The 57,230-nt window shown below is 60.2% G+C and carries 52 protein-coding genes (1 of these 52 running past the window's edge); 35 read left to right on the top strand and 17 right to left on the bottom strand.

Features of this window, described 5'->3' with window-relative positions:
• The 8 genes from metG to PMI24_RS09450 form a co-directional block, all read left to right on the top strand.
• Positions 1 to 1,334, top strand: the 3' portion of a protein-coding gene (metG, locus tag PMI24_RS09485; RefSeq protein WP_007953213.1) for a methionine--tRNA ligase. It extends 718 nt beyond the left edge of the window; 1,334 of the gene's 2,052 nt are visible here — the last part of the coding sequence; the start codon falls outside the window, past its left edge; it ends in the stop codon at positions 1,332 to 1,334.
• A 131-nt stretch (positions 1,335 to 1,465) separates the two neighbouring features.
• Positions 1,466 to 2,035: an electron transport complex protein RnfA gene (locus PMI24_RS09480; protein ID WP_007953212.1), complete on the top strand. Its 570-nt coding sequence runs from the start codon at positions 1,466 to 1,468 to the stop codon at positions 2,033 to 2,035.
• Positions 2,032 to 3,246 carry an electron transport complex subunit RsxB gene (gene rsxB, locus PMI24_RS09475; RefSeq protein ID WP_007953210.1) on the top strand — a complete coding sequence of 405 codons (1,215 nt, stop codon included), beginning with the start codon at positions 2,032 to 2,034 and terminating at the stop codon, positions 3,244 to 3,246. Before PMI24_RS09480 ends, rsxB begins: the two co-directional genes overlap by 4 nt.
• Positions 3,233 to 4,216 (top strand): RnfABCDGE type electron transport complex subunit D, encoded by a 984-nt coding sequence (locus tag PMI24_RS09470; protein ID WP_007953208.1) that lies wholly within the window; start codon positions 3,233 to 3,235, stop codon positions 4,214 to 4,216. The genes rsxB and PMI24_RS09470 overlap by 14 nt, the downstream gene beginning before the upstream one ends.
• Entirely contained in the window at positions 4,213 to 4,818 is a 606-nt protein-coding gene (locus PMI24_RS09465; protein ID WP_007953207.1) for an RnfABCDGE type electron transport complex subunit G, read from the top strand. The genes PMI24_RS09470 and PMI24_RS09465 overlap by 4 nt, the downstream gene beginning before the upstream one ends.
• The gene (locus PMI24_RS09460) at positions 4,815 to 5,396 is read left to right on the top strand and encodes an Rnf-Nqr domain containing protein (protein ID WP_007953206.1); all 582 of its coding nucleotides are present in this window, start codon (positions 4,815 to 4,817) and stop codon (positions 5,394 to 5,396) included. The genes PMI24_RS09465 and PMI24_RS09460 overlap by 4 nt, the downstream gene beginning before the upstream one ends.
• The gene (gene nth / locus PMI24_RS09455; protein ID WP_007953205.1) at positions 5,393 to 6,031 is read left to right on the top strand and encodes an endonuclease III; all 639 of its coding nucleotides are present in this window, start codon (positions 5,393 to 5,395) and stop codon (positions 6,029 to 6,031) included. The genes PMI24_RS09460 and nth overlap by 4 nt, the downstream gene beginning before the upstream one ends.
• A gap of 107 nt (positions 6,032 to 6,138) precedes the next feature.
• A complete protein-coding gene (locus PMI24_RS09450) occupies positions 6,139 to 6,318 on the top strand; it encodes a PA3496 family putative envelope integrity protein (protein ID WP_007953204.1) in 180 nt (59 codons plus the stop codon).
• Between the two features lie 88 nt (positions 6,319 to 6,406).
• Here the strand turns inward: PMI24_RS09450 and PMI24_RS09445 are convergent, their stop codons facing one another.
• The gene (locus PMI24_RS09445) at positions 6,407 to 7,033 is read right to left on the bottom strand and encodes a response regulator transcription factor (protein ID WP_007953203.1); all 627 of its coding nucleotides are present in this window, start codon (positions 7,031 to 7,033) and stop codon (positions 6,407 to 6,409) included.
• Between the two features lie 404 nt (positions 7,034 to 7,437).
• Here PMI24_RS09445 and PMI24_RS09440 point away from each other — a divergent pair, with 404 nt between their 5' ends.
• Positions 7,438 to 8,022: a hypothetical protein gene (locus PMI24_RS09440; RefSeq protein WP_007953202.1), complete on the top strand. Its 585-nt coding sequence runs from the start codon at positions 7,438 to 7,440 to the stop codon at positions 8,020 to 8,022.
• A gap of 161 nt (positions 8,023 to 8,183) precedes the next feature.
• On the opposite strand, the gene PMI24_RS09435 is transcribed toward PMI24_RS09440, so the two are convergent.
• Complete coding sequence (locus tag PMI24_RS09435; protein ID WP_007953201.1) at positions 8,184 to 9,401, bottom strand: argininosuccinate synthase; 1,218 nt, start codon at positions 9,399 to 9,401, stop codon at positions 8,184 to 8,186.
• Positions 9,402 to 9,530: 129 nt separating this feature from the next.
• Entirely contained in the window at positions 9,531 to 10,439 is a 909-nt protein-coding gene (locus tag PMI24_RS09430; protein ID WP_007953200.1) for a flagellar protein MotY, read from the bottom strand.
• A 160-nt stretch (positions 10,440 to 10,599) separates the two neighbouring features.
• On the opposite strand from PMI24_RS09430, the gene pyrC reads away from it, so the two are divergent.
• Together pyrC and rnt are read left to right on the top strand one after the other, a co-directional pair.
• Positions 10,600 to 11,646 carry a dihydroorotase gene (pyrC, locus tag PMI24_RS09425; RefSeq protein ID WP_007953198.1) on the top strand — a complete coding sequence of 349 codons (1,047 nt, stop codon included), beginning with the start codon at positions 10,600 to 10,602 and terminating at the stop codon, positions 11,644 to 11,646.
• The gene (gene rnt, locus PMI24_RS09420) at positions 11,643 to 12,317 is read left to right on the top strand and encodes a ribonuclease T (protein WP_007953196.1); all 675 of its coding nucleotides are present in this window, start codon (positions 11,643 to 11,645) and stop codon (positions 12,315 to 12,317) included. The genes pyrC and rnt overlap by 4 nt, the downstream gene beginning before the upstream one ends.
• A gap of 74 nt (positions 12,318 to 12,391) precedes the next feature.
• Here rnt and PMI24_RS09415 read toward each other — a convergent pair whose 3' ends face one another.
• Positions 12,392 to 12,994, bottom strand: a complete 603-nt coding sequence (locus PMI24_RS09415) for a peroxiredoxin (protein ID WP_007953195.1) — start codon at positions 12,992 to 12,994, stop codon at positions 12,392 to 12,394.
• A 291-nt stretch (positions 12,995 to 13,285) separates the two neighbouring features.
• Between PMI24_RS09415 and PMI24_RS09410 the strand changes: the two genes are divergently transcribed.
• Both PMI24_RS09410 and bfr read left to right on the top strand, forming a co-directional pair.
• A complete protein-coding gene (locus PMI24_RS09410) occupies positions 13,286 to 13,504 on the top strand; it encodes a bacterioferritin-associated ferredoxin (RefSeq protein ID WP_007953193.1) in 219 nt (72 codons plus the stop codon).
• 199 nt (positions 13,505 to 13,703) lie between these two features.
• Positions 13,704 to 14,180: a bacterioferritin gene (gene bfr / locus PMI24_RS09405; protein ID WP_007953192.1), complete on the top strand. Its 477-nt coding sequence runs from the start codon at positions 13,704 to 13,706 to the stop codon at positions 14,178 to 14,180.
• Positions 14,181 to 14,286: 106 nt separating this feature from the next.
• Here the strand turns inward: bfr and grxD are convergent, their stop codons facing one another.
• From grxD to PMI24_RS09390, 3 genes are all read right to left on the bottom strand, one after another.
• On the bottom strand, positions 14,287 to 14,628 hold the full coding sequence (grxD, locus tag PMI24_RS09400) for a Grx4 family monothiol glutaredoxin (RefSeq protein ID WP_003227729.1): 342 nt from the start codon (positions 14,626 to 14,628) through the stop codon (positions 14,287 to 14,289).
• A 97-nt stretch (positions 14,629 to 14,725) separates the two neighbouring features.
• Complete coding sequence (locus PMI24_RS09395; RefSeq protein WP_007953191.1) at positions 14,726 to 16,831, bottom strand: molybdopterin oxidoreductase family protein; 2,106 nt, start codon at positions 16,829 to 16,831, stop codon at positions 14,726 to 14,728.
• 129 nt (positions 16,832 to 16,960) lie between these two features.
• Positions 16,961 to 17,251: a hypothetical protein gene (locus PMI24_RS09390; RefSeq protein ID WP_007953190.1), complete on the bottom strand. Its 291-nt coding sequence runs from the start codon at positions 17,249 to 17,251 to the stop codon at positions 16,961 to 16,963.
• A gap of 406 nt (positions 17,252 to 17,657) precedes the next feature.
• Between PMI24_RS09390 and argF the strand changes: the two genes are divergently transcribed.
• Both argF and PMI24_RS09380 read left to right on the top strand, forming a co-directional pair.
• On the top strand, positions 17,658 to 18,578 hold the full coding sequence (gene argF / locus PMI24_RS09385) for an ornithine carbamoyltransferase (RefSeq protein WP_045121707.1): 921 nt from the start codon (positions 17,658 to 17,660) through the stop codon (positions 18,576 to 18,578).
• Positions 18,575 to 19,684 (top strand): ABC transporter ATP-binding protein, encoded by a 1,110-nt coding sequence (locus PMI24_RS09380; protein ID WP_007953187.1) that lies wholly within the window; start codon positions 18,575 to 18,577, stop codon positions 19,682 to 19,684. The genes argF and PMI24_RS09380 overlap by 4 nt, the downstream gene beginning before the upstream one ends.
• 49 nt (positions 19,685 to 19,733) lie before the next feature.
• On the opposite strand, the gene PMI24_RS09375 is transcribed toward PMI24_RS09380, so the two are convergent.
• Together PMI24_RS09375 and ybaK are read right to left on the bottom strand one after the other, a co-directional pair.
• Positions 19,734 to 20,516 carry a PhzF family phenazine biosynthesis protein gene (locus PMI24_RS09375; protein WP_007953185.1) on the bottom strand — a complete coding sequence of 261 codons (783 nt, stop codon included), beginning with the start codon at positions 20,514 to 20,516 and terminating at the stop codon, positions 19,734 to 19,736.
• An 89-nt stretch (positions 20,517 to 20,605) separates the two neighbouring features.
• Complete coding sequence (ybaK, locus tag PMI24_RS09370; RefSeq protein WP_007953184.1) at positions 20,606 to 21,076, bottom strand: Cys-tRNA(Pro) deacylase; 471 nt, start codon at positions 21,074 to 21,076, stop codon at positions 20,606 to 20,608.
• Between the two features lie 360 nt (positions 21,077 to 21,436).
• Here ybaK and PMI24_RS09365 point away from each other — a divergent pair, with 360 nt between their 5' ends.
• The 11 genes from PMI24_RS09365 (at position 21,437) to PMI24_RS09315 (ending at position 33,843) form a co-directional block, all read left to right on the top strand.
• Positions 21,437 to 22,288, top strand: a complete 852-nt coding sequence (locus PMI24_RS09365) for an MIP/aquaporin family protein (RefSeq protein ID WP_007953183.1) — start codon at positions 21,437 to 21,439, stop codon at positions 22,286 to 22,288.
• 78 nt (positions 22,289 to 22,366) lie between these two features.
• Positions 22,367 to 23,869: a glycerol kinase GlpK gene (glpK, locus tag PMI24_RS09360; protein WP_007953181.1), complete on the top strand. Its 1,503-nt coding sequence runs from the start codon at positions 22,367 to 22,369 to the stop codon at positions 23,867 to 23,869.
• A 95-nt stretch (positions 23,870 to 23,964) separates the two neighbouring features.
• A complete protein-coding gene (locus tag PMI24_RS09355; RefSeq protein WP_007953179.1) occupies positions 23,965 to 24,720 on the top strand; it encodes a DeoR/GlpR family transcriptional regulator in 756 nt (251 codons plus the stop codon).
• 334 nt (positions 24,721 to 25,054) lie between these two features.
• Complete coding sequence (glpD, locus tag PMI24_RS09350) at positions 25,055 to 26,593, top strand: glycerol-3-phosphate dehydrogenase (protein ID WP_007953177.1); 1,539 nt, start codon at positions 25,055 to 25,057, stop codon at positions 26,591 to 26,593.
• A gap of 339 nt (positions 26,594 to 26,932) precedes the next feature.
• Positions 26,933 to 27,847, top strand: coding sequence for a glutamate/aspartate ABC transporter substrate-binding protein (locus PMI24_RS09345; RefSeq protein ID WP_007953175.1), 915 nt, complete (start codon positions 26,933 to 26,935; stop codon positions 27,845 to 27,847).
• A 194-nt stretch (positions 27,848 to 28,041) separates the two neighbouring features.
• A complete protein-coding gene (locus PMI24_RS09340) occupies positions 28,042 to 28,788 on the top strand; it encodes an amino acid ABC transporter permease (RefSeq protein ID WP_007953174.1) in 747 nt (248 codons plus the stop codon).
• Positions 28,788 to 29,459: an amino acid ABC transporter permease gene (locus PMI24_RS09335; protein WP_007953172.1), complete on the top strand. Its 672-nt coding sequence runs from the start codon at positions 28,788 to 28,790 to the stop codon at positions 29,457 to 29,459. The genes PMI24_RS09340 and PMI24_RS09335 overlap by 1 nt, the downstream gene beginning before the upstream one ends.
• A complete protein-coding gene (locus PMI24_RS09330) occupies positions 29,456 to 30,190 on the top strand; it encodes an amino acid ABC transporter ATP-binding protein (RefSeq protein WP_007953170.1) in 735 nt (244 codons plus the stop codon). The genes PMI24_RS09335 and PMI24_RS09330 overlap by 4 nt, the downstream gene beginning before the upstream one ends.
• 64 nt (positions 30,191 to 30,254) lie before the next feature.
• On the top strand, positions 30,255 to 32,168 hold the full coding sequence (locus PMI24_RS09325; protein WP_007953168.1) for a sensor histidine kinase: 1,914 nt from the start codon (positions 30,255 to 30,257) through the stop codon (positions 32,166 to 32,168).
• A complete protein-coding gene (locus PMI24_RS09320) occupies positions 32,165 to 33,493 on the top strand; it encodes a sigma-54-dependent transcriptional regulator (protein ID WP_007953167.1) in 1,329 nt (442 codons plus the stop codon). The genes PMI24_RS09325 and PMI24_RS09320 overlap by 4 nt, the downstream gene beginning before the upstream one ends.
• Positions 33,494 to 33,513: 20 nt before the next feature.
• Entirely contained in the window at positions 33,514 to 33,843 is a 330-nt protein-coding gene (locus tag PMI24_RS09315) for a GlpM family protein (RefSeq protein WP_162831789.1), read from the top strand.
• Position 33,844: 1 nt separating this feature from the next.
• Here the strand turns inward: PMI24_RS09315 and PMI24_RS09310 are convergent, their stop codons facing one another.
• A complete protein-coding gene (locus tag PMI24_RS09310) occupies positions 33,845 to 34,879 on the bottom strand; it encodes an alpha/beta fold hydrolase (RefSeq protein WP_007953164.1) in 1,035 nt (344 codons plus the stop codon).
• Between the two features lie 243 nt (positions 34,880 to 35,122).
• On the opposite strand from PMI24_RS09310, the gene PMI24_RS09305 reads away from it, so the two are divergent.
• Positions 35,123 to 38,599, top strand: coding sequence for an Ig-like domain-containing protein (locus PMI24_RS09305; RefSeq protein ID WP_007953162.1), 3,477 nt, complete (start codon positions 35,123 to 35,125; stop codon positions 38,597 to 38,599).
• A gap of 156 nt (positions 38,600 to 38,755) precedes the next feature.
• Here PMI24_RS09305 and metE read toward each other — a convergent pair whose 3' ends face one another.
• Positions 38,756 to 41,068, bottom strand: a complete 2,313-nt coding sequence (gene metE / locus PMI24_RS09300; protein WP_007953160.1) for a 5-methyltetrahydropteroyltriglutamate--homocysteine S-methyltransferase — start codon at positions 41,066 to 41,068, stop codon at positions 38,756 to 38,758.
• A gap of 111 nt (positions 41,069 to 41,179) precedes the next feature.
• Between metE and metR the strand changes: the two genes are divergently transcribed.
• Complete coding sequence (gene metR, locus PMI24_RS09295; RefSeq protein WP_007953158.1) at positions 41,180 to 42,097, top strand: transcriptional regulator MetR; 918 nt, start codon at positions 41,180 to 41,182, stop codon at positions 42,095 to 42,097.
• Here metR and PMI24_RS09290 read toward each other — a convergent pair.
• From PMI24_RS09290 to PMI24_RS09275, 4 genes are read right to left on the bottom strand one after another with little or no spacing between them, the layout of a single operon-like run.
• Positions 42,081 to 42,611, bottom strand: coding sequence for a GNAT family N-acetyltransferase (locus PMI24_RS09290; RefSeq protein WP_007953157.1), 531 nt, complete (start codon positions 42,609 to 42,611; stop codon positions 42,081 to 42,083). The genes metR and PMI24_RS09290 overlap by 17 nt on opposite strands.
• A 1-nt stretch (position 42,612) precedes the next feature.
• Positions 42,613 to 43,251 carry a LysE family translocator gene (locus PMI24_RS09285; protein WP_007953155.1) on the bottom strand — a complete coding sequence of 213 codons (639 nt, stop codon included), beginning with the start codon at positions 43,249 to 43,251 and terminating at the stop codon, positions 42,613 to 42,615.
• A 23-nt stretch (positions 43,252 to 43,274) separates the two neighbouring features.
• Positions 43,275 to 43,709: an NUDIX hydrolase gene (locus tag PMI24_RS09280; protein ID WP_007953153.1), complete on the bottom strand. Its 435-nt coding sequence runs from the start codon at positions 43,707 to 43,709 to the stop codon at positions 43,275 to 43,277.
• A gap of 57 nt (positions 43,710 to 43,766) precedes the next feature.
• The gene (locus PMI24_RS09275; protein ID WP_007953151.1) at positions 43,767 to 45,125 is read right to left on the bottom strand and encodes an HD domain-containing phosphohydrolase; all 1,359 of its coding nucleotides are present in this window, start codon (positions 45,123 to 45,125) and stop codon (positions 43,767 to 43,769) included.
• Positions 45,126 to 45,379: 254 nt separating this feature from the next.
• Between PMI24_RS09275 and PMI24_RS09270 the strand changes: the two genes are divergently transcribed.
• Genes PMI24_RS09270 through PMI24_RS09250 form a run of 5 tightly spaced genes read left to right on the top strand, consistent with a single transcriptional unit; the run spans position 45,380 to position 53,259 of the window.
• Positions 45,380 to 47,233 (top strand): putative bifunctional diguanylate cyclase/phosphodiesterase, encoded by a 1,854-nt coding sequence (locus PMI24_RS09270; RefSeq protein ID WP_007953149.1) that lies wholly within the window; start codon positions 45,380 to 45,382, stop codon positions 47,231 to 47,233.
• A complete protein-coding gene (locus tag PMI24_RS09265) occupies positions 47,230 to 49,104 on the top strand; it encodes a putative bifunctional diguanylate cyclase/phosphodiesterase (protein ID WP_007953147.1) in 1,875 nt (624 codons plus the stop codon). Before PMI24_RS09270 ends, PMI24_RS09265 begins: the two co-directional genes overlap by 4 nt.
• Positions 49,101 to 50,048: a cytochrome-c peroxidase gene (locus tag PMI24_RS09260; protein ID WP_007953146.1), complete on the top strand. Its 948-nt coding sequence runs from the start codon at positions 49,101 to 49,103 to the stop codon at positions 50,046 to 50,048. Before PMI24_RS09265 ends, PMI24_RS09260 begins: the two co-directional genes overlap by 4 nt.
• On the top strand, positions 50,045 to 51,859 hold the full coding sequence (locus tag PMI24_RS09255) for a DAHL domain-containing protein (RefSeq protein WP_007953145.1): 1,815 nt from the start codon (positions 50,045 to 50,047) through the stop codon (positions 51,857 to 51,859). Before PMI24_RS09260 ends, PMI24_RS09255 begins: the two co-directional genes overlap by 4 nt.
• Entirely contained in the window at positions 51,856 to 53,259 is a 1,404-nt protein-coding gene (locus PMI24_RS09250; protein WP_007953144.1) for an ATP-binding protein, read from the top strand. Before PMI24_RS09255 ends, PMI24_RS09250 begins: the two co-directional genes overlap by 4 nt.
• Before the next feature lie 7 nt (positions 53,260 to 53,266).
• On the opposite strand, the gene PMI24_RS09245 is transcribed toward PMI24_RS09250, so the two are convergent.
• Positions 53,267 to 54,592, bottom strand: a complete 1,326-nt coding sequence (locus tag PMI24_RS09245) for an APC family permease (protein ID WP_007953143.1) — start codon at positions 54,590 to 54,592, stop codon at positions 53,267 to 53,269.
• 204 nt (positions 54,593 to 54,796) lie between these two features.
• Positions 54,797 to 55,612, bottom strand: a complete 816-nt coding sequence (locus PMI24_RS09240) for a carbon-nitrogen hydrolase family protein (RefSeq protein WP_007953142.1) — start codon at positions 55,610 to 55,612, stop codon at positions 54,797 to 54,799.
• A 125-nt stretch (positions 55,613 to 55,737) separates the two neighbouring features.
• On the opposite strand from PMI24_RS09240, the gene PMI24_RS09235 reads away from it, so the two are divergent.
• Both PMI24_RS09235 and PMI24_RS09230 read left to right on the top strand, forming a co-directional pair.
• Positions 55,738 to 56,538: a helix-turn-helix transcriptional regulator gene (locus PMI24_RS09235; protein ID WP_007953141.1), complete on the top strand. Its 801-nt coding sequence runs from the start codon at positions 55,738 to 55,740 to the stop codon at positions 56,536 to 56,538.
• Positions 56,539 to 56,574: 36 nt separating this feature from the next.
• Positions 56,575 to 57,230, top strand: a 656-nt coding sequence (locus tag PMI24_RS09230; RefSeq protein WP_007953140.1) for a glutamate synthase-related protein, incomplete at its 3' end; no start/stop codon positions are given.

Here is a 57,230-nt window from a genome sequence, read left to right as displayed (position 1 = left end):
TCGAGATCCCGGGCGAGCCAGGCAAATATTTCTACGTGTGGCTGGACGCGCCGATCGGCTACATGGCCAGCTTCAAGAACCTCTGCAACCGCACGCCGGAGCTGGACTTCGACGCGTTCTGGGGCAAGGACTCCACCGCCGAGCTGTACCACTTCATCGGCAAGGACATCGTCAACTTCCACGCCCTGTTCTGGCCGGCAATGCTCGAAGGCGCGGGTTTCCGCAAGCCGACCGGGATCAACGTGCACGGCTACCTGACCGTCAACGGTCAGAAGATGTCCAAGTCCCGCGGCACCTTCATCAAGGCCCGTACCTACCTGGATCACCTGTCGCCGGAATACCTGCGCTACTACTACGCGGCCAAACTGGGCCGTGGCGTGGACGACCTCGACCTGAACCTCGAAGACTTCGTGCAGAAGGTCAACTCCGACCTGGTCGGCAAAGTGGTCAATATCGCCAGCCGTTGCGCCGGTTTCATCCAGAAGGGCAACGCCGGCCTGCTGGTGGACACCAACGCCGCACTGGAACTGACCGACGCGTTCCTGGCCGCCGCGCCAAGCATTGCCGATGCCTATGAAGCCCGCGACTTCGCTCGTGCCATGCGCGAAACCATGGCTTTGGCCGACCGCGCCAACGCCTGGATCGCCGACAAGGCGCCATGGTCGCTGAACAAGCAGGAAGGCAAGCAGGATGAAGTCCAGGCGGTCTGCGCCACGGCGATCAACCTGTTCCGCCAGCTGGTGATCTTCCTCAAACCGGTGCTGCCAGTGCTGGCCGCCGATGCCGAGGCGTTCCTCAACGTCGCCCCGCTGACCTGGAACGACCACACCACCCTGCTGGCCAACCACCAGCTGAACGAATTCAAGCCGTTGATGACCCGCATCGACCCGGTAAAAGTGCAAGCCATGACCGACGCCTCGAAAGAAGACCTGACCGCCAGCCAGACCGACACCGGCGCCGCCGCGCCTGCCGGCAATGGCGAACTGGCCAAGGATCCGCTGTCGCCGGAAATCGACTTCGACACCTTCGCCGCCGTCGACCTGCGCGTCGCGCTGATCGTCAAGGCCGAACACGTTGAAGGCGCGGACAAGCTGCTGCGCCTGACCCTGGATATCGGTGACGAGCAACGCAATGTGTTCTCGGGGATCAAGAGCGCTTATCCGGATCCGTCCAAGCTCGACGGTCGCCTGACCATGATGATCGCCAACCTCAAGCCACGGAAAATGAAGTTCGGCATCTCCGAAGGCATGGTGATGGCGGCCGGCCCTGGCGGTGAAGAAATCTACCTGCTGAGCCCGGACAGCGGCGCCAAGCCGGGTCAGCGCATCAAGTAAGGTTCTGCCCTGACAGATCCCACAGGCGTGCTCCGTGCGCCTGTGGGATTTTTCATATCTGGCCCGCCCTCCACGGCTGCCGGATAATGCCTAACCTTAAGTGACACACGCCCGTTCCTGCCGGCAGAACCATGACCGAACTCGTGCTTACGCTCTTCAGTGCTGCGCTGATCAACAACTTCGTGTTGCACTGGCCGCTGGGCGTCGATCCGCTGCTGGCGGGCGAACGCCGTCAGGTGCATGCGCTGGGACTGGCAACGTTGTGTCTGATGCTGATTGTCGGTGTGGCGGGTTACGCGATCTGGCATTGGCTGCTGGTGCCGTTGCAACTGGAGTTCCTGCGGCTGTTTGTGTTTCTGCCGTTGAGCGTCCTGCTGATCACGCCGTTGCTGAAGCTGTTGGCGCATTGGCGGCCCACGCTGCCATTCGATGGCTTGTGGCCGCTGTTGCTGGGCAATGCCGGTGTGCTGGGGCTGACGCTGATCAACGCGCAAGCGGACAAAGGCCTGTTTCATGCGATTGCGCTGAGCCTTGGCGCCGGTCTGGGTTTCTGGCTGGTGTTGAGCCTGTTCAGCGATTTGCGTGAGCGCACGGCCGACAACGATATTCCCCTGCCCTTTCGTGGCTTGCCGATCCTGTTGATCGGCGCCGGACTGATGGCCGTGGCTTTTCTCGGATTCAGTGGACTGATCAAAACATGAGTCTGATTCAACGCATCGATGCCCTGCTGCCGCAGACCCAATGCGGCAAGTGCGGCCATCCCGGATGCAAACCCTACGCCGAAGGTATTGCCGACGGCGAGCCGATCAACAAGTGCCCGCCGGGTGGCGACGAAACCATCGCGGCGCTGGCCGAACTGTTGAAAATCCCGGTGCTGGAGCTGGACATCAGCCGCGGTTCGGCGCCGCCGCAAGTGGCCTACATCCGCGAAGCCGAATGCATCGGCTGCACCAAATGCATTCAGGCCTGCCCGATCGACGCCATCGTCGGCGCGGCAAAACTGATGCACACGGTCATCATCGACGAATGCACCGGTTGCGATCTGTGCGTGGCGCCCTGCCCGGTCGACTGCATCGAGATGCATCCGCTGCCTTTGGGTACGCTACCGGTAGTGGGTGGCCTGGCCACCAGCCTTGAAGAACAGCAGGCCCGCACGGCCAAACGCGATCACGCCCGTCAGCGCTTCGAACGGCGCAATGCTCGCCTGCAACGCGAAGAACAGCAGAAGCAGGCCGAACGCGAAGCCCGGGCGCAGCGCGCGGCACAGGTCGAAGTCGCCGCCACCACGCTGGATCCGGTGCAGGCGGCGCTCGAACGGGTGCGCGCACAAAAAGCCGCCACCGCCGATGCCGCGCTGAAAAAAGCCAAGATCGACGTGGCCATGAGCCGGGCGCAATTGAACAAGTCGCTCAAGGCATTCGGTCATCCGCCGACCTTCGAGCAGCAATCGCAGCTGATCGCCCTGCAACAGCAGTTCGAAGCGGCCGAACAGGCACTGGCGAAGCTGGAAAGCAGCGCAGCGCCTGCACCAGTCATAGCCGCGCCGGCAAAGGACGCCGATCTGAAACGGGCGAAAATCCAGTTGGCGATGCGCCGCGCCGAGCTGAAAAAGGCGCAAACCGCAGAAGCCCCGCCAGCCGAGATCGCCTTACTGGAGCAAGCGCTGCGTGACGCCGAACAGGCGCTGCACAGCGCCGAAGCCGCCAGCGATCAACCGGCGCCGGAGCTTGTGCGTGTCGAGAAACGTCCGATCGACGACCAGCTGCGCCAGCTGAAAACCGAACTGGCCTACGCTCGCGCCGACCTGAACAAACTGCAACGGCGCGACGGCACGCCCGCCGATATCCTCGAAAAGGCCCGCGCCCGCCTGCAAGAAGCAGAGCGGCAGGTACAAGCCCATGTCATCCATTGAAACCAGAGACGAGCGCCTGCAACAGGCAATGAAGCTGGTTTTGCTGGCGACATTGCCGGGGTTGCTGGCGTTGTTCTGGTTTTACGGTTGGGGCGTGTTGATCAACCTGATCCTGTCCGTCGTCACGGCTTTGGGCGTTGAAGCCGCCGCGACTCTTATGCGTCGGCAACCTCTGCAGGCCACCTTGACCGATGGCAGCGCGGTGGTTAGCGCCACGCTGCTGGCAATCGCCTTACCACCTTATTGCCCGTGGTGGCTGACGGTCACGGCTATCACCTCCGGCCTGCTGCTGGGCAAACATTTGTACGGTGGTGTTGGCCGAAATCCGTTCAATCCGGCCATGCTCGGCTTTGCCTTGGCGATGGTGATGTTCCCGCAACCGATGACTCATTGGCCGGGCCATGGCATGGATCTGACGTCGGCTTTTGGCCAGGTGTTCAATCTGGGCGCGCAGCCGGACGCCTGGGTTCAGGCCACTGCGCTGGACAGTCTGCGCATCAATAAAAGCCTGACCATGGACGAACTGTTTGCCGGCAATCCGGCATTCGGTCGCTACGGCGGCCACGGCGTTGAATGGGTGAACCTGGCGTTCCTCGCCGGTGGGTTGTTCCTGTTGCAACGTCGGGTGTTTGGCTGGCATGCACCGGTCGGCATGCTCGCCAGCCTGTTCGTGATCAGCCTGTTGTGCTGGAACGGTTCGGGATCCGACTCCAACGGCTCGCCACTGTTTCACTTGCTGAGCGGCGCGACGATGCTGGGGGCATTTTTCATCGTCACTGAACCGGTGTCGGGGGCAAAAAGCCCGCTCGCCCGCCTGCTGTTCGGTGTCGGTGTGGGGTTGCTGACTTACGTGATTCGCACCTGGGGCGGTTACCCCGACGGTGTGGCATTTGCGGTGCTGTTGATGAATCTGTGCGTGCCGGCGCTGGAGCGCTTCGCGGTGGCCCGTCAGGCGCAGGTGGCGCCATGAACCGGACCAACAGTCTGATCACACTGGTGTTGATTACCGCGCTGGGCATCGGCGTGACGTGGCTGTTCCAGCGCAGCAACGCGCCGCAGATCGCCGCCGAACAGCGTCTGCTTGAAAGTCGCAAGCTGTTGGACGTGCTGCCGGCCGACAGTTACGACAATCTGCCGCTTGAACAACCTCTGACGCTGACCGACATCAACCTGAGCCACAGTCTGTTGCTGGGCGGTTATCGGGCGAGCAAAAGCGGCCAACCTCTAGCGGTGCTGTTGCGCAGCCGGACCCAAGGTTATGCCGGGAATATCGAGTTGCTGATTGCCATCGACGCCAACGGCCGATTGCTCGGTGTCAAAACCCTCGAGCAAAACGAAACACCTTCGCTGGGTGGGCATATCGGCGACTGGCCAAATAGCTGGTTGCAGACCTTTAGCGGAAAATCGAGCAACCAACCGACGGATGCCGGATGGGCCTTGAAGAAGGATCAGGGGCAATTCGACCAGATCGCGGGCGCAACCATTACGTCTCGCGCGGCGATCAATGCCATCCACGATGCCCTGCGTTATTTCGATGAACACCGGACGACCTTACTCGGGAGCGCGCCATGAATACGTCAGCGACTCTGTCGAACTCGATGATGCTGGTGCTGTTGATCGGTGCCACCGACTCTGTGGCGGGTGCGCTGGCGATTTTTTTGATGTTCGTCGTTGTCGTGGGCGTTTACGGTTTTTGCATGACACCGCTGCGCTCGCGCCTGAGCAGCGAGAGCCTGTTGCCGGTCAGCCTGATGCTGGCCGCGACCTTGGCGGGCTGCGCCGATATTGTTCTGCAACGCAGTGCGCTGCAGTGGCACCAACTGATCAGTCTTTATGCCGGGCTGATCGGCTTGCAGTGCATCGTGCTGGAGCGCAATGGATTTTTTCGCCAGCCTATTCGTAAACGGCTGAAACTGTGCGGCCTGTTTGCCGTGCTGATGATTGTGCTCGCAGTGTTGCGTGAGCTGATCGGTCAGGGCAGCATCGGCCATCATTTGTCGGCACACTGGCAAGGTTTGATTCTGTTCAGCGAGGGCCTGCATTTCGCGACGCTGGCGCCCGGCGCCTTCCTATTGCTTGGACTGTTACTGGCCGCCCGTCAGGCCTGGACTCGCCCCTGCGACCTACCCGAGGAAACGCATCACCCATGAATGCCGCAAAACGTCTGGAGATCTTCCGCAGGCTTCACGAGGACAACCCCGAGCCCAAGACCGAACTGGCCTACTCCTCGCCTTTCGAACTGTTGATTGCGGTGATTCTGTCCGCGCAATCCACGGACGTCGGGGTGAACAAGGCGACGGCGAAGCTGTTCCCGGTGGCGAACACGCCGGCGGCCATTCACGCCTTGGGCGTCGAAGGGTTGTCCGAGTACATCAAGACCATCGGCCTCTATAACAGCAAGGCCAAAAACGTGATCGAGACCTGCCGCCTGCTGGTCGAGTTGCACAACGGCGAAGTGCCGCAGACGCGCGAAGAACTGGAAGCCTTGCCCGGCGTTGGCCGCAAGACCGCCAACGTCGTGCTCAACACCGCGTTCCGCCAATTGACCATGGCCGTGGACACCCACATCTTCCGGGTCAGCAACCGCACCGGCATTGCACCGGGTAAAAACGTGGTCGAGGTGGAAAAGAAGCTGATGAAGTTTGTGCCAAAGGAATATCTGCTCGACTCGCACCACTGGCTCATTCTTCACGGGCGTTACGTGTGTCTGGCACGCAAACCCCGTTGTGGCAGCTGTCGGATCGAAGACCTGTGCGATTACAAGCACAAAACTTCTGACGATTGAGCCGCTATTGGTTTTATTGATTTATCGATTGAAAAAATCTTTTTTACCATCTGCTGGAATATCGATATAAGGAGCGCCAAAGGCAGTCTTAGCCTGGAGTTGACCTTATGAGCACCAGCAAAGAGCAATTGGAAGCGGATGACGACTTTATCGCCACGGAGGCCGATGATGCCGAACCTGTGGTTGAAGTCGCCAAGACCAACTTGAGCAAACGCCGAACCATCGACAACCTGCTTGAGGAGCGCCGACTGCAAAAGCAATTGGCCGATTACGATTTTGATCTCTGACATTTGAAAGCCTCCCGAAACGGAGGCTTTTCTCTTTCTGTCACACGCTGATTCCGATCCGCCCATGATCCGTCAGCCACTAAAAACCTCAAACCAGGCCGTTTCGCTGCGCCAGTTCGATCAGATCCACCAGCGAGCGCGCGTTGAGCTTCAATAACAACCGGGTCTTGTAAGTGCTCACGGTCTTGTTGCTGAGGAACATACCGTCGGCAATTTCCTTGTTGGTCTTGCCGCGCGCCAATTGCTGCAACACCATCATTTCACGCCCGGACAGACGATCAACCATGTCTGCTTCGCTGGCGTTACCAAGACTGGTCCGCACGGTGTGCAACGCCTGGTTCGGGAAGTAGCTGTATCCGGACAGTACCGCTTTGATTGCACTCAGCAACTCCGTCAGATCCTGTTGCTTGCAAACATATCCCGCCGCCCCCGATTGCATGCAGCGCATGGAAAAATGTCCCGGTGACTGGGATGTCAGCACGAGCACTTTCAACGGCATCGCACTTGTCGTAAGACGCGCAATGACTTCCAGTCCATCCAGTTTCGGTATGCCGATATCCAGAATGACGATATCCGGCATCTGGTCACGAGCCAGTTGTAACGCATCCACGCCATTATCGGTTTCTGCAATGACTTCGTAGCCATGACGTTCCATCAGCATACGTACCGCAAGACGAATGACGGGGTGATCATCCACGATCAGCACTTTATTCATGGGCAAGTCCAGTTTCGCTGTTCGAATTTTTAGAACCGGCACAATAACGTAGTCATTTCACCCATGGCATGGATAAGTTCCTCTGCACCAGCACCGAGAGACGCCTCCTACAGGCAATAAAGATTATTCCTACAGAAAAGACTCACTTACAGAAAATCATGAATTCACATCGGGAAGTTCGGCGTCTGCCACGCCCTCCTTCAGAGCCTTCACGACAGACTGAAAAAACTCCGAAACAAAGATCAACGACCAGACATTAAAAACAACTGAAACAACTTACATATATCGCACCCCCGAAATTTAATATAAACACCAGACACCGACAGCCCTGTTTACCCGACAACTTAAACACGACCAATCAATCCAACCCAGACGACGAGAAAGACCATTCATGAGTAAAGACCATGCTAAAAATCAACAGGAAGATCCCCAACCCCATCACCGTTATTGCCATCTTCGCCTTTATATCGGAGACTTCCGCTGCGGTCTCCCTGCCCTTCCTCGACAATGATGAGCGGGAGATCTATATCTGGTTTCTGATCAGCTTTCCGTTCTATCTCTTGTTTTTGTTCTTCATCACACTAAACTTCAATTACCGCTCTCTCTATGCGCCTTCCGACTTCGACAATGACAAAAACTTTCTCAAGGCTTTCGAAGAGGAAAGCATACCTGCCACCGAGGTAACCCCTGCGTCATCGAACATCGAACCGAACACTATAAAATTGCCAAAACCGGTAAACCGGATGTATATCATCGACATTCGAAAGGCACATACCGAACCGGAAATAGAGGAGCTATTGGAAAAAGTCCTACATCCAAACAAGCATTCGCCGAGATTATTCCTGTTCTTAACCGATTCAGTGTCAGATATTTTACTCAAAGAACACATCGACACCTTGACCAAACAAGACAAACACAGCCAAAGAGCAACGTTCTGTATTATTTACGACACTCATTCGTTGAACACATGCGTATTGGGAAAGATTTGAAAGAGAATAAAATGCGGAACAAGAGCCCCATGCAATGCACGATGCGCAGTTGAAGGAGACAGGAGCGTTGACCGATAACGATCAATCCAAAGGAGGGAAAATCAAAAAAAACGGCCTTGTCACTACGACAAGGCCGTTTTTTCACATCAGGCCCGAAGGACTCAGAACAGCTTGCGGCCCTTGTTGGCAGCAATGCGCATGCGCAGCGCGTTGAGCTTGATGAAGCCCGCCGCGTCGGCCTGGTTGTAGGCCCCGCCGTCTTCTTCGAAGGTCGCGATGTTGGCGTCGAACAGCGAATCGTCGGACTTGCGGCCGGTCACGATCACGTTGCCCTTGTACAGCTTCAGGCGCACGACGCCGTTCACGTTGACCTGGGAGGCGTCGATCATCTGTTGCAGCATCAGACGCTCAGGGCTCCACCAGTAACCGGTGTAGATCAGGCTGGCGTACTTCGGCATCAGCTCGTCTTTGAGGTGAGCGACTTCGCGGTCCAGGGTAATCGATTCGATGGCGCGGTGAGCGCGCAGCATGATGGTGCCACCCGGGGTTTCGTAGCAGCCACGGGATTTCATGCCGACGTAACGGTTCTCGACGATGTCCAGACGGCCGATGCCGTGCTCGCCACCGATCTTGTTCAGCGTCGCCAGCACGGTGGCCGGGGTCATTTCAACGCCGTCCAGCGCGACGATGTCGCCGTTGCGGTAGGTCAGTTCCAGGTACTGCGGGGTGTCGGGAGCCTTCTCCGGGGAGACGGTCCAGCGCCACATGTCTTCTTCGTGCTCGGTCCAGGTGTCTTCCAGCACGCCGCCTTCATAGGAGATGTGCAGCAGGTTGGCGTCCATCGAGTACGGGGATTTCTTCTTGCCGTGACGCTCGATCGGGATCGCGTGCTTCTCGGCGTAGTCCATCAGTTTCTCGCGGGACAGCAGGTCCCACTCGCGCCAAGGGGCGATCACTTTCACGCCTGGCTTGAGTGCGTAGGCACCCAGTTCGAAACGGACCTGGTCGTTGCCCTTGCCGGTCGCGCCGTGGGAAATGGCGTCGGCGCCGGTTTCGTTGGCGATTTCGATCAGACGCTTGGCGATCAGCGGACGTGCGATGGAAGTACCCAGCAGGTACTCGCCTTCGTAAACGGTGTTGGCGCGGAACATCGGGAACACGAAGTCACGCACGAATTCTTCGCGCAGGTCGTCGATGTAGATTTCTTTGACGCCCATGGCCTGCGCCTTGGCGCGAGCCGGCTCGACTTCTTCGCCCTGACCCAGGTCAGCGGTGAAGGTCACGACTTCACAGTTATAAGTATCCTGCAGCCACTTGAGGATCACCGAAGTGTCCAGGCCGCCGGAATACGCCAGAACGACCTTGTTTACGTCCGCCATGCCATCACTCCACGGGGTTCTACGGAAAGCCGAAGAGTCTACCGCTCAAACGCGATAATTTACAGAGGCGCGACAGCTTAAGACGACAAAGCGACAGAATCTGTCGAGAGGGCGACGATGACCGGCAGGTCAGGAAGTCGCCGCAGTGTTGGCAGGCGTGCTGGCCTGAGGTGCCGGAGCAGTCGTCGGTGCCACCCGCGCCAGGTGCACGTTGACCCGACGGTTCTTGGCCCGATTGGCGGCATTGGTGTTCGGCACCAACGGATAACGTTCGCCATGGAAGCGCACGGTGATCTGCGATTCCTGGATGCCGTTGGCCTTGAAGAAGTCGACCACGGCCAGTGCGCGGCGACGCGACAGTTCGCGATTGGTCAGGCGATTGCCGCTGTTGTCGGAGTGGCCGTCGAGTTCGATGTGATTGACCGTCGGATCGGCCTTCATGTACTCGAGCATCACTTGCAGCTTGGCCTTGGCGGCGGCGTCCAGTTCAATGCCCTCGCCGGGGAAGCCGATCTGCGATTGTTTGACCTGATCGAAATTCTGCGGGAGCAGTTTCGCCACGCAGGTCTGATAGTCGTTGAACGCCTTGCTGAACTTGACCGGCAACAGGCGCACTTCCGACACCCGACCATCGCCCGATGCCCGGCGTACCACCGGGCTGCGACCGTCCATCAGCCCGCTGATCAGTTGCCCGGCCTGGGACTGAGAACTGTTGAACAGCACGTTGCCGCTGCCCAGTCGAACCGTGCCCAGGTTGATGTCGCCACGTCCCGGCTGCCACGGCGCCGCCGCCGCCAGCAAGGTTGCCGACCCGCCACCGAGCATGGCGTTGTAGGCGTTCAGGCGAAAGGTCGCCTGCTCGCCGGCCTTGCGCACGAATTGCCCCGAGCCGAAGTCGGTGATCGGCTGCGTCAGGCGGCACTCGAACTTGTCGCCCTCGACCGTCCACTCAATGTTCTCCAGACGGGTCTGGTAGGTCAGTGCCATCGCTGGAAGGCTGGCAAACACACTGAGCAAGGCTAAATATCGCTGGCGCACGGGAGGCTCCATTGGCTTCTACAACAAAAAAGACCGAGACATACATCTTTACGGCATACCTATGGGATATCGGACGCTCGTCGCAAAACTTGATAGCGAGTGCCTGCAAGAGTCTTTTCCGGTAGCATTCGCCTCAGTTTGACCCGCCTGGAATCCCCTCATGTCCGACCGCCTGACCCTGCTGCGTCCCGACGACTGGCACATTCATCTTCGCGATGGTGCCGTGTTGACCAATACCGTTGCGGATGTCGCGCGTACCTTTGGTCGCGCCATCATCATGCCCAACCTGGTACCTCCGGTGCGCAACGCCGCTGAAGCCGACGGCTATCGCCAGCGGATTCTCGCTGCCCGCCCGGCCGGCAGTCGTTTCGAGCCGCTGATGGTGCTGTACCTCACCGACCGCACCCAGCCCGAAGAAATCCGTGAGGCCAAGGCCAGCGGTTTCGTGCACGCCGCCAAGCTGTACCCGGCCGGCGCCACCACCAACTCCGATTCCGGGGTCACCAGCATCGACAAGATTTTCCCGGCGCTGGAAGCCATGGCCGAAGTCGGCATGCCGCTGTTGATCCACGGTGAAGTCACCCGTGGCGACGTCGACGTGTTCGACCGCGAAAAAATCTTCATCGACGAGCACATGCGCCGCGTGGTCGAGCGGTTCCCGACGCTGAAAGTGGTGTTCGAACACATCACCACCGGTGATGCCGTGCAGTTCGTCAACGAGGCTTCGGCCAACGTCGGCGCGACCATCACCGCGCATCACCTGCTCTACAACCGCAACCACATGCTGGTGGGCGGGATTCGGCCGCACTTCTACTGCCTGCCGATCCTCAAGCGCAACACGCACCAGGAAGCCCTGCTCGACGCCGCCACCAGTGGCAGCGCGAAGTTCTTCCTCGGTACCGACTCGGCGCCGCACGCCCAGCACGCCAAGGAAGCCGCCTGCGGCTGCGCCGGCTGCTACACCGCGTACGCCGCCATCGAGCTGTATGCCGAAGCCTTTGAACAGCGCAACGCGCTGGACAAGCTCGAAGCGTTCGCCAGCCTCAACGGCCCGCGTTTCTACGACCTGCCGGCGAACACCGATCGCATCACCCTGGTTCGTGACGAATGGACCGCCCCGACCAGCCTGCCTTTCGGCGAGCTGACCGTTATCCCGCTGCGCGCCGGTGAAAAACTGCGCTGGCGCCTGCTGGAGGAACACGCGTGAGTGAAGACCATTTCGACGACGAACTGGACGGTCAAGGTGGCGGCGGTTCGCGCCATCCAATGGCAGCACGCTTTCGCGGCTACCTGCCGGTTGTCGTCGACGTAGAAACCGGTGGCTTCAACTCGGCCACCGACGCTCTGCTGGAGATTGCCGCGACCACCATCGCCATGGATGAAAAGGGTTTTGTCTACCCGGATCACACTTACTTCTTCCGCGTCGAGCCGTTCGAAGGCGCCAACGTTGAAGCGGCGGCACTGGAGTTCACCGGGATCAAGCTCGATCACCCGTTGCGCATGGCCGTCAGCGAAGAGACGGCCCTGACCGACATCTTCCGTGGCGTGCGCAAGGCCTTGAAGGCCAACGGCTGCAAGCGGGCGATCCTGGTCGGCCACAACAGCAGCTTCGACCTGGGCTTCCTCAATGCTGCCGTCGCGCGGCTGGACATGAAGCGCAATCCGTTCCACCCGTTCTCCAGCTTCGACACCGCGACCCTCGCCGGTCTGGCTTACGGCCAAACCGTATTGGCCAAGGCCTGTCAGGCAGCCGACATCGACTTCGACGGCCGTGAAGCGCATTCGGCGCGTTACGACACCGAGAAGACGGCCGAGCTGTTCTGCGGCATCGTCAACCGCTGGAAACAGATGGGCGGCTGGGAAGACTTCGACGACTGATCCTCGTCGGGTTTCTTCCGAGCATGAAAAAACCGGCCACGTGGGCCGGTTTTTTTGTACCTCGACGTTGCGCCTTACAGGGCAGCAGCGTTCTCGGTCAGGTAAGCCGCAACGCCTTCTGGCGAAGCGTTCATGCCTTTGTCGCCTTTTTTCCAGTTGGCAGGGCAGACTTCGCCGTGCTCTTCGTGGAATTGCAGAGCGTCGACCAGACGGATCAGCTCTTCCATGTTACGGCCCAGCGGCAGGTCGTTGACGATCTGCGAGCGGACAACGCCTTTGTCGTCGATCAGGAACGCGCCACGGAAAGCCACGCCGCCTTCGGACTCAACGTCGTAGGCCTTGGCGATGTCGTGCTTCATGTCGGCAGCCATGGTGTATTTCACCTGACCGATGCCGCCATTGTTGACCGGGGTGTTGCGCCAGGCGTTGTGGGTGAAGTGCGAGTCGATCGACACGGCGATCACTTCTACGTTGCGTGCCTTGAAGTCGGCCATGCGGTTGTCCAGAGCGATCAGCTCGGACGGGCAGACGAAGGTGAAGTCCAGCGGGTAGAAGAACACCAGGCCGTATTTGCCTTTGATGGCCGAGGACAGGGTGAAGCTGTCAACGATCTCGCCATTGCCGAGTACGGCCGGGACGGTGAAGTCAGGGGCTTGTTTGCCTACGAGTACGCTCATTGATATCTCCTGGTGTAGAAACTTGAAGTTCAGGGTTCGGGCCAGCCTGCCACCCTCAGGCGACAGCCCTGTGACACGAACCCCCTTCGCAAGGGCCGACCATCATACACTGCGTTTTTCGACTGTCCTTAAAGGTTTTTCGCGAAATCCCGGCTGGCATCCGGCCATGTACCACCGTTCGTCAGTCACAGGCGTTGGCGCTGAAAACCACTGGGAAAGCACTTTGACAATCATTCTCGTTAACATTAAGATCCATCGCAATTGAGTCACAACCAGCGACGGTTCTCACTTATGTATGTTTGCCTCTGCACTGGCGTCACCGACGGACAGATCCGCGAAGCGATCTATGAAGGTTGCTGCAGCTATAAAGAAGTCCGTCAGGCCACCGGCGTAGCCAGCCAATGCGGCAAATGTGCGTGCCTGGCGAAGGAAGTGGTTCGCGAAACCCTGACCAAGCTGCAAACCGCCCAGGCTGCGATCCCCTACCCGGCAGAATTTACCGCCGCGTAATTATCCCGAATTCGAAGAACCGGACTTATGTCCGGTTTTTTTATGCCTGAAAATCAACTGCTTAGCGTCTAGACGCGGAACACAAACATTCTTATTCCGATTAATTTTCATTTATTATTCAATAACTTAGGTTTGACACTTATAAATACCAAGCTCAAACTCTGCCTTATATACCGCTACTTAGGGCAGGACTCCCATCATGAAAGGCGACGTAACAGTCATCCAGCATCTCAACAAGATCCTTGCCAATGAGCTGGTCGCGATCAATCAGTACTTCCTGCATGCGCGCATGTATGAAGATTGGGGCCTGAACAAGCTCGGCAAGCACGAGTACAAAGAATCCATCGACGAGATGAAGCACGCGGACAAGCTGATCAAGCGCATCCTGTTCCTCGAAGGCCTGCCGAACGTGCAGGACCTGGGCAAGCTGCACATCGGCGAGCACACCAAGGAAATGCTGGAGTGCGACCTGCGTATCGAGAAGACCGGCCATGCCGACCTGAAGGTCGCTATCGCCCACTGCGAATCCGTCGGTGACTTCGGCAGCCGCGAACTGCTCGAAGACATCCTTGAATCCGAGGAAGAACATATCGACTGGCTGGAAACCCAACTGGGCCTGATCGATAAAGTCGGTCTTGAGAACTATCTGCAATCGCAGATGGGCGAAGACGAGTAATTAGCCAGCGCTAAACTCGAGACACTAAAAAGCCCCGCCCTCTTTCGAGAGGCGGGGCTTTTTATTGCCCGGACTTCAGACTCGCCGAAATCCGTGCAGAAGCCAATCAGGCTTCGGACTTGGCCGCAGCAGCCTTGGCGGATGCTTCCTTGACCAGAGTCTGCAGCTCACCGTTGGCGAACATTTCAGCCATGATGTCGCTGCCGCCGACCAGTTCACCGCCAACCCACAGTTGCGGGAAAGTCGGCCAGTTGGCGTACTTCGGCAGATTGGCACGGATTTCCGGGTTCTGCAGGATGTCGACGTAGGCGAACTTCTCGCCACAGCCCATCACAGCCTGCGCAGCTTTCGCGGAGAAGCCACACTGCGGGGCATTCGGCGAGCCTTTCATGTAAAGCAGAATGGTGTTGTTGGCAATCTGCTCTTTAATCGTTTCGATGATATCCATGGAGCACCTCGGCTGAACTTTCCGACTCATGGGTCGGCACGGTGGCGCATTGTAACGGAATCCCGAGCGCGCTGCTCGGTCTCCCCGACAGACTTGCTCACGCCGCCGCCACCGTCACCGGCACGCCATTGAGCGCCGCGTTGCCTGACAACTCGTCGAGCTGGCATTCATCGGTCAGGTCATTGGCGCTCGAACCCGGCTGACCGCTGGCAATCGCCATCTGCACACCCGGCCGGGCATGGCCCCATCCGTGCGGCAGACTGACCACGCCCTTCATCATGTCCGCGCTGCCCAGCACTTCGACCTCAATCTGGCCGACACGCGAACTCACGCGCACAAGCTGACCATCACTGAGCCCGCGACTGGCGAGATCGTCCGGATTCATCAGCAACTGATGACGCGGCTTGCCCTTCACCAGTCGATGATAATTGTGCATCCACGAATTGTTGCTGCGCACATGACGGCGGCCGATCATCAACAGCTCATCGGCGGCGGGCGCCTGCAAAGCGGCGAAACGCGCCAGGTCAGCGAGGATTTCCGGCGGCGCTGCCTGAACTCGTTGATTGGCGCTCTTCAATCGCGATGTCAGGTTGGGTTTGAGCGCCCCAAGATCGACCCCGTGCGGATGATCGAACAGTGTTGCCAGCGACAACTTGTGCTCGGACGCATCGCCATACAAGCCCATGCGCAACCCCATATCGATCATCTTCGCCGGCGGCATCGTCGGTTTCAGCTCTTTACCGGTCTTCGCGGCAAAGGCCTTGGCCAGCCCGACGAAGATTTCCCAGTCGTGCAGCGCCCCTTCGGGTTTGGCGAGGATTGCCCGGTTGAACCGGGTGACGTTGCGCACCGCGAACAGGTTGAAGGTGGTGTCGTAGTGATCGTTTTCCAGCGCCGAGGTCGACGGCAGGATCAGGTCGGCATAGCGCGTGGTTTCGTTGATATACAGGTCGACGCTAACCATGAACTCCAGCCCGTCCAGCGCCTGCTCCAATTGCCGGCCGTTGGGCGTGGACAACACCGGATTGCCGGCCACGGTAATCAGCGCGCGAATCTGGCCCTCGCCTTCGGTGAGCATTTCTTCAGCCAGCGCCGAAACCGGCAACTCGCCGCCGTATTCAGGACGCCCGGACACGCGGCTCTGCCATTTGTTGAAGTGCCCGCCCGAAGTCGAGGCCACAAGATCCACCGCAGGCTCGGTGCACAGTGCACCACCGACGCGGTCGAGATTGCCGGTCACCAGATTGATCAACTGCACAACCCAATGACACAGCGTGCCGAAGGCTTGAGTGGAAACCCCCATCCGGCCGTAGCAAACGGCACTTGGTGCAGCGGCGAAGTCCCGGGCCAGCTGGCGGATCTGTTCGGCAGGAACCGCGCACAACGGGCTCATGGCTTCGGCAGTGAACCCCGCCACCGCCGTGCGAACCTCATCCAGACCGTCCACCGGCAAATGACTGTCAGACGTCAGTCCTTCGCTGAACAGCGTATTGAGCACACCAAACAACAACGCCGCATCGCCACCGGGACGCACGAACAAATGCTGATCGGCCATCGCCGCCGTCTCGCTGCGCCGTGGATCGACCACCACCACTTTGCCGCCTCGGGCCTGGATCGCCTTCAGACGCTTCTCGACATCCGGCACGGTCATGATGCTGCCGTTGGACGCCAGCGGATTACCGCCCAGGATCAACATGAAATCGGTGTGATCGATGTCCGGAATCGGCAGCAGCAGGCCGTGGCCGTACATCAGGTAGCTGGTCAGGTGATGGGGCAGTTGATCGACCGATGTCGCCGAATAGCGGTTGCGGGTTTTCAACAGGCCAAGGAAGTAATTGCTGTGGGTCATCAGCCCGTAGTTATGCACGCTGGGGTTGCCCTGATACACGGCGACCGCGTTCTGCCCATGACGCTCCTGAATCGCCGAGAGTTTTTCGGCGACCAGCTCGAACGCTTCGTCCCACTCGATGGGCAGCCATTCGCTGCCGACCCGGCGCATCGGCTGGCGCAGGCGATCCGGATCGTTCTGGATGTCTTGCAGCGCCACGGCCTTGGGGCAGATGTGCCCACGACTGAACGTGTCCATGGCATCGCCCTTGATCGAGGTGATCTGCACCTGGCCGTCGGTTTCAGTGGTTTCGATGGTCAAGCCGCAGATGGCTTCACACAGGTGGCAGGCACGGTGATGGAGAGTCTTGGTCATGGCCAGTCTCTGTCTTGTTCTGGGCAGGCAATCACACCTGCGGGAACAAAACTATGGCCCGCGACCCGGTGCAGCGCCAGCGACGTTCGTCTTGTGAATCGGCGGCCATCAGGCCCGCCGATAGACGCGTCAGTTCGCCGGAAGTTGGGGCGGTGCGGCCAGCTGGATTTCCTGGATGGTCTCGATCTGCTCGTGGGCGACGTGGACGCCGGTGAGTTCGCCGATCAGTCGCCAATGCTCGTCGAGCCCGGCGCTGATGGTCGCCATGCGGTCGATCATCTGTCGGCTGGCAGCCTTGACCACGTCATCATCGCTGCGCAGCAGTTCGAAAGACATCGAGGTCATCGAGGCGGTGAGGTGGGTCAATGAGCGTGCCGTGTGGCCCAGCAGTTCCATTAACAGTTTTTCTTTCGATTCCATGCGGAGGCTTCCTGCGTCGCTCGTGATTTATTTATAACCCAGCACTTTGCTTTAGCAAATGTTTCAACCTGCGCATCCGACCAAGCGAACCGGTGGCTCAACGGTCGCAAACCGACCAGAGCCGTGCTATCCCCGCCGCGCCTGATTGCCAAGGCCGGTGGGGCCAGTGTACAAATGCCTCGTTGCTCCCTCGAAAACTGACCGGAAATCACAGTGTTCGCACTGTTATCACCCCGGCGCACTTCTGCAAAAACCGTAGCCTATTGGAAAAACGCGACATTTAGTGTCAATATCGCGCCTTCCCCTATTTCGTCGCCCCCGTGCGGCTTACGCCGCAGGTCTCGCCCGTTGTTCCGATAAACAAGGCTTTGAGCATCTGCGGTTTGTAGCAAAAAGGTAGTCAATGATGAGCGCAAGGCACTTTCTCTCCCTGATGGATTGCACGCCCGAAGAGCTGGTCAGCGTGATCCGTCGAGGCGTTGAGCTCAAGGACCTGCGTAACCGCGGCGTACTGTTCGAGCCTCTGAAAAACCGCGTCCTGGGGATGATCTTCGAGAAATCCTCGACCCGTACCCGGATCTCCTTCGAGGCCGGCATGATCCAGCTCGGTGGCCAGGCGATCTTCCTGTCGCCGCGTGACACCCAGCTGGGCCGTGGCGAGCCGATCGGCGACTGCGCCATCGTCATGTCGAGCATGCTCGATGCGGTGATGATCCGTACCTTTGCCCACAGCACCCTGACCGAATTCGCTGCCAACTCCCGCGTGCCGGTGATCAACGGCCTGTCCGATGACCTGCATCCGTGCCAGTTGCTGGCCGACATGCAGACCTTCCTCGAACACCGCGGCTCGATCCAGGGCAAGACCGTGGCCTGGATCGGCGACGGCAACAACATGTGCAACAGCTATATAGAAGCGGCGATCCAGTTCGACTTCCAGTTGCGAGTGGCCTGCCCGGAAGGCTATGAGCCAAACCCTGAGTTCGTGGCCAAGGCCGGTGACCGCGTGACCATCGTCCGCGATCCGAAAGACGCCGTGCGCGGCGCGCATCTGGTGAGCACCGACGTCTGGACCTCCATGGGCCAGGAAGAGGAAACCGCCAAGCGCCTCAAACTGTTCGCGCCGTACCAGGTCACCCGTGCCCTGCTCGACCTCGCGGCCGAGGACGTGTTATTCCTGCACTGTCTGCCCGCCCACCGCGGCGAAGAAATCAGCCTCGACCTGCTTGACGACCCGCGCTCCGTCGCCTGGGATCAGGCAGAAAACCGTCTCCACGCACAGAAGGCCCTGCTCGAGTTCCTCGTCGAACCGGCATATCACCACGCATGAGCCATGAATTACTGCTGAACCTGCGCAACCTCGCTTGCGGTTATCAAGATCAACGTGTGGTGCAGAACCTCAATCTGCACCTCAACGCCGGCGACATCGGTTGCCTGCTCGGCTCCTCTGGCTGCGGCAAGACCACCACCCTGCGTGCGATTGCCGGTTTCGAACCGGTGCACGAAGGGGAAATCTCTCTCGGCGGTGAAGTGATCTCCAGCGCCGGTTTTACCCTCGCCCCGGAAAAACGCCGGATCGGCATGGTGTTCCAGGACTACGCGCTGTTCCCGCACCTGAGTGTCGCGGACAACATCGCCTTCGGCATCCGCAAGCACCCGAACAAAGAGCGCGTCACCGAAGAGCTGCTGGAACTGGTCAACCTGAAGAACCTCGGCAAACGCTTCCCCCACGAGTTGTCCGGTGGCCAGCAACAACGTGTCGCCCTCGCCCGCGCCCTGGCGCCGGAGCCGCAACTGCTGCTACTCGACGAGCCGTTCTCCAACCTCGATGGCGAGTTGCGCCGCAAGCTCAGCCACGAAGTGCGCGACATCCTCAAGGCTCGTGGCACCAGTGCGATTCTGGTGACTCACGACCAGGAAGAAGCCTTCGCCGTCAGCGATCACGTCGGCGTGTTCAAGGAAGGCCGGCTGGAGCAGTGGGACACGCCGTACAACCTCTATCACGAGCCGGCGACGCCGTTTGTGGCCAGCTTCATCGGTCAGGGTTACTTCATTCGCGGTCAGCTCGGCAGCCCGGAATCGGTGCAAACCGAACTCGGTGAGCTGCGCGGCAATCGTGCCTACACCTGGCCGATCGGTGGCGCGGTGGATGTGCTGCTGCGTCCGGACGACATCGTTTACGCGCCGGACAGTGCTTTGAAAGCGCGGATCGTCGGCAAGACCTTCCTCGGTGCATCGACCCTGTATCGCCTGCAACTGCCGACCGGCGCACAGCTGGAATCGATCTTCCCGAGCCATGCCGACCATCAGGTGGGTGCGGACGTCGGGATTCGGGTGGCAGCGGAACATCTGGTGCTGTTCCAGGCTTCCGGCAGCACCGCTGCGCAGATTCCGGCGGTGGAAAACGGCGTTCGCCGTTACAGCACCGCGCACTGATCTGCACACAAACAATGAGGGAGCCTGAGGGCTCCCTTATTTTTTGGCTTCAGCCCAGCATCAATGTGCCGCTGGCCACCAGCGTCGCATTCCCGCCGATCTTCACCCGCTCGCCTTCCAGACGACAGAACAGTTCACCGCCTCGCGCCGAACGCTGGCATGCGGTGAGGCTGGATTTGCCCAGACGTTTCGACCAGTAGGGAATCAGGCTGCAATGGGTCGAGCCGGTCACCGGGTCTTCATTGATGCCGATCGCCGGGGCGAAATAGCGCGAGACGAAGTCATGCTGATTGCCCCGGGCGGTGACGATCGCACCCAGCCAAGGCAGCTTGGCGAGGGCGACCATGTCCGGCTGGCAATCAAGCACCGCCTGCTCGGACTCCAGCACTACAAACAGCTCGTTGGAACTCAGGACATCCACCGCCTGAACATTCAGCGCCCGCTCGATCTCCACGGTGACGCCTTTCTCCACCGCTTCGATGGCCGGGAAATCCAGCCACAACCGGCCACCTTCGCGGCTGACGCTCAACGGCCCGGACTTGCAGGTGAAGTCCAGACGCTCGGCCGTTTCCTTATAGATCTCGAACAACACATAGGCACTGGCCAGGGTCGCGTGACCACACAGCGGCACCTCGGTGGTCGGCGTGAACCAGCGGATGTGCCACGCCTGCCCTTCGCGCACCAGAAACGCGGTTTCCGCCAGATTGTGCTCGGCGGCGATCTTCTGCATCAGTTCGTCCGCGAGCCACGCGTCGAGCCGATAGACCATTGCCGGATTGCCACTGAATGGCCGATCACTGAACGCATCGACCTGATGAAACTCGAGCTGCATAACCTTCTCCCTGTGTCAGTCGAACGAGCATGCAGCGCCGGCCGGATCAGCGCCAGTGACAGTGCCGGCCAATTTTCTTCATACAGACGTCAAGGGCGACCGATGTCGGCAAATTTCGCCTGGGTGTGCTCTGCCAATACCGCCGGCGCCAGCTCCACTTCCAGCCCGCGCCGACCGGCGCTGACATAAATGGTCGCAAAAGGCTGGGCCGAGTTATCGATGAAAGTACGCAGGCGTTTTTTCTGCCCCAGCGGGCTGATGCCGCCCAACAGGTAACCGGTGGAGCGTTGCGCGGCGGCCGGGTCGGCCATTTCGACTTTTTTCACACCAGCGGCGTGGGCAAGCCCCTTGAGGTCGAGACTTCCGACGACCGGCACCACCGCCACCAGCAACTCTCCCTTCTCACTGGCCGCCAGCAGCGTCTTGAACACCTGCGCCGGATCGAGCCCCAGTTTTTCCGCGGCCTCCAGACCATACGACGCGGCCTTCGGGTCATGTTCGTAACTGTGCACGCGATGTTCGGCACGAACTTTTTTCAACAAGTCCAACGCAGGGGTCATGGCAGCTCCGGGTTCGGCAGTGGCAAAAAAACCTGCGGCGGATTTTAGGCCATCGCTGTGCAAAAGGCTCTACCACGCGCCACGTTTCCCGGGGTTTGCAGGCCGATGACGTTCGTGCAGAACGGGTGACCCGCAGGATCATTCACGTGACTGATAGTTTATTTGTGACTGACGGTTCACTTTCGACCTTTGACAGGTTTGTTTCTTGTCTATATTTTTTCGAATCTGAATAATGTAAGAATTATCGTCATCGCAGCACCCAGCAGTAAACCGGGAACAGGATGGGGATCCTGCCTCGGCGAAAATCGCGCCTTGCCCTGTCGGCAACGCGCCAGACAACAACAAAAACCGAGGTTTTCAATGACAACTGCGTTACAGCAACCTTCGCTCTCGAGCCAGTGCCTGGCCGAGTTTCTGGGTACTGCACTCCTGATCTTTTTCGGTACCGGTTGTGTCGCCGCGCTCAAGGTCGCGGGCGCCAGCTTCGGTCTGTGGGAAATCAGCATCATCTGGGGCGTCGGCGTGAGCATGGCGATCTACCTCACCGCCGGCGTTTCCGGCGCGCACCTCAACCCTGCCGTCAGTATTGCCCTGAGCATTTTCGCCGACTTCGAAAAGCGCAAACTGCCGTTCTACATTCTGGCCCAGGTCGCCGGCGCCTTCTGCGGCGCGCTGTTGGTTTACACGCTGTACAGCAACCTGTTCTTCGATTTCGAACAAACTCACCATATGGTTCGCGGCACTGAAGCCAGCCTCGAACTGGCGTCGGTGTTCTCCACCTTCCCGAACCCTGCGCTGTCGACTGCCCAGGCTTTTCTGGTCGAGGTGATCATCACCGCGATCCTGATGGGCGTGATCATGTCCCTGACCGACGACAACAACGGCCTGCCGAAAGGCCCGCTGGCGCCGCTGCTGATCGGTCTGCTGATTGCCGTGATCGGCAGTTCGATGGGCCCGCTGACCGGTTTCGCGATGAACCCGGCCCGGGACTTCGGTCCGAAACTGATGACTTTCTTCGCCGGCTGGGGTGAAATTTCCTTCACCGGCGCACGTGAAATCCCGTACTTCCTGATTCCGATTTTTGCACCGATTGTCGGTGCCTGCCTCGGCGCTGCCGGGTATCGCGGGCTGATTGCCCGTCACCTGACCGGCGCCACACCTGCTACAAAGGATGCAGAACCGGCCATTGACGGCAAACCAAGAACTTCTTGAAACAGCCGGCGCGGGCTCCTGCCCTTATAGAGCCCGCGCCACGGCCCACTCTCCCTTATTTCGTCCAAGGCAATCGACATGACCGACATTCAGAATAAGAACTACATCATTGCCCTCGATCAGGGTACGACCAGCTCCCGCGCGATCATTTTCGACCGCGACGCGAACGTGGTCTGCACCGCACAACGCGAATTCGCCCAGCATTACCCGCAAGCCGGTTGGGTCGAACACGACCCGATGGAAATCTTCGCCACCCAGAGCGCGGTGATGGTCGAAGCGCTGGCCCAGGCCGGTCTGCACCACGATCAGGTCGCCGCCATCGGTATCACCAACCAGCGTGAAACCACCGTGGTCTGGGACAAGACCACCGGCCGCCCGGTGTACAACGCGATCGTCTGGCAATGCCGCCGCAGCACCGAGATCTGCCAGCAGCTCAAGCGTGACGGTCATGAAGACTACATCCGCGACACCACAGGTCTGGTCACCGACCCGTACTTCTCCGGCACCAAACTGAAGTGGATCCTCGACAACGTCGAAGGCAGCCGCGAGCGTGCGCGCAACGGCGAACTGCTGTTCGGCACCGTCGATAGCTGGCTGATCTGGAAATTCACCGGCGGCAAGGTCCACGTCACCGACTACACCAACGCCTCGCGCACCATGCTCTTCAACATCCACACGCTTGAGTGGGACGCGAAGATGCTGGAGATCCTCGACATCCCGCGCGAGATGCTGCCGGAAGTCAAAGCCTCTTCGGAAATCTACGGCCGTACCAAAAGCGGCATCGCCATCGGCGGTATCGCTGGTGACCAGCAGGCCGCGCTGTTCGGCCAGATGTGCGTCGAGCCGGGCCAGGCGAAAAACACCTACGGCACCGGTTGCTTCCTGCTGATGAACACCGGCGACAAAGCCGTGAAATCCCAGCACGGCATGCTGACCACCATCGCTTGCGGCCCACGCGGCGAAGTGGCTTACGCACTGGAAGGCGCCGTGTTCAACGGCGGCTCCACCGTACAGTGGCTGCGCGATGAACTGAAGATCATCAACGACGCCCACGACACCGAATACTTCGCCAATAAAGTGAAGGACAGCAACGGCGTCTATCTGGTGCCAGCCTTCACCGGTCTCGGCGCGCCTTATTGGGACCCGTATGCCCGTGGCGCCCTGTTCGGCCTGACCCGTGGCGTGCGTGTGGATCACATCATCCGCGCCGCACTGGAATCGATTGCCTACCAGACCCGCGACGTCCTCGACGCCATGCAACAGGACTCCGGCGAACGCCTCAAGGCACTGCGCGTGGACGGCGGTGCGGTAGCCAACAACTTCCTCATGCAGTTCCAGGCCGACATTCTCGGCACTCAGGTCGAGCGTCCGAAAATGCGCGAAACCACGGCGCTCGGCGCAGCTTATCTGGCCGGCCTGGCGTGCGGTTTCTGGGGCAGCCTGGAAGAGTTGCGCGGCAAGGCCGTGATCGAGCGCGAGTTCGAACCGAGCCTGGACGAAGCGGCAAAAGAGAAGCTGTATAAAGGCTGGAAAAAAGCCGTCAGCCGTACCCGCGACTGGGAACGTGAAGACGCTGAATAAGCCAAGCGGAGTACTCGTAACCTGTTGTAACTGGTAGGGAGGAGATTCCTGCGGCATCATGGGCAAATTTTGCACGGCAGCCCAAAGGAAGCCCCATGAATCTGCCTCCCCGTCAGCAGCAAATCCTCGAGCTGGTCCGCGAACGCGGCTATGTGAGCATCGAGGAAATGGCCACGCTGTTCGTTGTTACCCCGCAAACCATCCGCCGCGATATCAATCAGCTGGCGGAAGCCAATCTGCTGCGTCGCTACCACGGCGGCGCCGCTTATGATTCCAGCGTCGAAAACACCGCCTACGCGATGCGCGCCGATCAGATGCGCGATGAAAAACAACGCATCGGCGAAGCCATCGCTGCACAGATCCCCGATCACGCCTCGCTGTTCATCAATATCGGCACCACCACCGAATCGATTGCCCGCGCCCTGCTCAATCACAGCCACCTGAAGATCATCACCAACAACCTGCACGTCGCTTCGATGCTCAGTGCCAAGGATGATTTCGATGTGCTGCTGACCGGCGGCAATGTGCGTCGCGACGGCGGCGTGGTGGGTCAGGCGAGCGTGGACTTCATCAACCAGTTCAAGGTCGACTTTGCACTGGTGGGCATCAGCGGCATCGACGAAGACGGCAGCCTGCTCGATTTCGATTACCAGGAAGTCCGGGTGTCCCAGGCGATCATCGCCAATGCCCGGCAGGTAATCCTCGCCGCGGACTCCAGCAAGTTCGGCCGTAACGCGATGATCCGCCTCGGCCCGATCAGCCTGATCGATTGCCTGGTGACCGATCAGCAGCCGGTGCCAGCCCTGGCGCAACTGCTGAGCCAGCACAAGATTCGTCTGGAAGTCGTTTAACCCCTCTTTACATCCTCAGCGCCTGTTCTGGCGCCTTCGTCGGATCGCCGCCCGGAGCAAGCCCGCTCCCACAGTGGTCGGTTGTGCTCACAAATCTTGTGGCCGACTGAACACCTGTGGGAGCGGGCTTGCCCGCGAAGGCGATCTCACAGGCGCCCTGATCCGCGCCCTGACGCGCAGTTCATGTTCGAATATTTTCTTTTCTCGGCCCTTCGATGAGTTTTTTCAATCGAAGTCGACTGGCTGCGCGCGTCTTTATGGGCTACCATTTTCGCAAATGAACATTCATGTTCGATTTCCAAGACAGAAAATCAAAAGAGCCCGAGGCCAGCCGATGTCCACATCTACCTTGCGTACGCCCCCTATCTCCGAGATCTACGACATCGCCGTCATCGGCGGCGGGATCAATGGCGTGGGGATCGCAGCGGATGCCGCCGGTCGCGGTCTTTCGGTGTTCCTTTGCGAAAAGGACGATCTGGCCAGCCACACCTCGTCGGCCAGCAGCAAGCTGATCCACGGTGGCCTGCGCTACCTCGAACATTACGAATTCCGTCTGGTGCGCGAAGCCCTGGCCGAACGCGAAGTGCTGCTGGCCAAGGCCCCGCACATCGTCAAGCCGATGCGCTTCGTGCTGCCGCACCGCCCGCACCTGCGTCCGGCGTGGATGATCCGTGCAGGCCTGTTCCTTTATGACCACCTCGGCAAGCGCGAAAAACTGGCGGGCTCGAAAAGCCTGAAGTTCGGCGCCGACAGCGCACTGAAAAGCGAAATCAGCAAAGGCTTCGAATACTCCGACTGCTGGGTCGACGACGCCCGCCTCGTGGTTCTGAACGCCATGGCCGCCCGTGAAAAAGGCGCGCACATTCACACCCAGACCCGTTGCGTCAGCGCCCGCCGCGCCAAGGGCCTGTGGCACCTGAACCTGGAACGCGCCGACGGCAGCCTGTTTTCGATCACTGCCAAAGCGCTGGTGAACGCCGCTGGCCCGTGGGTCGCCAAGTTCATCCGTGACGACCTGAAGATGGAGTCGCCGTACGGCATCCGTCTGATCCAGGGCAGCCACATCATCGTGCCGAAACTGTACGAAGGCGATCACGCGCACATCCTGCAAAACGAAGATCAGCGCATCGTTTTCACCATTCCGTACCTGAACAACCTGACCCTGATCGGCACCACCGACCGCGAGTACACCGGCGATCCGGCCAAAGTGGCGATCACCGACGGCGAAACCGATTACCTGCTCAAAGTGGTCAACGCCCACTTCAAGAAGCAGATCAGCCGTGACGACATCCTGCACACCTACTCGGGCGTGCGTCCGCTGTGCAACGACGAATCCGACAATCCGTCGGCCGTGACCCGCGACTACACCCTGGCGCTGTCCGGCAGCACCGAAGAAGCGCCGCTGCTGTCGGTGTTCGGCGGCAAGCTGACCACCTACCGCAAGCTCGCCGAGTCGGCGATGGCGCAGCTGATGCCGTACTTCACCCAGATGCGCCCGAGCTGGACGGCCACCGCCACCCTGCCCGGCGGCGAAGACATGACCACGCCGCAGGCCCTGAGCGCGCTGATCCGCGACAAGTTCGACTGGGTACCGACCGAAATCGCCCGCCGCTGGGCCACCACCTACGGCAGCCGCACCTGGCGCATGCTCGAAGGCGTCGACACCCTCGCCGACATGGGCGAACACATCGGTGGCGGGCTCTACACCCGTGAAGTCGATTACCTGTGCACCGAAGAATGGGCCACCACCGCGCATGACATCCTGTGGCGTCGCAGCAAACTGGGCCTGTTCACCACGCCGGCCGAGCAAGAGCGACTGACGGCGTACCTGAACAAGGTCGAGCTGAACCGCAGCAAGATCGAAGCGGCCTGATTCGTTCGTCGCTGAACAAAAAGCCCCTGAATCGCAAGATTCAGGGGCTTTTTGCATTCAGGCTGAAACAAGGCGCAATGAGGACGTTCGGTTTTCCGAACGCGACCTGACGGTCAATTCGGTTAACCGGATCAGATTGACGAAAAAACACCATCACAAAACTTTAATAACGTTATAAATCAACGAATTAACCTGTACCGACTGGTCTGGCACGACTCATGCTCTACACTCCTTCGACGAATGCCTGTTGCGCCAACACAACAGGAGCCGTCAGGCATTCGAAGTACAAAGGGCCCGCTCAACCGGCTCCATAAAAAAAACAATGTCGAGGAAAATTTGATGCGCATCGTTCCCCATATCCTGGGCGCAGCCATTGCTGCCGCTCTGATCAGCACACCAGTTTTCGCTGCCGAACTCACCGGCACCCTTAAGAAGATCAAAGAGTCCGGCGTCATCACCCTGGGCCACCGTGACGCTTCCATTCCTTTCTCCTACATCGCTGACGCTTCCGGCAAGCCGGTCGGCTACTCCCACGATATCCAGCTGGCCATCGTCGAAGCGATCAAGAAAGACCTCGACCTGCCAAATCTGCAGGTCAAATACAACCTGGTCACTTCGCAAACCCGTATCCCGCTGGTGCAGAACGGCACCGTGGACGTCGAGTGCGGCTCCACCACCAACAACGTCGAGCGTCAGCAACAGGTCGACTTCTCCGTCGGCATCTTCGAAATCGGTACCCGTCTGCTGTCCAAGGCTGACTCCAAGTACAAGGATTTCGACGATCTGAAAGGCAAGAACGTCGTGACCACCGCCGGCACCACTTCCGAGCGCATCCTCAAGGCGATGAACGCCGACAAGCAGATGGGCATGAACGTGATTTCCGCCAAGGACCACGGTGAATCCTTCCAGATGCTGGAATCGGGTCGTGCCGTTGCGTTCATGATGGACGACGCCCTGCTGGCCGGCGAAGCCGCCAAAGCCAAGAAAGCCTCCGACTGGGCCGTGACCGGCACTCCGCAGTCGTACGAAATCTATGGCTGCATGATGCGCAAAGGCGACGAGCCGTTCAAAAAGGCTGTCGACGACGCCATCAAGGCGACCTACGCCTCGGGCGCGATCAACAAGATCTACGACAAGTGGTTCATGCAGCCGATTCCGCCAAAAGGCCTGAACCTGAACTTCCCGATGAGCGACGAGCTCAAGGCCCTGATCGCCAATCCGACCGACAAAGCGGCTGACGACAAGAAATCCTGATTTCTGACTAACCTTATCCCCTGAGGAGGCGCCTGCCTTTTCAGGGGATGGTCACTCCCTGCTGGCATTTTCTGGAAACACTCGAACCGGTGGCTGTCGAGCCGATCGCGTGTGCCTGATTTTCACAATCAGGGCGGGAACGGAGCTTCCCCAGGCGGGCACTTGTACATCGATCGAATCGAGGGGAGACCCTAATGAATTACAACTGGGACTGGGGCGTGTTCTTCAAGTCCACCGGCGTGGGCAGCGAGACCTATCTCGACTGGTTCATCTCCGGTCTGGGCTGGACCATCGCCATCGCCATCGTGGCCTGGATCATCGCCCTGCTGCTCGGCTCGCTGCTGGGCATCATGCGCACCGTGCCAAACCGCATCGTGTCGGGCATCGCGACCTGCTACGTCGAGCTGTTCCGTAACGTGCCGCTGCTGGTTCAGCTGTTCATCTGGTACTTCCTGGTGCCCGATCTGCTGCCGCCGGATCTGCAGGAGTGGTACAAGCAGGACCTCAACCCGACCACCTCGGCCTACCTGAGCGTCGTCGTGTGCCTGGGCCTGTTCACCGCTGCCCGTGTCTGCGAACAGGTTCGCACCGGTATCCAGGCGCTGCCACGCGGCCAGGAATCCGCCGCCCGCGCCATGGGTTTCAAGCTGCCGCAGATCTACTGGAACGTGCTGCTGCCCCAGGCCTACCGGATCATCATTCCGCCGCTCACCTCGGAATTTTTGAACGTGTTCAAAAACTCCTCCGTGGCGTCCCTGATCGGTTTGATGGAGCTGCTGGCGCAAACCAAACAGACCGCCGAATTCTCGGCCAACCTGTTTGAAGCCTTCACCCTGGCGACCCTGATCTATTTCACCCTGAACATGAGCCTGATGCTGCTGATGCGCATGGTCGAGAAGAAAGTCGCCGTGCCCGGCCTGATCTCCGTGGGGGGTAAATAATGGAATTCGATTTCAGTGGCATCGTTCCGGCCATTCCCGGCCTGTGGAACGGCATGCTGATGACCCTCAAGCTGATGGCGCTCGGCGTGGTCGGCGGGATCATCCTCGGCACCATCCTCGCGCTGATGCGCCTGTCCCACAGCAAACTGCTGTCGAGCATCGCCGGCGCCTACGTCAACTATTTCCGTTCGATCCCGCTGCTGCTGGTGATCACCTGGTTCTACCTGGCCGTGCCGTTCGTGCTGCGCTGGATCACCGGCGAAGACACCCCGATCGGCGCGTTCACCTCGTGCATCGTGGCCTTCATGATGTTCGAAGCGGCGTACTTCTGCGAAATCGTCCGGGCCGGCGTGCAGTCGATCCCGAAAGGCCAGATGGGCGCGGCGCAGGCACTGGGCATGACCTACGGCCAGATGATGCGACTGATCATCCTGCCCCAGGCGTTCCGCAAGATGACCCCGCTGCTGCTGCAGCAGAGCATCATCCTGTTCCAGGACACCTCGCTGGTCTACACCGTGGGCCTGGTGGACTTCCTCAACGCCTCGCGCGCCAGTGGCGACATCATTGGCCGCTCGAATGAGTTCCTGATCTTCGCAGGTCTCGTGTACTTCACCATCAGCTTTGCCGCCTCGGTGCTGGTCAAGCGTCTGCAAAAAAGGTTCGCCGTATGATCTCTATCAAGAACATCAACAAGTGGTATGGGGACTTCCAGGTGCTGACCGATTGCAGCACCGAGGTCAAAAAGGGTGAAGTGATCGTGGTCTGCGGTCCGTCCGGTTCGGGCAAGTCGACCCTGATCAAGTGCGTCAACGCGCTGGAGCCGTTCCAGAAAGGCGACATCGTGGTCGACGGCACATCGATTGCCGATCCGAAGACCAACCTGCCGAAACTGCGCTCGCGCGTCGGCATGGTGTTCCAGCACTTCGAACTGTTCCCGCACCTGACCATCACCGAAAACCTGACCATCGCGCAGATCAAGGTGCTGGGCCGCAGCAAGGAAGAGGCGACCAAAAAAGGCCTGCAACTGCTCGAGCGCGTCGGCCTGTCGGCTCACGCCCACAAGCACCCCGGCCAACTGTCCGGCGGTCAGCAACAGCGTGTGGCGATCGCCCGTGCGCTGGCGATGGACCCGATCGTCATGCTGTTCGACGAACCGACCTCGGCGCTGGACCCGGAAATGGTCAACGAAGTGCTCGACGTGATGGTGCAGCTGGCCCACGAAGGCATGACCATGATGTGCGTGACCCACGAAATGGGCTTCGCCCGTAAAGTGGCCGACCGCGTGATCTTCATGGACGCCGGCAAGATCATCGAAGACTGCAAGAAAGAAGAGTTCTTTGGCGACATCAGCCAACGCTCCGAACGCGCGCAGCATTTCCTCGAGAAAATCCTGCAGCACTAAAAACTGCTGCATTCCCCGACATCCTCTGTCGGGGAATGCAGGTGGTTGACCCAAGGCATCTGTGATGAAATGCGACCCCACTCTCTATCGTGCCACGCCGCCATCACTTGCCGTGAAACCCCGTCTGATCCGCCACCTGTTCCTGCCGCCGCTGGTCATCGCCCTGATGATCGGACTGGGTTACATCGGCTTCTGGACCAGTGAACATTTCGGCATCCGCAGCCTCGGCGAAAACGGCCAGCGCCAGCTGGAACTGCACGCCCGCGCGGTCGAAAGCGAGATCAGCAAATACACCTACCTGCCCAGCCTGCTGGAACTCGAATCGAGCGTTTCGCAGTTGCTGGACGACCCGACCCCGGAACACCGGCAAACGGTCAACGATTACCTTGAAGGCCTGAACCGGCGCAGTCGCAGTCGGGCCATCTACGTCATGGACACCACCGGCCGCGTCATGGCCACCAGCAACTGGCGCGATGTCGACAGCTACCTCGGCGAAGACCTGTCGTTCCGCGCCTACTTCCAGAACGCCATCCGCGGCCAGCCCGGACGTTTCTACGGGATCGGTAGCACCAACGGCGAGCCCGGTTATTACCTGGCCCACGGCCTCGAAGAACACGGCAAGATAATCGGCGTCGCGGTGGTCAAGGTGCGCCTGGAAGCCATGGAAGAACGCTGGCAGCGGGCGCGTCTCGAAGCGTTCGTCAGCGATGAAAACGGCATCATCATTCTCTCCAGTGATCCGGCCCGGCGCCTGAAATCGGTGATACCGCTGAGCGACGAGACCAAGGAAAAACTCGCCCGCAGCCTGCAGTACTACTGGTTCCCGTTGAACGAGCTGCAACCGCTGGCCCGGGAAACCCTGTCCGAAGGCGTGGAAAAACTCACTTTCCCGGCCAACAGCGAAGTGCCGAGCCAACAGGATGGCGATGAGGAAAACATCAGCTATCTGGCGCAAACCCGACCGCTGAGCGATACCCCGTGGAATTTCACCCTGCTCACGTCGTTGCAGGATCTGCGGCGCGAAGCGATCAATCAGGGGATTCTGGTGGCCGTGGCGTTTGCCTTAGTGGCGTTCCTGTTGATTGCCTGGAATGAGCGGCGCAAGGTCATCGCCACCCGCCTCGCCGCCCGCGAAGCCCTGCAGGAAGCCAACAATCAGCTGGAGCGTCGGATTACCGAACGCACCGCCGACCTGCGCGCCAGCAACGACCGGCTCAAGAGCCAGATCCGCGAACGGCGTCAGGCCGAGGAGACTTTGCGCCGCGCCCAGGACGAACTGGTGCAGGCCGGCAAACTCGCGGCCATCGGCCAGATGTCCACCAGCATCGCCCACGAACTGAACCAGCCGCTGGCGGCGATGCGCACGCTGTCGGGCAACACCATTCGCTTCCTTGAGCGCGGCCAGCTGGATGTTGCCAGCACCAACCTCAAGACCATCAACGACCTGATCGACCGCATGGGCCGGATCACCGCCAGCCTGCGCTCCTTCGCCCGGCGCGGCGACGACAAGGGCCGCGCCAGCCTCGGCAAAGCGGTGGATGCCGCGCTGCAAGTACTCGGCGCCCGTGTCGAAAGCGCTTCCCTGCAACTGCATCGCCAGTTCGACGATGTGCAGGTGCAGATCGACCAGACGCGTCTGGAGCAGATTCTGGTCAACCTGATCGGCAACGCCCTCGATGCCATGCAGGCGCAACCGCTGCCGGAGCTGTGGCTGGAAGGCGAAGCATTCAACGGCAAATATCGCCTGCGGGTGCGCGACAACGGCCACGGCATCGACGCCGAAGCGCGCAAGCACCTGTTCGAACCGTTCTTCACCACCAAGCCCGGCGAACAGGGCCTGGGCCTCGGCCTGACCCTGTCGGCCAGCCTCGCCGCCGCCACCGGCGGGCATCTGGGTGTCGAACACCCGGCCAGCGGTGGTACCACCTTCGTCCTCAGTTTACCGTTGGTAAGCCCTATTCCTGCCGAGCCAATATGAACAACGACCTTAGTGTGCTGATCGTCGAAGACGATCCCCATGTGCTGCTCGGTTGCCAGCAGGCGCTGACCCTGGAAGACATCCCGTGCATCGGTGTGGGCAGTGCCGAAGAGGCGCTGGAGCAGGTCGGCGACAACTTCGCCGGGATCGTCATCAGCGACATTCGCCTGCCGGGCATCGACGGTCTGGAACTGCTGACCCGGCTCAAGCAACGCGACCGCAGCCTGCCGGTGGTGCTGATCACCGGCCACGGCGACATCTCCATGGCGGTCGGCGCGATGCAGAAAGGCGCCTACGACTTCATGGAGAAACCGTTCTCCCCTGAGCGTTTGGTCGATGTGGCCCGCCGCGCGCTGGAGCAACGCAGCCTGAATCGCGAAGTCTCGTCCCTGCGCCGGCAACTGGCCGAACGCGATTCCCTTGAAGGGCGGATCATCGGCCGTTCGCCGGCCATGCAGAACCTGCGCGAACTGATCGCCAACGTTGCCGACACCTCGGCCAACGTGCTGATCGAAGGCGAGACCGGCACTGGCAAGGAACTGGTCGCCCGTTGTCTGCACGATTTCAGCCGACGCCACACCAAACAGTTCGTCGCGCTGAACTGCGGCGGGCTGCCGGAAAACCTGTTTGAAAGCGAAATCTTCGGCCACGAAGCCAACGCCTTCACCGGCGCCGGCAAGCGGCGGATCGGCAAGATCGAACACGCCGACGGCGGCACGCTGTTCCTCGACGAAGTGGAAAGCATGCCGCTGCCGTTGCAGATCAAACTGCTGCGGGTATTGCAGGAGCGCACCCTCGAACGCCTCGGCTCGAACCAAAGCGTGGCGGTGGATTGCCGGGTGATTGCGGCGACCAAATCCGACCTCGACGAATCGAGCAAGGCCGGGGAATTCCGCAGCGACTTGTACTACCGCCTCAACGTGGTGACGCTGGAACTGCCGCCCCTGCGCGAGCGCCGCGAAGACATCCTGCAACTGTTCGAACACTTCACCCAGCAATCGGCCCTGCGTTTCGACCGGGCGCTGCCGGAGCTGGACAACCAGACCCTGTCGAGCCTGATGAGCCACGACTGGCCGGGCAACGTGCGTGAACTGCGCAACGTCGCCGAGCGTTTTGCCCTCGGCTTGCCGGCGTTCAAGAAAACCGGCGCGGGCAACGCAGGCCAGGGCCTGGCCTTCGCCGAAGCGGTGGAAGCGTTCGAACGCAACCTGCTCAGCGACGCCCTGCAACGCAGCGGCGGCAACCTGACTCAGGCCAGCCTGGAACTGGGCATGGCCAAGACCACGCTGTTCGACAAAGTGAAAAAATACGGCCTGAGCCATTAAGCGAGAACGACGTGGATCTGATTTTCAAGGCAATGCTCGGTGCGGCAGTGGTGGTGATCCTCGCCATGCTGGCCAAGACAAAAAACTACTACATCGCAGGGCTGGTGCCGCTGTTCCCGACCTTCGCCCTGATCGCCCATTACATCGTCGGCAAAGGCCGTTCGATCGACGACCTGAAGACCACCATCGTCTTCGGCATGTGGTCGATCATTCCGTACTTTGTCTATCTGGCAACGCTGTACGTGATGGTCGACCGCATGCGTCTCGAAGCTTCACTGGCGGTCGCGGCAGTGGCGTGGCTGATGGCGGCGACAGTGCTGGTGTCGGTGTGGGTGCGGCTTCACGCCTGAATCAGAGCAGGTTGTGTTCCGCCACCGGTTCGATCTGCGCCCAGTGCGACGTGTCTTCGCGATGCTCGCGCAGATACGGCAACACCGCCGCCAGCAACGGCTCCTTGAACGCTTCCTGAAAGCGGTGTGCCAGCCCCGGAATCAGCCGCAACTGACTACCGCGAATGTGCGCCGCCAGGTGTACGCCGTGCATCACCGGCAATAACGGATCGGCCGTGCCATGCACCACCAGGGTCGGGACGCGTAGTTGATTGAGCAACGCTACCCGGCTCGGTTCGGCAAGGATCGCCATGATCTGGCGCTTCACGCCTTCGGGATTGAACGCCCGGTCATAGGACAGCGCCGCTTGATGCAGCAATGCCTGCCGATCATCGCTGACTGAAGGGCTGCCCAGCGCCGCCAACAAATCAGCCTGTTGCTCCAGCGCGATCTGGCGATTGGGTGCACCACGTCGAGCCAACAACTGCACCAGCGCCGCACTCGGCGCCGGCAGGCCTTCGGCGCCGGAGCTGGTCATGATCAGCGTCAGGCTCTCGACCCGTTGCGGCGCCATGGCCGCCATGTGCTGGGCGATCATCCCGCCCATGCTCGCGCCAAGCACGTGGAATTGCTCGACGTGCAACGCATCCATCAGGCCCAGCGCATCGTCGGCCATGTCGGTCAGGCTGTAAGGCGCCGCCACCGGCAGACCGAGTTTGTAGCGCAGCACTTCAAAGGTCAGGTTGGCTTCCACCGGCGTCTGGCGCCAGGTCGACAGACCGGCATCGCGGTTGTCATAACGGATCACCCGAAAGCCCTGCTGACACAGCGCGACCACCACTTCGTCCGGCCAGTGGATCAACTGCCCGCCCAGGCCCATCACCAGCAACAGCGCCGGATCCGACGCACGGCCGATGCTCTGGTACGCCAGGCTCACCTGCTCCAGATCGACCCGTTCGGTCGGTACATTGACGTCGCAACGCGACGCCGCATAAGACGCCGGAACGAAAAAAACCGCGGCCAACAACGCCGCGATTGCAAAAAATCCCTTGAACATGAAAAACACCGAAACGCAGAACCCCAGTAGAGCGCGAGTCTGATGAAGTTTGTTCAAGCGCGCTGCCACAGTTCGATGACAGTTTGATGAAGAGTGCCGAGCGGTCGGTTTCGATGGGCATTACCGATCATCGGAAAACCTCCCGTACCTGTAACTTCTGACAGTGGTCGATTTTACAGATTGGCGCTCCAATGGTTCCAGAGAACGGCCCTATGACCAGTAATGCCGACCAGGAGCATGCCCATGACCACTCTGCTGACGCTGACCAAAGCCCAACTGGACAAAATCAACCTTGAAAGTCCGCAGAGCACGGTAGACCTATTCGCCGAACAGCGATCAGCTGCATTGTTCTCGGTAGACGGGATCCGGAAAATATTTGCCCCGCAAATACCAGGCTGGACGCCACTGAGCTATGAGCAAGCCAGATACGGCGTCAACGCAGATCAAACCGCGGGGCCCGGAAAAGGCTGGCATTCAGTCTTTGGGGCTTATCAATTCCAGGAGGCCAATGACACTATTCGGTTATACAGAGGTAAAGATCTCAAACCGGGTGAAACGCCTGACCCTTTCGATAAAGGCACTCTAATTGATACCTTCGTGGTCCCTCGGGATCACAACAACGAGGATAGCGTCGGTAACATTCCACGCTCTGCCGTGCAAAGAACGACAGTCAATGAATGGTGGTGCACTGTTGAGCGTATAAGTGGTAACCCGCCGGAGTCCTCGGACAGATTAGCGATCCTGTTCAAAACCACTTTTCCAGACAGCCGCGCGCCCTCCGGCAATACCGACGATCGTGTGCCGCTTGCGGCTCCCGGTTTTCCCGCTGTGATAGACCAGTCGATGCTTGCCAATGGATTTGTCGATTTCATTGTTCCGGCTTGGTCGATCATGTTTACGGCTGACACGATCATTCTGGATATCAACGGTACGATCTACAAATTCGAAATCACGGCCGCGCACATTGGCAAAGACGTCACGGTCCCGGTTCCATCAGCCTTGCTCGAGTCAATTGGCCCTGCTGAACCGCTACTGGTGAGCTATGTCATCACTGATCTGGTGAATAACAACAGTCTGGCGTCTGCGGTCGGAGCAGGAGTACTTGATCCTGACACGAGCTACCTGGAAGCGCCCACTGTGAGGCTTTCCCTCAAAGACACTTTAAAAATCGACGATCTGGATCATCAACCCATGGACGTCGATATCACTGCACGTCGTGCGGACGTAGTGGCGGGTGACCAAGTCGAGCTGACGATGCTCGACCCTGCCAGCGGATTAAGCAAAACATATCCCCCGATTCCCTATAGAGCAGGGTTGAACACCGTCCGGGTGCCTTATGACGACCCATCCCGAATCGCGCCGACCACCGCGATCGTGAGTTACGAAAGAATCAGAACGACCTCCGGTTCGACCATCCACACGCCGTCCTATCCCTATGCGTTCCGCTTGCTCGCGCACTCTTATCTCGCGCCCGCACCTTTGGCTGTTGAAGCACGAGGCGCGGTGTTGTCATCGATGCTGGAGGAAACGCTGGTGTATTTCGGGCCCGACGTGAGAGGAATGAAGCTGGGTGACAAGGTGACGTTATCCTGTCTGAGCAGGAGCTCGGGGGGCACGCCGCGCCTACAGACTTACGAGAGATACGTGACTGAGGCCATGGAAATTCCGGGTTCCGGATTCATGGTGCCCTTCGTGTGGGAAACCAAGCACTTGAGTACGTTTGGCGACGGCAATATCCAACTGTCATGCGAGGTGACCGGAGACGGCCATCTCGAGACCATAAAGTCCAAAGTCCGGCACCTGCGCATTGCTCCGGCAACCCATCAGCTGGAAGTGATCGAAGTCGTCAAAGCCACGAACGATCTGCTTGACCCTGACCAAATCCCTTTCGGTACGTCCGCCAAATGCCTGTCCGGTGTTCATACACAGATTGGCGCTACCGTACGAATGGAGGTCTGGAAAAACGATATTGACCCGGACAAAACGGGCGAATTGGTGCACATCGATTCGTTGCCGATCACAGCGGCAAATGTCGGGAAAGACGTCGAATTCAGACTGGAACAACAACTGATCAAATATCTTCTTCACAATGTCATCCGAATCGTCTGGTTCATTGAGTGTTTCCGCTCGCAACCATTGACAGCTCCCGAACTGAACTTGCGAATCGGCAACCTGGTGCTTGTCTTGCCCCCGCCCAAACTGTTGCAGGCATCGCCGGGGAATGTCGTCAACCCAGAGAACACTCAGAATATCGCTACCGTGGAGGTTGCCTATCCCAGGATGAGTACCACCCATAGGGTGACCCTTTCCTGTATAGGACGCTCCGGATTTGGCAGTCCGGTCATTGCTTCCAAACCTGGTATCGCTGGCGGGACAATGCTGTTTGATATTCCAAAAACCGCTTTTCCTGCCAACATGGGCACATTCCTCACTTTTCGCTATGCCGTCACGCAAACGGGTATTTATGATCAGAGCTCCTCTGCTGCCAAATACTCGGTGATCAATATCGATAAGCCGGAGCTCAAATACCCGCACCTGACCATTGCCGAATCGGTGGATAACAATACTCTGGATCTCAACGCGTTCAGTGGTGATGCGCACTGGACATTGATTGCATGGCTGTTTATCGCCATCGGCACGAAAATGCGAGTGGCACTGAGCGGCACTGATTCGACCGGCAATCAGCGTGTCATCACGTTGTTCGATGGAACTGTCAGTGCCAACGAAGTCAAGACCGGCCTCAGTGGGACAATCAGCAGGGCGGAACTGAAAAAGTTCAAGGACGGCAGCCAGGTGTCTGGCTTGTCGATTGCCAACTTCAGCGATAAAGGTGGCGCCGATACGTTTTTTCCGATGTTCGAATGCACGATCAAAACTGAAATGCTGCTCAAGCCTGCAATCACTCAGTTGATTGACAACCAGGCACCTGTCACTGGCTCCATTTCCAATGGCGGTACATGCGATGACCAGACCCCAGAGTTGGTAGGAACGGCTACCGCTGGCTCCAAAGTCAATCTTTTTGATAACGGCAACCACATCGATCAGGCAACCGCGGACAAGGCTGGTATCTGGAGAAAGACAATTTCTATTGCACTTGGCCGGCATACCCTGACCGCCCAGACCCCCGATGGCCTGCAACAATCCGCAAACTGGATCGTCACCATTGCCAGCGATTTATCAATCGGTGGCGATGCGAGTCTACGGATGAGTGAATATCTCATTGTGCAATTAAGACCTCCCGTCAACCCGCCTCCCGGCGCCATTTACTGGCAACAAGCATCTGGCGGCACGGGTTCGCTGACTTACTCCTCCTCTAACCCAAGTGTCGCCCGGATCCACGATTCCTACGGCAGAGTCGCTGTAACAGGTGATGGAACGACCACCATCAGCGTCACGGATCAGGCCGGCAGACGCGCGTCATACAACCTGACGGTCACGGGCGTCAGGAACGTGGGGCTTTACGGTCCGGTGAACTGGCACGCTCATGCACAAGGCTGGCGACCATCGTGTCTGACGGTCTGGCAATTCCAGACATTCTGGAGTACCTACGCGTCTGGCGGAAACGTACCGGGTCAGCTCGGATGGCCAGGCGGAATTTACTGGACATCAACCAACAATGACTACGTGGGCGGCGTTGCCTGGGCATTCAACATGAGCAACGGCGGCGGTTTCGAGCACTCCCCAGGAGATTTGAATCTGTACACCCTTCAGTTCCAGTAGCGCCCGGAATCGGTCTGTTCAGGCTCAACCTCGATAACGCACCATTGATGAATCTCGAGCCACTGTCGCTGTGGCTGGGTTTCTTACGGCTCGAAACCAACGATGCGGCGCTGTAAAAAACAGGGAGCGGCGTGCCGCTCCCTGTTTTTTAGTGTTTTACGCCAACTGACTGCGCAACTGCCGCGCCGCCGCCACCATGTTCACCAGTGCCGCTTCGGTCTCAGGCCAGGCGCGGGTCTTCAGGCCGCAATCGGGGTTGACCCACAGGCGCTGCGCCGGGATGCGCTTCACGGCTTTGCTCATCAACTTGACCATCTCAGCGGTGTCCGGCACGCGCGGCGAGTGGATGTCGTAGACGCCCGGACCGATGTCGTTCGGGTAGTCGAACGCTTCGAAGGCTTCGAGCAATTCCATGTCCGAGCGCGAGGTTTCGATGGTGATGACGTCGGCGTCCATGTCGGCGATCGCCTTGATCACGTCATTGAATTCGCTGTAGCACATGTGGGTGTGAATCTGGGTTTCATCCTTCACGCCCGAGGCTGTCAGGCGGAACGCTTCCACCGCCCAGTCGAGGTATTCCTGCCATTGTTCACGGCGCAATGGCAGGCCTTCGCGGAACGCGGCTTCGTCGATCTGCACGATTTTGATTCCGGCGTTTTCCAGATCCACCACTTCGTCACGCAGGGCCAGCGCCAGTTGTTGCGCCTGGACTTTGCGCGACACGTCTTCACGGGGGAACGACCACATCAGCATGGTCACCGGGCCTGTCAGCATGCCTTTCATGACCTTGTCGGTCAGGCTCTGGGCGTAGGTGATCCAGTCCACGGTCATGGCGTTAGGACGGGACAGATCGCCATAAATCACCGCCGGTTTCACGCAGCGGGAACCGTAGCTCTGGACCCAGCCGAAGCGGGTAAACAGGTAGCCGTCGAGCTGCTCGGCGAAGTACTCGACCATGTCGTTGCGCTCGGCTTCACCGTGCACCAGCACGTCCAGTCCCAGACGTTCCTGCACCTGTACCGCGTGGCGGATTTCGCTGCGCATGGCGTCGTGGTAATCGTTGGCCGACAGCTTGCCCTGCTTGAACGCCTGACGGGCCAGACGGATCGAGCCGGTCTGCGGAAACGAACCGATGGTGGTGGTCGGGAACGTCGGCAATTTCAAACGCGCTTGCTGTGCGGCGATTCGTTTGGCAAACGGCGAATGACGCTGACTGTCACTGGCGTTGATCGCATCGATCCGCGCCTGCACGGCGGCCTTGTGAATACGCGGCGAGCGGTCGCGGCTTTCTTGAATGGCACGGCTTTCGGCCAGCGCGCTTTGCACTTTCGGCGCTTGCGGGTCGTTCAGCGCATCACGCAAAACCGAGATTTCGCTGCACTTCTGCACAGCGAATGCCAGCCAGCTTTTCAGTTCCGGATCGAGCTTGTCTTCACGCTCGACATCCACCGGACTGTGCAGCAACGAGCAGGAACTGCTGACCCACAGGTTATCGCCAAAACGCTCCTGCGCCGGTTGCAGTTGTGCCAGCGCCTGCTCCAGTTCGCAGCGCCAGACGTTACGACCGTTGACCAGACCGACCGAAAGAATCTTGTAGGTCGGCAGGCGATCAAGCACCTGACCGAGCTGATCGGGCGCACGCACGGCGTCGATGTGCAGGCCTTGTACCGGCAGGCCGACGGCCAGGCCGAGGTTGTCTTGCAGGCCGCTGAAATAGGTCGCCACCAGTTTCTTCAGCGGCGAATACTGAAGGATGTGATAGGCGCGTTCGAAAGCACTTTTCCAGGCTTGCGGCAGGTCCAGCGTGAGGATCGGCTCGTCAATCTGCACCCACTCCACGCCTTGTTCGGCGAGACGACCGAGGATTTCGTTGTACACCGGCAGCAGGCGCTCAAGCAGATCGAGCTTGTCGAAGTCGTTGCCTTTCGCCTTGCCCAGCCACAGGTAAGTCAGCGGGCCGATGATCACCGGTTTGACGTTGTGACCGAGGACCTTGGCTTCTTCGACTTCATCGAACAGCTGTTCCCAGCTCAGCTTGAATTGCTGGTCCACGGTGAACTCCGGGACCAGGTAGTGGTAGTTGGTATCGAACCACTTGGTCAGCTCTTGTGCGTACTGAGTCTTGCCGTGCTCGCCGCCACAGCAGGACGACGTGGCGCCACGGGCCATGGCAAACAGCGTGTCGAGGGTCGGCAGGCCGCGCTCGTCACGCACAGCGTCGAAGCGCTCGGGGATCACACCGAAGGTCAGCGAGTGAGTCAGCACCTGGTCGTACCAGGCGAAGTCGCCGACCGGCAGCAGGTCGATGCCGGCGTCCTTCTGCAGTTGCCAGTGTCTGGCGCGAAGCTCACGGCCAACCTGATTCAGAGCAGCCTGATCGAGATCGCCTTTCCAGCAGGCTTCGAGGGCTTTTTTCAATTCGCGGTCGGCGCCGATGCGCGGGAAACCAAGGGTGTGGGCCACGGCCATGTCGAGTGTTCTCCATTGCGTAAAAGATGGCGCCATTGTCGACAGCCAGGGCAACATGAGACAAACTCAACCTTTTCGTGTTGATCACAAATTTTCCTCATGGAGCCTGCGGTGCTTGAGATCCGTCACCTGAAAACCCTGCATGCCCTGCGCGAAGCCGACAGCCTGGTCGATGCAGCCGACCGCTTGCACCTGACGCAGTCGGCGCTGTCCCACCAGTTCAAGGAGCTGGAAGAGCGCATGGGCATGCCGTTGTTCGTGCGCAAGACCAAACCGGTGCGCTTCACCAGCGCCGGCCTGCGCCTGCTGCAACTGGCCGACGCGACCCTGCCGCTGCTGCGCGCCGCTGAACGCGACATCGGGCGTCTGGCCGGGGGCACCGCCGGGCGTCTGCACATGGCCATCGAATGCCACAGCTGCTTCCAGTGGCTGATGCCAACCATCGACCAGTTCCGCGATGCGTGGCCGGAAGTCGAACTCGACCTCGCTTCGGGTTTCTCGTTTGCCCCGCTGCCGGCGCTGGCCCGGGGCGATCTGGATCTGGTGGTGACGTCCGACCCGCTGGAAATCGCTGGCATCACCTACGTGCCGCTGTTCACCTACGAGGCGATGTTGGCGGTTGCCAACCAGCACGCACTGGCAAGCAAACCGTACATCGTCCCCGAAGACCTGCTGACCGAAACCCTGATCACCTACCCGGTCGAACGCGATCGACTGGACATCTTCACCCGCTTCCTCGAACCGGCCGACATCGAACCGGCGCAGGTACGCACCTCAGAGCTGACGGTGATGATGATGCAACTGGTGGCCAGCGGCCGTGGCGTGTGCGGCATGCCGCACTGGGCGCTGCATGAATACAGCTCGCGCGGTTACGTGAAGGGCAAACGGCTGGGCGAGAAAGGTCTGTTTGCGACGCTGTACGCGGCGATCCGCGCCGACATGCTGGACGCGCCGTACATGCGCGACTTCCTGCTGACGGCCAAGGACACTTCATTCTCGACCCTGGATGGGGTCAGCGCGGTTCGTTGAGGCTGGCGGTTGGCACTGAAGGTGGGCACCACATGTGGATCTTGTCGAAGTAGTCCTCGCCGACCCGCACCGCCATCGGTTCCAGGCCGAACTGGATGAAGCCGCAGCGCTGGTACAACTTGAACGCGGCGTCGTTGCCGGCGGTGACGGTCAATTGAATGACTTTCAGCGCCGGATGCTGCTGCGCTTCACCCAGCACCGCCTCCATCAATTTCAGCCCCAGCCCGCGCTGGCGAAATTCAGCCGACACATACATGCCGAATACCGTTGCCTTGTGCCGGGCCTTTTCCCGAGGCTCGAACGCCAGGCCGACGATGCCCGCCAGCCGGCCGTCTTCGAACGCGCCGAACACCGCGTCGAGCTTGCTGGTCAGGCGTGACTCCCACCAGCTCAGCGGCATCACCGCGCGCTCGCGCACACTGGAAGTGAACGCCTGCGGATGCCGGTCATAGGCTTCCAGCATCAGTTCGCGATAGGCCAGCGCATGGCTGGCGTCCAGCCGTTCGATCCACATGTCAGGCGGCCTTGCGCTGTTCAAGCATCAGCCGCACGGCCAGGCCGCCCAGCACGAAGCCCATGAAATACCGCTGCGCTGCCAGCCAGGTTGGGTTGTTGACGAACCACGACGCGATGCCCGCCGCGAACAGCGCGATCAACAGGTTGACGCAGAAGCTGACGCTGATCTGGGTCAGGCCGAGGATGATGCTCTGAGTGAACACCGAGCCGTGCTCTGGCGAAATGAACTGCGGAAATACCGAGAGGTAAAACACAGCGATTTTCGGGTTCAGCGCGCTGGTGAGAAAACCCATGGTGACCAGTTTGCGCGAAGAATCCGCCGGCAATTGTTGCGCCTCGAACGGCGAACGGGCGCCGGGTTTCACCGCCTGCCAGGCCAGCCAGAGCAGGTACAGCGCACCGGCCCACTTCAACACTTCATAGGCCATCGGCACCGCGAGAAACACCGCGGTCAAACCGGCGGCCGCCGCGAACAGGTGCACGAAGAACCCCGCCACCACGCCGAGCAGCGAGGTCACCCCGGCGCGGCGTCCCTGGCAGATCGACCGCGAGATCAGGTAGATCATGTTCGGCCCCGGCGTCAGCACCATCAGCAGTGCGGCGGCGGCAAAAATCAGCAGGTCTGGAAGCGGGATCATGACGAAGTCCTTTGCACGAATGATCAGGCGATCGCGGTCAGCGAGGCTCGATAAAACGGCAGGATCAGGTCGCGTGTCAATGGGGCGAGAACCACATCGCCGTCGGTAGCCGGGTCGATCCAGATCACCTCCTCGATCTCGGCAGCCGGGGATACTTCGGTGTCGATGGTCAGCTGAAAGATCTCGGCCTGCACGACGAATCCCGGCTCGTTGGCGGCGGGTGCCGAGAACTGGCCGAGAAAGCTCGCCTGCTCAGGATCAATCACCAGCCCTAGCTCTTCTTCCAGCTCACGGGCCAATGCATGCACCGGCAGTTCATGAGGTTCGATCTTGCCGCCCGGTTGCATGAACGCCGTAGTGCCGCGCTTGCGCACCAGCAGGGTCTGGCCGTCGGGGTTGAGCAACAATGCGGCGGCGATACGAATGAGGCGGGGCGAAACTGCAGAAACAGAGGTCATGGGTCAGCCATCGGCCTTGGGAAAAACCGCAAGGATCCCACGCCGACCGCGCCAGCGTCATCCACCCTGGGCCGTGAGGGTCGCCTCAAGTTCCTCCGGCACTTTCACGAACACCTTGTATTTAGCGCCCTCCATGGCTTCGAAACTGATCAGTTTGTCCACCAGCAAAGCGCTCAGCACCTTGCCGGCATTGAGCAGCAACATGCCGTTGTCGGCGTTGAGATTGCGCGCCAGGATCATCCCCGCCGCCAGCTCCCGGGTGCCCATGACCTTCACGTCCGGATCGGTCAGGGTGATGTCGCTGACCATTGCGCAGACCTTGATGAAATCCTCGATCAGCTCGGGATCGTAGAGTTTGCCGGCGTACTGACGCAGGTACAGCAACGCTTCATCGCTGTTCATTTGCCGCTCGAGAATCAATCCGCGCTGCAACTCGACGAAATCCACCGCCAGTTTCAACAGCCGCGAGCCCAAGGGAATGGCCTCGCCCTTGAGCCGGTCGGGAAAGCCGCTGCCGTCCCAGTGTTCCTGATGGTGCAGGATCAGCCGCGCCGCATCCTTCATCGGGTCCAGGGTCATCAACAGCGATTCGCTCTGTTTCGGATAAGCCCGATAGCGATCGCGGTCGGTGCTGTGCAGCAGGTCCGAAGGCGTGGTCATCATGCTGTCGGTCCAGCTCAGCTTGCCGATGTTGTAGAGCGCGGCGGCCATGGTCAGGTCGCGGCTGGTGGCTTCGTCGAGCCGGTGCTCGTGGCAGTAGCCGCGCACCAGTTCGATGATCTGCCGGTTGGTCTGTTTGGCCGGCGGCAGGCGCAGGTTGGCCAGCAACGAAAACATTTCGGTGCCCGTCAAAAAACTGCGCTTGAGCTCTTCATACGCCAGATCGAGCATGTCGGCGGTCTGCTGCAACTCGGCGGTGCGGGCGCTGACATGTTTTTCCAGGGTGCTGTTGAGCAACCTCAATTGTTCGTTCTGCACCCGAGTCAGTCGTTCCAGACGCTCGCGTTCACGCGCCAGATGTTGATGCTCCAGGGCCTGGCGCAAGGTCAGGAGCATTTCTTCGTCGTTCCAGGGTTTGCTGATGTAGCGCTCGATCTGGCCCTCGTTGATCGCCTTGATGATCGCCGAAGGGTCGGCGTAGCCGGTGAGCATGATCCGCGCGGTCGCCGGGTACAGCTCATGAACGCGAGCCAGCAGCGTGGCGCCATCCATGTTGGGCATGCGCGCGTCGCTCATTACCAGATTCACCGGTTGCTGTTCGAGTATTTCCAGAGCCTGGGCGCCGCTGGTCGCCAGCAACACCTCATACGGCTGGCTGCGCAGCAGACGGCGCAGGCTGTTGAGGATCGGTTCCTCGTCATCGACCAGCAATACCTTGGGTCGCGACGGTGAATTCGGGGCGGTTTGCTCTTCCATGGCGAGGCCTCGCGAAAACAGTGGATGCAACGGCGCGCCGACAGACCTCCCCGCTTGCCCGCACGTGCATGAAAGGCTAGATGATTTTTCGCGCAAGCCATGTAAATCATCGGTGACACAGCGACAGGCGAAGTACCGGCGGGGCAACTATGCTCAAGGCGCTGGACGACACCATCGGCCTGCACGCAGGCATGTGACGAGGGGAAAAGGATGCTCCCGATGACGAACGTGCGTGAATTCGCGGGTCTTGCGTCATGATTGCGCACCCCGCAACCATCAATCGGCGCGTGTTGATCGTCGACGATACGCCGTCGATCCACGGCGACTTCGCGAAAATCCTCAAACCTGCCACGGTGGAAGACAACCGCCTGGGCGAAACCGAAAGCCTGCTGTTCGGCACCCCGTCCCACACAACCGCTTCACCTAAAGAACACTTTGAGCTGGACTCGGCCTATCAGGGCCGCGAAGCCCTGACGATGCTCGAAGCCGCCCTGGCTGCCGGGCGCCCCTATGCCATGGCCTTCATCGACATGCGCATGCCGCCGGGCTGGGATGGTCTGGAAACCATCGAGCGGCTGTGGCAGGTCGATCCCCGGCTGCAAGTGGCCCTGTGCACCGCCTATACCGACTATTCCTGGGAAGAGATCGACCAGCGGCTACCCTTGAGCGATCGCCTGCTGATCCTGAAAAAACCTTTCGACGCGATCGAAATCCGCCAGATGGCCAGTGCCCTGACCGTCAAATGGCAAATGACCGAAGACGCCGCGCTGAAGATGAACCTGCTGGCTCGCACGGACGGCCTTACCGGACTGGTCAACCGCGCCACGCTGATCGAACGTCTGCATCAGGCCTTCGCCGCCGCACGCCGGGGGGCCGCGCCCTTCGCGGTGTTCTATCTGGATCTGGATCACTTCAAACGCATCAACGACACCCTCGGTCACCCGGTCGGCGACCTGCTGTTGCAGCAAGTGGCGCAGCGGATCAGATCCGGTGTGCGGGAAAACGACGTGGTGGCGCGGCTGGGCGGTGACGAGTTCGCGATCCTGCAGCTGGATGTCAGCGACCCGACCCAGTCCGCCACCGTTGCCGCCAAGATCCGCGATGCACTGGCGGAGCCTTACCACCTGACGGGTAATGCCGTGCACATCTCCGTCAGCATCGGCATCTGCCTTTACCGGCCCACGAGTCTGGATGCAGACAGCCTGTTGGCCGGAGCCGACATGGCGCTGTACCGCGCCAAGGAAACCGGACGCAATCAGTACCAGTTCCATTCCGAGGAGATCACCCGGGAAGTGGCCGAGCGCCTGACCCTTGCCGAAGAATTAACCACGGCGCTTACCCGGGGCGGACTGAGGCTCGATTACACGCCGGAAGTCGACCTGCACAGCGGCAAGATCCTCGGCATGGCCGCGCAGGTCAGCTGGCAGCATCCCAGGCTGGGCCTGCTGCCGGCGTCGGCCTTTGTACCAGCGGCGGAAAAGACCGGCGCGATCATTCCCCTCGGACGCTGGATTCTGGATCACGCCTGCTGGCAGATGCGCCAGTGGCAGAACGAGGGGGTGGCGCCACCGGTGATGGCGATCAAGATTTCCCTGGCGCAGCTCAAGACCGGTCCCGAACTGATCTACGACGTGCTGCGCATCGCGGCCCGCTGGGAGCTGGCGCCGTGGGACCTGCGTTTCGATGTCACCGAAGCCACGCTCGCCCAGACCAAATGGACCCACAACGACGCGCTGCCGCGCCTGCGCGAGTTGGGGGTGACCATCGCCATCGATGATTTCGGCACCGAGTATTCCTCTTTCGACTGGCTGCAAACCTACCGGGTCAACCATCTCAAACTCTCGCAGTCGCTGATCGACCACGCGGCTCAGGACGAAGCCGGCGCCAACAGGCTGCGGGCCATCGTCAATTTCGCGCGGGATCTGGCGATCGATATCAGCGCCGAAGGGCCCCTGCCGTCGGATCAGGACACGGCACACACGTCCGGCCCACCGTTGAAAGACGTGCAGGGCCTTTGCCCGCGCGAGGCCGTCAGCCCCGAGCAGGCTGCCAAGTTGTTGAAGGACGCCAGTGTGGCCGCCCCACTGCACAGGGAGGATGAAGGATGAAAACACCGTTCCCTCAGACCAACCGGCGCATTCTGATCGTCGATGACACCCCGGCGATCCATGCCGACTTTCGCAAGATCCTCACGCCCGACACCCACGGTGAAGCAGATCTGAACGCGCTTGAGCAGACGCTGTTCGGCACCCGCCAGGCGCCGCACCTGACGTTTCAGCTGGACTCCGCCTATCAGGGCCAGGAAGCGCTGAAACTGGTGCAAAACGCCCTGGACGAAGGCCGGCCCTACGCCCTCGCTTTCACCGACATGCGCATGCCGCCCGGTTGGGACGGCCTGGAAACCATCGAAAAACTCTGGGCGGTCGACCCCAATCTGCAAATTGCGCTGTGCACCGCCTATTCCGACTACAGCTGGGAGGCCATGGCCGAACGACTGGAGTTCGGCGATCAATTGTTGATCCTGAAAAAGCCGTTCGACACCCTGGAAATCCGCCAGATGGCCAATGCCCTGACCTGGAAATGGCAGCTCGCCCAGGACGCGGCACTGAAGATGCTCAACCTTGAACAGACCGTCGAAGCCCGCGTGCACGAATTGCTCAAGGTCTCGCGCCTGTTGCAGTACGACAGCCTCACGGGCCTGCCCAACAGCACCTTGCTCGGTGACCGTTTGACTCAGTCGCTGGCCGCCTGCCGGCGCCATGACAAACAACTGGTGGTGATGTTTCTCGGCCTGGACCGCTTCAAGCGCATCAACAATGCCCTGGGCCATCCGGCGGGCGACGAGATGCTCAAACGGGTCGGCCAGCAATTGCTGGCCTGCGTGCGCGAATCGGACTCGGTCTTTCGTTATGGCTCCGACGAGTTCGTGGTGATGCTCAGCGACATCAACCATCCACAGCAGACCCGCAGCATCGCCGAAAAACTGCTGCTGGCCGTTCGTACTCCGCAGACGATTGTCGGGCATGACGTCAGTGTCACCGCCGGGCTGGGCATCAGCCTCTACCCCGATGACGGACTCGAGGCCATCGAGCTGATCAAAAAAGCGGAAACGGCGATGCGCAATGCCAAGGAGAGCGGGCCGAACGAGATCGGCTTCTTCATCGAAGCCATGAACCAGCGCGCACGGGAACAGCAAAGCATCGAATCGGGCATTCGCCAGGCCCTGCAACGCCACGAATTCGTCTTGCACTACCAGCCGAAAATCGAGCTGGCCAGCGGCCGGGTGGTCGGTGCCGAGGCACTGGTGCGCTGGCAGAAACCGGGGCATGGCTGGGTGTATCCATCGGAGTTCATCCCGGTGGCCGAAGACAGCGGCCTGATCGTGCCGCTGAGCAAATGGGTACTGGCCGAGGCCTGTCGGCAGACCCGCGACTGGCAACAAGCGGGGTTGCCGCCGATCCGCATGTCGGTCAACACCTCGGCCATCGACTTTCGCCAGCGGCACTTCGTCGAGGGCATCGAGCAGGTGCTGGCACAGACCGGGCTGGATCCTCGCCTGCTGGAACTGGAGATCACCGAAGGCGTGCTGATGCAGAACGTCGACGCGACGATGAGCGCGCTGAACCGGCTGAAGGCGCTGGGCGTTCGGCTGGCCATCGATGACTTCGGCACCGGCTATTCCAGCCTGAGCTATCTGCGCCGGTTTCCCATCGATGTGCTGAAGATCGATCAGTCGTTCATTCGCGGGCTGAGCCATGACAGCAGCGATGCGGCGCTGGTCGGCGCGATCATCAGCCTGGGCAAGAGCCTGAACCTGAACGTCATCGCCGAAGGGGTGGAAACCGCGCAACAGTTGGCCTTTCTCAAGGACCACCACTGCGAGGAAGGCCAGGGTTACTACTTCAGCAAAGCCTTGCCGGCAGACAGGTTTGCCCAGTTGCTGGGCGAAGTCCGCCCCGGTCCCTGGGGGCTGGCATGATCCATCCGGCGCGGGTGTTTCTGCTGTTGGCGATCTGCGCGAATGCCACGGCCGCGCCGCTGGACGAGCCGCTTAAACCCTTGCCGGCCGTCCCGCAACAAGATGCAAAAAAGGTCGAACTGGGACGCCAGCTGTTCAATGATCCACGGCTGTCGATCAACAACACGCTGTCCTGCGCCAGTTGCCATCAACTGGACAAAAACGGTGCCGACAGTCGCGCCTTTTCCAGCGGTTTCAACGGGCAACCGGTGGAGTTCAATACGCCTACCGTGTTCAACGCCAGCCTCAACTTCCGCCAGTTGTGGGACGGCCGCGTCGAGACGCTGGAAGAGCAGGCCAACGTCGTGATCACCAGCCCCCACGAAATGGGCAGCGACTGGAACACCGTGGTGCAACGTATCGCCGACGATGCTGGCTATCGCCAGGCCTTCAGCGCCGCCTACCCCGACGCCGTGACCCGGGCCAATATCCAGAGCGCCCTGTCCGCTTTCGAGCGCACGTTGCTCACGCCCGATTCGCGCTTCGATCAGTACCTGCTGGGCAACACCGACATCCTGACCCTCGAAGAAAAGTACGGTTACCAGCGTTTCAAGGATTACGGCTGCATCGCCTGCCATCAGGGGGTAAACATCGGCGGCAACATGTTCCAGAAATTCGGCGTGTTCGGTGACTACATCGCCGACCGCGGCCACCCGACGGTGGCCGACCAGGGCCGCTTCAACATCACCGGTGACGAAGCCGATCGCGCCGTGTTCAAGGTGCCGAGCCTGCGCAACGTCGCACTGACCGCGCCGTACTTCCACGACGGCTCGGCGCCCACCCTCGAACGGGCCGTGGACGTGATGTTCCAGTACCAGTTGGGACGCATGCCGAACGAAGAAGACAAGACCCTGATTATCCAGTTTCTCAAGACCCTGACCGGCCGTTGGGAGGGCAAGCCATGATGAAAGTTTCGCGCCGGGCCAGCCTGCTGTTGCTCGGGTTGGTTGCCGTGTTGCTGGCCTCGATCCTGGTGTTTCTGTACCTCAAGTCCAGCTCCGAGCAGACCACGGCCTATACCGAATCCCGCGACCTGATCCGCCAGATCAAGCAACAGGATTCGCTGTGGGAAAACGAAATCCTCAAGGCCCGAGTGGCGCTCTCGCACAATTACGATCCGTTGATTTCGCCGATGACCGAGATGAACCGGTTGTGGGAACGTTTCGACACCATGGAATCCGGCCACGGGCGCAGCGACTCGAAACAATGGGACGAGGCCCACGACAGTTTTCTCATGGCCATGCAGGAAAAGACCCGGCTGGTGGAACGGTTCAAGTCGCACAACGCCTTGTTGCGCAATTCCCTGGCGTTTCTGCCCACCGCCGAAGATGACATTCAGGCGCAACTGGCCGACCTGTCCGACCTCGACAAGATCCAGGTGCAGAACATCGCCACCGACACCTATGACCTGCTGCTCAGCGCCCTGGAATTTTCCCAGGTCACCTCCGACGACAAGGCCGCCGATATCGTGCTGGGCCTGAACAAACTGGCGGTCAACGCACAACGCCTGCCCGAGGACTTTCAGGCCCCGATCAAGATCCTGAGCAATCACATCACCCTGATCCTGCGCGAACAGCCGATCGTCAACAGTTTGCTCGACAGCATCGAAGCTATCCCCGTGGCCGAGCGTCTGGACAACATCACCACCATGCTCAATCAGGATCAGCAACGGGCCGAAAAGACCGACAGGAAATACCACTTCTACCTGCTGCTGTTTTCGGTGCTGCTGATGCTGTCGCTGCTGTGGCTGGCAATCCGTCTGATCCGCAGCTTCGCCGAGATCAACCGGGTCAACGCGGCCCTGCAAACCGCCAATGACGTACTGGAGCAACGGGTCGAGGAACGCACCCGGGAGCTGAAGAACGTGCAGAGCGAACTGCTCGACGCCGCGCGGCAGGCCGGCATGGCCGAAATCGCGACCAACGTGCTGCACAACGTCGGCAACGTGCTCAACAGCGTGAACATTTCCTCCGATCTGATCTCGCGAAAACTGCGCAGCAGCAAGGCGCTAGGGCTGGGCAAGGCGATGCAACTGATCAACGAACACCCGCACGATCTCGGCCATTTTCTCAGCGAGGATGACAAGGGCAAGCTGCTGCCCGGCTACCTCAATCAACTGGTCGGCGCCATCGCTCAGGAACAGCAGGAGATGGTCGACGAGCTTAACCAGATGAACAAAAGCGTCGATCACATCAAGGACATCGTCGCCACCCAGCAATCCTATGCCGGGGCCAACAGCCTGACCGAGCCGCTGTATATCAACGAGCTGCTCGAAGACGCGCTGCGCATGAACGCCGGCGCCCTCACCCGGCACCACGTCACGGTGGTCAAGGAATACGCCGAAGTACCCCAGGTGATGGGCGACAAACATCGCTTGCTGCTGATCCTGATCAACCTGATCAGCAACGCCAAGTATGCGATGTCCGACCTGAGCAATCGCCCGCGCACCATGACCCTTGGGGTGAAAATCGTCGACGACAACTTTCTGGAAATCAGTGTCAGGGACGACGGCGAAGGCATCGCCCCGGAAAACATGACGCGGATCTTTGCCCACGGTTTCACCACCCGCAAGGAAGGCCACGGCTTCGGCCTGCACAGTTGCGCGCTGGCAGCCATCGAGATGAACGGCCACCTCACCGCCCACAGTGACGGGCCGGGACTGGGCGCGTTGTTTACCCTGCAGATTCCGCTGATCACCGTTACGGAGAACGCATGAGCGAGCTGTCGAACCGCCGCATCCTGCTGATCGATGACATGCCGTCGATCCACGAGGACTTTCGCAAGATTCTCGCCCCGGCCCCGGCGCACTCGGCAAAACTGGACGAGATGGAAGCCGCCCTGTTCGGCGTGCCGGCCAAACCCCGGCGAGCGCCCTTCGAACTGGACTCGGCCTACGGTGGCGAAGAAGGCCTGGCCAAACTCAACCTGGCCCTGCAGGAGCAATGCCCGTATGCACTGGCCTTTGTCGACATGCGCATGCCGGACGGCTGGGACGGGGCGCGGACCATCGAAGAACTCTGGCTGCAAGACCCGCAGTTGCAGGTGGTGGTCTGCACCGCCTATTCCGACTATTCCTGGGACGAACTGCTGGATCGCCTGCACGCTCACGACCGGCTGTTGATCCTGAAAAAACCCTTCGACAACATCGAAGTCCAGCAGATGGCCAACACCCTGCTGACCAAATGGCAGATGACCGAACGCGCGTCCCTGCAAATGCATCACCTGGAACATCTGGTGGATCAGCGCACCGCCCAGTTCCGGCAGGCCAGCGAAGCCTTGCAGCGGGAAATCGACGAACGCAAACAACTGGAAGGCCAATTGGTGCAGTCGGAAAAACTCGCCTCGCTCGGTCAGTTGGCCGCCGGGGTCGCCCATGAAATCAACAACCCGATCGGTTTCATTTCCTCCAACCTCGGCACGCTCGACGGCTACTTCCAGCAACTGCTGGCCATGCTCGGCGCCTATCACACCGCCGGGCAGAACTTGCCCGCCGAAGCCGCCGCGCAGTTGCAGCAATTGCGCGAGCACCTGGAACTGGACTATCTGCTGGAAGACATCCCGACGCTGATCCGCGAGTCCAAGGAAGGCATCGGCCGGGTCGGGCAGATCGTCCGGGATCTCAAGGATTTCTCCCGGGTCGACAGCCATCAGCAATGGCAGTGGGCCAATCTGCAACAGGGCATCGAATCGACCCTGAACATCGTCGCCGGCGAGCTCAAGTACAAGGCCGATGTGGTCAAGGAATATCAGGACCTGCCGGAGATCGAATGCCTGCCCTCGCAGATCAATCAGGTGATCATGAACCTGGTGATCAACGCGGCGCAGGCCATGGGCCCGGAGCGCGGCACCATCACCCTGCGCACCGGCGTGCAAGGTGAAACGGCGATCATCGAAGTGGCCGACACCGGTTCGGGCATCGCACCCGAGACCCTGCAGAAAATCTTCGACCCGTTCTTCACCACCAAACCGGTGGGCCAGGGGACAGGCCTGGGCCTGTCCCTCTCGTATGGCATCGTGAAGAAACACGGCGGCGATATTTCCGTGCGCAGTACATTGGGCGCCGGCACGACGTTCCGCGTGCAGTTGCCGTTGCGCCAGAACCGCCCGGCGGCCTGATGCCGGATCAGGCGGTTTCCTGGAAATCCATCTCCGGCGGCTGCCGGCGGAAACCACCCGTGAGCACCGCCAGGTACACCACGCCAATCGCCAGCCAGCTCAGGCCCAGATACACCGCCAGGTGATCGAGGCTGACCATCAGCCACAAGTCCGCTGCCAGGCCGATGAACGGAAAGATCAGGAACAGGATCAACTCGCGCAGGCCCTTTTTCTCGCCGCCGATCCAGTAGTGAAAAATCACCGACAGGTTGACCAGGCTGAACGCCAGGAATGCGCCGAAGTTGATGAACGAGGTCGAGGTGGTCACGTCGAGTTTCAGCGCCAGCAAAGCCACCACTGCACACAGCAGGATGCTGTTGACCGGCGTACCGAAGCGCTCGTGCAAGGTGCCGAAAAACGACTTGGGCAGCACTCCGTCACGGCCCATCGCAAACAACAGCCGCGAACCGCTGGCCTGCGCCGACAGGCCCGAGGCGAACTGACCGACGATCAGGCCGATCAGGAAGATCGACACGAACAGGTCGCCGCCGATGTTGCGCGCAATTTCGTAGGCCGCCGAGTCGACGCTGTCGAACTGGAACGACGGATGAGCGATCTGCACGAAGTACGACACACCGACAAAAATCAGCCCGCCGATCAGGGTGATCAGCATGATTGCCCGAGGGATGGTGCGACGTGGATCCCGGGTTTCTTCGGTGAGCGTGCTGACCGCGTCGAAGCCGAGGAACGAATAGCAGGCAATGGCGGCGCCGCTCATGATCAGCGGCATCTGCATGTCGCCGTTGAAGAACGGCTTGATCGACCACAGCGGCGTGCTGGCATCACCACCGACGTAATGCACGCACAGCGCGACGAAGGCGATCAGCACCAGGAACTGCACCAGCATCAGCAAGGCGTTGATGCCGTTGGCCAGTTTCAGACCGATGATGTTGATCGCGCTGGTGATGCCGATGAACGCCAGTACCCAGATCCACTGGGGGATCGACGGGAAGGCCGAAGCCAGATACGCGGCGCCGATCAGCCAGATCGCCATCGGCAGAAACAGATAATCGAGCAGCACCGCCCAACCGGCGATGAAGCCAAGTTTCGGGCTGATCGCCTTGCGCACGTAGCTGTAGGCCGAGCCGGCTACCGGGAACGCGGCGGCCATGCGCCCGTAGCTCATGGCGGTGAAAAACATCGCCACCAATGCCGCCAGATACGCGGCGGGCACCATGCCGGCGGTGGACTGGGCGAGGATGCCGAACGTGCCGAGAACAATGATCGGCGTCATGTAGGCGATGCCGAACAGCACCACCGACCCTAGCGAAAGGGTGCGTTGCAAACGAGCCATGGGCGACTTACTCCGGATTTTATTGGATTTATGGCAGAGGCCGAGTTCGGCGAATGTTTCGGGTGTTGCTGATCGTTCCCACGTCGAGGCGTCGAACCGTCCGCGTGGGAATGCCTCAATGGACGCTCTGCGTCCGCTCTTGGGACGCAGAGCGTCCCGGGCTGCATTCCCACGCAGAGCGTGGGAACGATCGGGTACAACGGGTCAAGGGATCAGCAGCTCACGTACTCCCGAGGCGTGTTCAACCACCTCCCCCGGCAACCTCAACCGCTGATCATCCAGATACCGATAATCCTTGCGCGCCAGCTCCAGCTGACCGAAATCCAGCTCGACACTGAACCGCCCTTCCTCTCGCCCGGCCTCGAACAGCACCGTGCCCAGCGGATCCACCAGCGCGCTGCCGCCGGCAAACATCAACCCGTCATCTCCGGCTTCCACCCGATTGACCATCAGCGCAAATGCCTGGTTTTCCTGGGCCCGGGACATGATGGCGGTGCGGTGAGTCGGGCCGTACGGGTCCATGTTGCCGTTGGTCACGATCAACAATTCGGCGCCGAGTTGCGCCAGGGCCCGGGCCGATTCCGGAAATTCGATGTCGTAGCAGATCAGCAGACCGACCCGCACACCGTTCCACAGGCACGTGGCGTAACGGTCACCCGCCTCGAACACACCGCGATCCGACGCCCAGAGGTGGGTCTTGCGGTATTTCAGGGCGATGCCTTCGGGGGTAATCAGCAGCGTGGTGTTGTAGAAGCGGCCGTTGTCGTTCTCGGCCATGCCGATCACCACGGCGAGGTTGCGCTCGCGGGCGGCGGCCTGCACGGCGCTGACGGTCGGGCCGTCCAGCGGTTCGGCGATCTGCGCCACGGTGTCGGCGGTCGGGAAGCCCATCAGATGGGTTTCGGGGAACACGATCAATTGCGTGTCGGCCGGGCACGCGGCAATTGCCGCCAGGGCGCGTTCGAGGTTGTAAGCCGTGCCATTGTCACGGCCCGCCAGCTGGGCGAGTTCGACTTTCATGGGTAGTCCTTGTTATGAGCGCCGGGCGCCGAAAGATTGCCCGGCGGCTGTCTGTGGGCCAGTATGCTTCGCATTCGACCGGCCAGGGAATTACGCGGCCGGGGTAACCCGATAGGGGTAGAGGCATGACTCTTTCGTTTGACGACATCACCTGGCACCGCGCCGTCGGGCAGTTGATCGACGCCCTCGACAAGCCGAATTTCTGGGCGCAACTGGTGCGCCTGCTCGACCAGTACGTGCCGTTCGATAGCTGGGTGGCGCTGCTGTTCAGCGCCGACCGCCACCCGCAGGTGTTCGCCGAATGCCCCGGCGCCGACGGCAGTCCCGATCAGCTGTTTCAGGATTATCTGCGCGGTCTGTACCTGCTCGACCCGTTCTACATCGCCTGCCGCGAGCAGTCGCGCACCGGTTTGTATCGCCTGTCGGAGGTCGCGCCGGAGCACTTCGAACTGACCGAGTATTACCAGCGATACTTTCGTCTGAATGTGGTGGCCGACGAAATCCAGTTCAATTGCCAGCTCGAAGGCGACCGCACGCTGTGCCTGTCGCTGGGCAGCCAGCAGCGCTTCACCGGCGAGCAGATTGCCCTGCTGTCGCTGATCCAGCCGTGGGTGCTCGGCCTGTTGCGCCAGCGTTTGCCCTATGAAATCAACGAAACCGTGGCCTTGGCCCCGGCGCCGTCGCAACCGGACTGGCGGGTGCAGCTCGAAGCGTCGGTGCAGCAGCTCAAGGGCGCACAACTGACCGCCCGGGAACTGGACGTCGGGCGCCTGATGCTCAGCGGTTGCTCCAGTAAAGAAATCGCCCGTAAGCTGGAAATCTCTGTTGAAACCGTGAAAGTCCATAAGAAACACATGTACAGCAAGCTGGGGATCAAATCCCAGTCGGAGCTGTTTTCGATCTTTCTGCAGGCGCAAAACGCCTGACTGCTGCAAAAAAACCGTCCGAACCAAGGAAACCGTATGAGCCTGTCACTCCTGAGCCGCTACGCCTTCTTTGCCGTCTGCGTGATTTTCACCCTCGCCAGCCTGCCCTTTCTCGAACACGACTGGCTGTGGCCGATCACCGCCGTTACCGGCGTATTGAGCCTGATCGGTCTGTTCGACCTGATGCAAAGCCCGCACGCGGTGCGCCGCAATTATCCGATCCTGGGCAACATCCGCTATCTGGTCGAAGGCATCCGCCCGGAGATCCGCCAGTACCTGCTGGAATCCGACAGCGATGCACTGCCCTTTTCCCGCGCCCAGCGTTCGCTGGTGTACTCGCGGGCCAAGAATGAAACCGCCGACAAACCGTTCGGCACCCTGATCGACGTCTATCAATCCGGTTTCGAATTCATCGGCCACTCGATGCGCCCGGCGCCGTTGAGCGACCCGAGCAGTTTCCGCGTCACCGTCGGTGGCCCGCAGTGCACCCAGCCGTATTCGGCGTCGGTGTTCAACATCTCGGCAATGAGTTTTGGCTCACTCAGTGCCAACGCGATCCGCGCGCTGAACCAGGGCGCCAAACTCGGCAACTTCGCCCACGACACCGGCGAAGGCAGCATCAGCCCCTATCACCGCGAACACGGCGGTGACCTGACCTGGGAACTGGGCAGCGGCTATTTCGGCTGGCGCAC

This window comes from Pseudomonas sp. GM25, assembly GCF_000282255.1.
Taxonomy (GTDB): Bacteria; Pseudomonadota; Gammaproteobacteria; order Pseudomonadales; family Pseudomonadaceae; genus Aquipseudomonas; species Aquipseudomonas aphyarum.
This window is presented reverse-complemented; position numbering and strand designations above follow the sequence as displayed.

What these genes read in the sequence shown, in the direction of transcription:
- PMI24_RS09480 (WP_007953212.1), top strand. Translation starts at nt 1,466, where the DNA reads ATGACCGAACTCGTGCTTACGCTCTTCAGTGCTGCGCTGATCAACAAC.
- rsxB (WP_007953210.1), top strand. Translation starts at nt 2,032, where the DNA reads ATGAGTCTGATTCAACGCATCGATGCCCTGCTGCCGCAGACCCAATGC.
- PMI24_RS09470 (WP_007953208.1), top strand. Translation starts at nt 3,233, where the DNA reads ATGTCATCCATTGAAACCAGAGACGAGCGCCTGCAACAGGCAATGAAG.
- PMI24_RS09465 (WP_007953207.1), top strand. Translation starts at nt 4,213, where the DNA reads ATGAACCGGACCAACAGTCTGATCACACTGGTGTTGATTACCGCGCTG.
- PMI24_RS09460 (WP_007953206.1), top strand. Translation starts at nt 4,815, where the DNA reads ATGAATACGTCAGCGACTCTGTCGAACTCGATGATGCTGGTGCTGTTG.
- nth (WP_007953205.1), top strand. Translation starts at nt 5,393, where the DNA reads ATGAATGCCGCAAAACGTCTGGAGATCTTCCGCAGGCTTCACGAGGAC.
- PMI24_RS09450 (WP_007953204.1), top strand. Translation starts at nt 6,139, where the DNA reads ATGAGCACCAGCAAAGAGCAATTGGAAGCGGATGACGACTTTATCGCC.
- PMI24_RS09445 (WP_007953203.1), bottom strand. Translation starts at nt 7,033, where the DNA reads ATGAATAAAGTGCTGATCGTGGATGATCACCCCGTCATTCGTCTTGCG.
- PMI24_RS09440 (WP_007953202.1), top strand. Translation starts at nt 7,438, where the DNA reads ATGCTAAAAATCAACAGGAAGATCCCCAACCCCATCACCGTTATTGCC.
- PMI24_RS09435 (WP_007953201.1), bottom strand. Translation starts at nt 9,401, where the DNA reads ATGGCGGACGTAAACAAGGTCGTTCTGGCGTATTCCGGCGGCCTGGAC.
- pyrC (WP_007953198.1), top strand. Translation starts at nt 10,600, where the DNA reads ATGTCCGACCGCCTGACCCTGCTGCGTCCCGACGACTGGCACATTCAT.
- PMI24_RS09415 (WP_007953195.1), bottom strand. Translation starts at nt 12,994, where the DNA reads ATGAGCGTACTCGTAGGCAAACAAGCCCCTGACTTCACCGTCCCGGCC.
- PMI24_RS09410 (WP_007953193.1), top strand. Translation starts at nt 13,286, where the DNA reads ATGTATGTTTGCCTCTGCACTGGCGTCACCGACGGACAGATCCGCGAA.
- bfr (WP_007953192.1), top strand. Translation starts at nt 13,704, where the DNA reads ATGAAAGGCGACGTAACAGTCATCCAGCATCTCAACAAGATCCTTGCC.
- grxD (WP_003227729.1), bottom strand. Translation starts at nt 14,628, where the DNA reads ATGGATATCATCGAAACGATTAAAGAGCAGATTGCCAACAACACCATT.
- PMI24_RS09395 (WP_007953191.1), bottom strand. Translation starts at nt 16,831, where the DNA reads ATGACCAAGACTCTCCATCACCGTGCCTGCCACCTGTGTGAAGCCATC.
- PMI24_RS09390 (WP_007953190.1), bottom strand. Translation starts at nt 17,251, where the DNA reads ATGGAATCGAAAGAAAAACTGTTAATGGAACTGCTGGGCCACACGGCA.
- argF (WP_045121707.1), top strand. Translation starts at nt 17,658, where the DNA reads ATGAGCGCAAGGCACTTTCTCTCCCTGATGGATTGCACGCCCGAAGAG.
- PMI24_RS09380 (WP_007953187.1), top strand. Translation starts at nt 18,575, where the DNA reads ATGAGCCATGAATTACTGCTGAACCTGCGCAACCTCGCTTGCGGTTAT.
- PMI24_RS09375 (WP_007953185.1), bottom strand. Translation starts at nt 20,516, where the DNA reads ATGCAGCTCGAGTTTCATCAGGTCGATGCGTTCAGTGATCGGCCATTC.
- ybaK (WP_007953184.1), bottom strand. Translation starts at nt 21,076, where the DNA reads ATGACCCCTGCGTTGGACTTGTTGAAAAAAGTTCGTGCCGAACATCGC.
- PMI24_RS09365 (WP_007953183.1), top strand. Translation starts at nt 21,437, where the DNA reads ATGACAACTGCGTTACAGCAACCTTCGCTCTCGAGCCAGTGCCTGGCC.
- glpK (WP_007953181.1), top strand. Translation starts at nt 22,367, where the DNA reads ATGACCGACATTCAGAATAAGAACTACATCATTGCCCTCGATCAGGGT.
- PMI24_RS09355 (WP_007953179.1), top strand. Translation starts at nt 23,965, where the DNA reads ATGAATCTGCCTCCCCGTCAGCAGCAAATCCTCGAGCTGGTCCGCGAA.
- glpD (WP_007953177.1), top strand. Translation starts at nt 25,055, where the DNA reads ATGTCCACATCTACCTTGCGTACGCCCCCTATCTCCGAGATCTACGAC.
- PMI24_RS09345 (WP_007953175.1), top strand. Translation starts at nt 26,933, where the DNA reads ATGCGCATCGTTCCCCATATCCTGGGCGCAGCCATTGCTGCCGCTCTG.
- PMI24_RS09340 (WP_007953174.1), top strand. Translation starts at nt 28,042, where the DNA reads ATGAATTACAACTGGGACTGGGGCGTGTTCTTCAAGTCCACCGGCGTG.
- PMI24_RS09335 (WP_007953172.1), top strand. Translation starts at nt 28,788, where the DNA reads ATGGAATTCGATTTCAGTGGCATCGTTCCGGCCATTCCCGGCCTGTGG.
- PMI24_RS09330 (WP_007953170.1), top strand. Translation starts at nt 29,456, where the DNA reads ATGATCTCTATCAAGAACATCAACAAGTGGTATGGGGACTTCCAGGTG.
- PMI24_RS09325 (WP_007953168.1), top strand. Translation starts at nt 30,255, where the DNA reads ATGAAATGCGACCCCACTCTCTATCGTGCCACGCCGCCATCACTTGCC.
- PMI24_RS09320 (WP_007953167.1), top strand. Translation starts at nt 32,165, where the DNA reads ATGAACAACGACCTTAGTGTGCTGATCGTCGAAGACGATCCCCATGTG.
- PMI24_RS09310 (WP_007953164.1), bottom strand. Translation starts at nt 34,879, where the DNA reads ATGTTCAAGGGATTTTTTGCAATCGCGGCGTTGTTGGCCGCGGTTTTT.
- PMI24_RS09305 (WP_007953162.1), top strand. Translation starts at nt 35,123, where the DNA reads ATGACCACTCTGCTGACGCTGACCAAAGCCCAACTGGACAAAATCAAC.
- metE (WP_007953160.1), bottom strand. Translation starts at nt 41,068, where the DNA reads ATGGCCGTGGCCCACACCCTTGGTTTCCCGCGCATCGGCGCCGACCGC.
- PMI24_RS09290 (WP_007953157.1), bottom strand. Translation starts at nt 42,611, where the DNA reads ATGTGGATCGAACGGCTGGACGCCAGCCATGCGCTGGCCTATCGCGAA.
- PMI24_RS09285 (WP_007953155.1), bottom strand. Translation starts at nt 43,251, where the DNA reads ATGATCCCGCTTCCAGACCTGCTGATTTTTGCCGCCGCCGCACTGCTG.
- PMI24_RS09280 (WP_007953153.1), bottom strand. Translation starts at nt 43,709, where the DNA reads ATGACCTCTGTTTCTGCAGTTTCGCCCCGCCTCATTCGTATCGCCGCC.
- PMI24_RS09275 (WP_007953151.1), bottom strand. Translation starts at nt 45,125, where the DNA reads ATGGAAGAGCAAACCGCCCCGAATTCACCGTCGCGACCCAAGGTATTG.
- PMI24_RS09270 (WP_007953149.1), top strand. Translation starts at nt 45,380, where the DNA reads ATGATTGCGCACCCCGCAACCATCAATCGGCGCGTGTTGATCGTCGAC.
- PMI24_RS09265 (WP_007953147.1), top strand. Translation starts at nt 47,230, where the DNA reads ATGAAAACACCGTTCCCTCAGACCAACCGGCGCATTCTGATCGTCGAT.
- PMI24_RS09260 (WP_007953146.1), top strand. Translation starts at nt 49,101, where the DNA reads ATGATCCATCCGGCGCGGGTGTTTCTGCTGTTGGCGATCTGCGCGAAT.
- PMI24_RS09255 (WP_007953145.1), top strand. Translation starts at nt 50,045, where the DNA reads ATGATGAAAGTTTCGCGCCGGGCCAGCCTGCTGTTGCTCGGGTTGGTT.
- PMI24_RS09250 (WP_007953144.1), top strand. Translation starts at nt 51,856, where the DNA reads ATGAGCGAGCTGTCGAACCGCCGCATCCTGCTGATCGATGACATGCCG.
- PMI24_RS09245 (WP_007953143.1), bottom strand. Translation starts at nt 54,592, where the DNA reads ATGGCTCGTTTGCAACGCACCCTTTCGCTAGGGTCGGTGGTGCTGTTC.
- PMI24_RS09240 (WP_007953142.1), bottom strand. Translation starts at nt 55,612, where the DNA reads ATGAAAGTCGAACTCGCCCAGCTGGCGGGCCGTGACAATGGCACGGCT.
- PMI24_RS09235 (WP_007953141.1), top strand. Translation starts at nt 55,738, where the DNA reads ATGACTCTTTCGTTTGACGACATCACCTGGCACCGCGCCGTCGGGCAG.